A 56231-nucleotide genomic window follows, 5' to 3' on the forward strand; every position below is an offset into this window, starting at 1 on the left:
CCGCCCCTGCCGTGGCTGGAAACGCCGCCCGCGGCCCCCTCCACCCACGGACCGCTCCCCGTGCGCCGGCGATGGCACGGCAGGCCCTTCGCCGTACGCGGGCGCCGGTGGTCTTTCGCTGTGGGGCAGGGTCAGGACGGTGAAGAGCGCGCACAGCAGGGACACCCCCGCCACCACGAGCAGGGCCCCGTGCCAGCCCAGCGGTTCGGCGGCGAAGCCGGTGCCGAGCCGGCCCAGCATGCCGCCGACGGAGTTGCCGGCGATCATCGCGCCCACCGCGCCGGCCAGCCGTCCCGCCCCGACCAGATCGGCCAGGTACGCCGCCGCAACCCCCGCGAACCCGGCGATGGCCACGCCTTGCACGGCCCGCATCACCAGTAGCACGGGAAATGAGGGAGCCAGCGGCAGCGACAGCCCGATCAGCGCCGAGACCACCACCGACCAGACGATCAACCGCCGACGCCCCACCACCTCGGCCAGGGCCGCCAGCGGGAGCACCGCGATGGCGAGCGAAGCGGTGGCCACCCCGATGGCCAGCGACGCGGTCCCAGGATCCAGCCGGAACGCGGAGGCGAGCTGCGGCAGCACCGGCTGGGGCGCGTACAACAACGCGAACGACGACAAACCGGCCGCCGCGACGGCCGCGCTGATCCGCCGGGTGTCCGCCGGAGCCTTGATGACCACGCGCGCAACGCTAAGCAAGGCTAATAAATACGTCTAATGCGGATATGGACGATAATTCATACGATGACGCATGATTCTGACGAACGGCTGGTCGCGCACCTCGCCCCCGCCCTGGCCCTGCTGGCGGCCGTCGGCGAAACAGGTCACGTGACGCGCGCAGCCGAGCTCCTCGGCATCCCCCAGCCCACCGCGAGCCGCCGCCTCGCCGCCCTGGCGGACCTGGTCGGCGCCCCGCTCGTGGTCCCGTCCGGCCGTGGCATCCGCCTGACCAGGGCGGGCCGCACCCTCGCCGCCGCCTCCGGCCGCGCGCTCACCACCGTGGCCGCCGCCGCCCGCGAGGTACGTGAGGAGATCGACCCGGGCAGCGGCCGCGTCGTACTCGGGTTCCTGCATCTTCTCGGCCGCTCGCTGGTTCCGTCCCTCATCCGCGGCTTCCGCGCGGGCAACCCCGGCGTCCGCTTCAGCCTGGCTCAGGGCTCACGCCAGGACATGCTGCGGGCCCTGCGGGAGGGGGAGATCGACCTGGCGTTCGTCGCGCCCATGCCGTTGGACGATCCCGAGCTGTCCAGCCGGCCGCTGGCCGACCAGGAGCTCGTCCTGTCCGTCCCCCCGTCCCACCGCTTCGCGACCCGCGACCGCGTACGGGCCGCGGAACTGGCGGGGGAGGAACTGGTCACCCTCGAACACGGTTACGGCCTGCGCCAGATCGCCGATGATCTGTGCGCGTCGGCGGGGTTCGAGCCGCGCATCGCCTTCGAGGGCCAGGAGTCGGAAACGGTACGCGGCCTGGTGGCGGCGGGCCTGGGCGTGGCCATCCTTCCCCGCGCCGAATCCGGCCCGCTTCTGGAGGCCGGTGCCGGTGTGGTCGAGATCCCCCTGTCGCCACCGGTGTACCGCACCATCGGCGTGAGCTGGCCGGCCGGCGAACGACTGACTCCGGCGGTACGAGCCTTCCGAGACCACGTGTACGATCATGCCCCCGGCTTCCGCCCCACCCCTCCACGACCCCTGCCCGGCACGGCTCTTTGACGGGAGCGACCGGTATGTGATCAGGGGGGCGGATGGCGGTCTGAGGGATGAGGCCGCTGGGCCAAACTGGGGGCATGACACACGACGGGGATGCGGGCGTGCCGGGGTCGCTGGCGAAGGTGCTTGCCGATGTGGGTGCCGAGCGGGCGGCTCAGGATGCGAAGTGGGGCATGCAGGTGTTGCCCGACGGCACCGGGGGCGAGGGCACGGTGACCGGGGCTGACCTGGCAAGGCTTGAGACCGAGACGGCGGCCGCGAACGGCGTGCTGACCTGGCGCCACATCCTGGCCGAGGAGGTGTTCGAGGCGTTCGCGGAATCGGACCCGGGCAGTTTGCGTGCCGAGCTGATCCAGGTTGCCGCCGTGGCCGTCAAGTGGGTCCAAGCCCTCGACCACCGTCCACCGTCGCTTCTCGACCGCCGTCCACCGCCGGCTCTCGATGGCCGGCCTCTGCCGGGCCTCGACCGCCGTCCACCGTCGGGCCTGGACCCGGACAGCGCTCGGTCCCTCGGCTTCGGACCGCAGGACCGGTTTCGAGCCGTCATCGACGTGCACATACTCCTGCCCCGTGCCGGCAAGGTCCTGCTGGGCAGGCGAACCGGGACCGGTTACGGTGACGGACTGTGGCATCTGCCGTCCGGTCACCTGGAGGCAGGGGAGTCGGCGGCCGACGCGGCCGTCAGGGAGGCGGGCGAGGAACTGGGCGTGACCATGAGCCCGGATGACCTCACGTTCTCCCATGTCATGCACCGCGCTCCCGAACGAGTCGGCCTCTTCTTCACCGCGGCCGAGTGGCACGGCGAGCCGTACAACGCCGAACCGCACAAGTGCTCGGAAGTAGCCTGGTGGCCCATGGACGAGTTGCCCGCCGACATGGTCGGCTACGCGGCGGCGGCGATAGCGAACATCCTGGCCCGTATCCCGTTCGCGCTCCACCAATGGCCCGCGGACCGTTGACCCGCCACTGAGGGCGGCCATCGCGCCTTCCGGTAGGCAAGAACACGGCCAGATCAGGGTTTGCCGAGCCGGTCCAAGCTCTGGCGTATCACCGTCAGCGCCTCCTCGGCGCTGCGTTGCCCCAGGAGCACGCTGGTGCCCAGTCCAGCTGATATCGCGAGCAGGACGGTGGCCTCCGTCCGGCCGGGGATCTGGGCCGTTGGGCATGTCTCCTGACTGCTGTGCCAGCCGTAGCTGCTCGGCGACGAATCGCTCCATCGCGTCGGGCGCAGCCAGGAAGGGTTGCTGCCGGAGGGCGGTGTCGGTGACCGCGAGCATCGCGTAGGAGGTGTAGATGAGGTGGAAGACCCGGCTTTCCTCGTCGGTGGGCAATGCCTGTACGAGAACGGTTTCGATCACCTCCCGCGGCCGTGGATCGGCACCGAGCAGGGCGAGCTTCTCCTTGATCTGCTCCTGCATCCGCTCAGCCAGGTGTGTCAGCGCGAACAGCGTCAGCTGTTCCTTGGTCTCGAAATAGTGCTGCACCGTGCCACTGGAATGCCCTGGCCTCGTCAATGAGCGCATCCTCGATCTCGCCGCGAACGCGACCGTCTCCGGAATGGAGAACTGATCGGCACGTCCACCCGGATCTCTGAGACAGGCCCCGAATTCGACTGTCCCGGCATACCACCGGGCGGCGGCCGCCCGGCGAGCGGCGCCGCTCAGGGGTGTCAACGGCCTACTTGAAAGTGATCGGGGCAGCTTGTAGATCTCGTTGACGGCGGGGCGAGAGATGAGGGCGGCAGTGCCGCATGGCGGCTCGGTCAACGGGGATGGCGGTTGGCGCGGTATCCGATCGAGCAGGAGGATGGTCGTGGACTGGACGCTGGGCGAAGAATTCGAGACGCCTGACGGGGTTGTGCGATGGGCGGTCATGGGCCACGGCGACCCGGTCGTGCTCGTACATGGCACCCCGTACTCGTCCTTCCTGTGGCGGGACGTCGCGCCGGCGCTTGCTCTGACCCGTCAGGTCTTCGTTTTCGACCATCTCGGGTTCGGCCGGTCGGACCAGCACGAAGGCCAGGACCTCAGCCTCGCGGCTCATGCCGGCCACTTCAGTCGGCTCTTGGACCACTGGGGGCTGTCCCGCCCGAGCGTGGTCGCCCACGACATCGGCGGAGCGGTCGCCTTGCGGGCTCTGCTGCTGGAAGGAGCGAGCTTCGGGGATCTCACCCTCTTCGACGCGGTGAGCGGTGGTCAGTGGGAGAGAGGACTCTTCCAGCTCATCCTCAAGCAGGCGGAGGTCTTCCAGCAGCTTCCCGATTACGCCCATGAGGCATTGGTGGCCAGCCACCTGCGCCATGCCACGCATGTCGGCTTCCGGCCAGGGATCCTCGACGCCTTCCTTGAGCCGTGGCGGGGCGCTCAGGGGCAGGCCGCGTTCTACCGCCAGTACAGCCAGATCAGGCAGGTGGACACGGCTGAATACGAGCATCTGCTGGGCGAGGTCTCACTGCCGGTGCGCCTGCTCTGGGGACGTGAGGATCGCATTCTTCCCCCTGAGTACGCCGAGTGGCTGCACGAGAAGATCCCGCACGCCGAACTCCACTGGATCGAGGGAGCCGGTCACCTCCTTCAGGAAGACGCGCCCGCGCGCCTGATGGCCCACCTCACTGCGAAGTTCAAGGCACCAGGTTGAACAGGCAGAAGGAACCGCCGGATGGGGCACCGTCCAAGGAGCCTGATCACACGGGATTGACGGGACATCCGGTCCCTTCGTAGCGTTTCCGCGGCAACCCCTGCCACGTGCAGGAAGCGTTTCCCGCACGACCCGCGACGGTCACGGAGGAGCCTGGGCATGCCCGAGACAGGCCGACGCGATACCGACGCGACTTGAACCCTCAAGAAGCCCCGCAACATACAAGTGAGCGACGCCAAGGCCGACAGGCGCGCCTAGCCGTCGCCCTGCTCTACCTGATCATGAGCATGCCCATCGGCGGGTGGGCCGCCCGGGTCCCCGAGGTCCGCCGGCAGGTGGGTGCGGACGACGCCCTCTGGGGCCTGGCGAACACCGTCCCGAGCATCGGCAACGTCATCGGGCTCTGCGCGATCATGCTGCTGGCAGGGCGAGTCCCTAACCGGTTACTTGCCATCGCCGGTGCTGGGCTCGTCCTCCTCACCGTGCCTTTGATGGTGTTGTCGACCAGTTTCACGGGGGTTGTGCTCGGCCTGACGACATGGGCCCTCGTCGCCCACATCATGGGCATCCCCATGGGCGCACTCGCGCTGGACGTGCAACGCCGTTACCGCAGGCCACTCATGGGCGGTTTCGATGCCTGCTTCGGAACAGGGACGCTGATCGGCGGGGCGACGGGGACATTCACGGCGGTGCTGGATGTGCGGCCGTGGGTCCAGTTCGCCGCCATGAGTGGACTGCTCGGACTGTGCTTGGCGGCGACGGCTCGATGGCTGCCCAAGGAAGTGAGCGAGAGAGCCGGGACGCTCCGGATGTCGTTCCGGAAAAGGTTCAATCGCCCGATGCTGCCGATCACGGTCATGGCCTTCCTGTCGGGGTACGTGTCCGAGTCGGCGATCCTCTGGAATGCCGTCTACGTGTCCGACACCATGGGCGCGGGTTCGGTTGCCGGCGGCATCTCCTACACCGCTGCCGCAACCGCCGGGACCGTGGCGGCGTTGCTGGCGGTGGATCGAGTCACGGCACGTCTGGGCACGGTCCGCCTCGTGCGAATGTCCACCTTGTTCGCGGCGGCGGTATTCGGTGCCTGTCTCCTGATCAGCAATCCAGTGGCGGCGATCACGGGATTCGTCTTACTCGCGGTCGGAATGGCTTGCGTGAATCCCAGTGTCTACACCCTTGCCGGAAACCAGGAGGGACTGTCTCCAAGCGAGGGAGTCTCGATGGTGGAGCTCGGGCAGATGCCGGGGGCGTCGATCGCCGCGCCGGCGTTGATCGGCGCCTTGAGCGGCCTGATCGGGCTCCGCTTCGCTTTGACATCCATCGTCGTCGCGGTGTTGCTGCTCAGCGTGCTGGTGGGACGAGTGCGATACGCCGATGGCTAGGAGGAGCTCTTTCCTCCCGCAGGCCACTCACGCTCACTCAGGAGCCCAACTCCGTGGCCTAGCCGGGTTTAATGGTGGCGAGCTGCCCGAGTAACAGGACCAGCCGGTAGGCGTCGGCGAAGTCGGCGGCGGTGAAGGTGACCGTACGGCCGCCTTGAGCCCGTGAAACACCCGGCACGAGTGTCGCCAGATCCACCGTGACCGGGCTGTGTAGATCGACTTCGACGTCAAGCGGTCCGGGAATGGACAGAGGCGAAACCAGTGCGCGGCGCATGATGGCGTCGGCGGCCGCCCGGCGCAGCCGCTCTCGGGCTTCCTCGGGGTGCAGGGCGACGGCGGTGGCCTGCCCGAGGGCTTGTTTGACCGCGACAGTGACGGCCGAGGGGACCAGGTCACGTAGTTCGGCGCAGGCGGTGTCATCGCCGCTGAGCAGCGCGACCGGCACGCCCAGATGGCCGGACATGGCGGCGTTGAGACCGATCTCGCCGAAGGAACGGCCGGCCACGCGCACGTCGAGGATGTCGTCGCTCATGGTGTGCGCCAGCACGGCCGGCCCCCCACCGGCACGGGCGTGGTAGCCGACGAGCAGAACCGCGTCGGTGTGCTCGTCGAGCCCGCCGAGCATGCTCAGCGGGCGTGGCTTGCCACGAACCAGGTGCGCCCGCCGGTCGAGTTCCTCCGGCAGGATGTTACGGAACGGCCCGTGCGCGTCTGCGACCCAAACCACGGCGGTGGGTTCGGCGTCCAGGACACCGGCGATCACGGCGTTCGCCTCGGCCGTCATCAAGGCCCGGCCGCGTTCGTAATCGTATCGACCCGGATTCGTCTCGGTGGAATGTACGATCCCCGAGATGCCCTCCATATCAACAGAAATCAGTACCTTCATACCCCGGGGAGCCTACGCGCTGCGGCGTGCGACGGCGTCATGGACGCATTCGAGATGATCGTGACAGCTGGTCTCCAACCGCGAGCTGAAGTCGCAGGAGTTCGACCGTCAGGTGGAGCTGATCAAGCCGTACATGGCCTGGGACCAGGCGACTTGGACAGTACGTCGGGTGGTTCCCGATGTGCACCCGGCCGGGTTCCCCGTCACCTGGGCTCTGGCCGGCCCGGACATCGACGAGCGTGAGGTGCGACCGCACACCCCGCCCCGGCGAGCATCGCGACGCCGGACAGCCGGGGATCAGCGAGTGGTCGCGTATCAGCCGTCGGCTTCCGACTCTGACTCCAGGGCCTTGCTCATTGTGTTATTTTGAGTGAAATTGATCTTCAAGGGAGGTTTGTAGTGGTGGGGCAGAGCGATCGCGGATCGGGGGGCATCGATGTCACCAGGCCGAGCGTCGCCCGGATGTATGACTACTACCTCGACGGGAAAGACAACTTCGAAGTTGACAGGCAGGCCGTCCGGCAGGTGGAGAAGGCGATGCCGGAGATCCGTCAGCTGGCTCGGGAAAACCGGGCGTTTCTGCGGCGTGCGGTGCGGTACATGGCCCGGCAGGGGATCCGGCAGTTCATCGATATCGGCTCTGGCCTGCCGACCGTGGGCAACACCCATGAGATCGCCCAGAAGGTCATCCCGGATGCGCGTGTGGTCTACGTCGACAATGACCCGGTCGTGCTCCAGCACGGTCGCGCACTTCTTGCGACCGACGACAACACAAGAGTGGCCGCTGCCGACATGCGACGTCCGGCCGACGTCTTGGGACATCCGGAGACGGTCAAGCTCATTGATTTCAGCGAACCGGTCGGTGTCCTGATGATCGCCATGCTTCACTTCCTCACGATGGCGGAGCGTGGTTCCGTCATGGGCCAACTGCGCGACGCCTTGCCCTCAGGCAGCTACCTCGCGATGACCCACGTCACCACCGATGGCAAGTCAGCGGACGCGGTCGCTCAGATCGAGGCTGCGTACGCGCCCACGCCGACGCCGATCTACTTCCGGGAGCGCGCGGACATCATGCGTTTCTTCGATGGGTTCGATGTGGTCGCCCCTGGCCTGGTCACCATAGACGTCTGGCACCTCGACCCATCAGACCCGGCTCCAGCGGCCACGAAGTGGCTCTACGGGGGCGTTGCCTGTAAGCCATGAAACGGGCTGGGATCAGAATGGCGCGGGAGGGCAGGCGTCCAAGGTTTTCAATCGCCGGTGGGCTGGCGGATGAGGGCAGCAGGGCCGGCATCGGCTTCCTGTCCCGCCCGCAGCCCGGCGTGTCACCCGGCGGAAGCCGTCTCCAGAACGAAGGCGCGGGGGTCGCCGGCGAGCGAGGCCTTCGCCGTGGCGCCGAAGCTGTCGGCGAGGATCTCGATCTTCCCGGCCTCGACCCCGTCGAGTGCGGTGCGGACGATGTCGGCCGGGTCGTTCATCACGCCGTGCGGGAGCGCGCCGCCCTCCATGACCTTTTCCGCGTAGGCCTTCATGGTCTCGGTGGCCGTCGGCCCGAACACCAGCCCGGTGACGAGGGTGCCCTGGCCGGCGAGTTCGAGCCGGACGCCGTTGGTCAGGCTCCACTGTGCGGACTTGGCGACGGCGTAGGCGTTGTTGCCGTCGAAACTTTGAAAGGACAGGACTGACAGGACGTTGAGGATGGCGCCGCCGCCGTTGGCGGCGAGGATGGGGGCGAAGGCCCGGATCATGGCGAGGGTGCCGTAAAAGTGGGTGTCGAGGGTCATCCGGATCTTGTCGAGGTCACCGTCGACGAGGTTCACACCCAGGGAGACCCCAGCGTTGTTGACCAGCAGGTCGACATCGCCCGCGGCGGCCGCTGCCGCCGCGACGGACGCCGGGTCGGTGATGTCGAGCGGCAGCACCTCGGCCCCGGGAAGGTCAACGAGTTCCGGACGGCGGGCGGTGGCGTACACCTTCGCCGCGCCTCGGTGCAGCAGTTGCTCGGCGAAGTGGCGGCCAAGATCGCGGTTGGTGCCGCTGACCAGGGCGGTGGCTCCGTGCAGTCGCATGTCTCTCCTTGGGGTACGGCCCGGTCCACCCGGGCGTAGAGAACTGTACGAAGCACGAGGCGCGTCAGTCGATGCCTTTCTGACGCAGAAAATTATCCGTATGCCTCATCCAGAGAGATCCGACGCTACGATCGCCCCATGGATCTCCTGGCCGATGTGCTCCTGGTGTCCGGCGTCCGGGGCACCCTCGGCACCCGGATCGAGGCGGGCGAAAGCTGGGCTATGGTTCTGGACGACTATCCAGGCGCGGCGATGCACGCCGTCACCGCGGGCAGTGCGTGGCTCACCGTCGCCGGCCGTGAGCCGCGAGAGCTGGCCGCGGGCGACGTCATCCTGCTCCCGCCCGGGACGCGCCACGTCCTGGGCGACGCGCCCGGCACCGAGGCCGGAGCCTGCGATCAGGCGGCGGCGGCACGCGCACGCGAGACCGGTGGGGTGGTCCGGCTCGGTTCGCCGCCTGTGCGTACGCGGATCGTCACCATCCACTACCACTGCGATCCGGCGGTACGCACGCAGGTGCTGACCAGGCTTCCCGACCTCGTACACGTCGGCGCCGAGGTGGGGGCCGCCTGCTTCGACGACGCCGTACGCCTGCTCGGCCGCGAACTGGCCCATCCGCAGATCGCGACGACGGCCGTGCTCAACAGCCTGGTCGACATCATGCTGATCCAGCTGCTGCGCGCCTGGCTGGCCACCCGCCCGGTCGAGCAGCGCGGAACCTGGCTGGGCATGCTCGGCGATCCGATCGTCCGCCAGGCACTGGAGCGTATCCATCAAGATCCCGCACGGCCGTGGACGACCGCGACCCTCGCGTCGACGATCGCGGTGTCGCGCGCGACGCTCTCTCGGCGCTTCCCGGCGGCCATCGGGCAGAGCCCCGCCGCCTACCTGACGCAGTGGCGGATGGACCTGGCCGCCGTCCGGCTCCGCGACACCCACGAATCCGTCGAGGACATCGCGGCCGCCGTGGGATACCACTCGGTTCCCGCCTTCAGCCGCGCCTTCACCCGCGCCCACGGCCAGGCGCCGGGCCGCTACCGCATGGATACCCGCAACCGGGCGCCCGCTCGGTGAACAGCAGCAAGCACGCCGCTGCACGAGCAAGCCTTGCGCGCGTTCCTCGCCCTCGTGCCCGGGCACGGCCACCAGACGGCCACGTCGATCATGCAGGCGGTCATCCTTCAGGTCCGCTCGACATCGCGGCGGTGGCCGTACAGGTCCTGACCGGAGCGGGCACGACCGTACAGGTCCTGACCGGAGCGGGCACGCCGGACGCCGCCTGGGCTTGTGGATCTCCTAGCGCCCCACCCGGTCGGCCAGCACTGCCAGACCGATGCGGTTCTGGCAGCCGGTCTTGTTCATCATGCTGGCGACGTGGCTCTTGACCGTGGTGATGCCGACGTACAGCCGCTCGGCGATCTCCCTGTTCGACAGCCCTTCGGCAACGAGCGCGAGCACCTCACGCTCGCGCTCGGTCAGCGACGACGGCAGCTCGGGGACCGCATACGGCGCCTGACGGCCGGAAGCGGCCTGGTCCACCAGCCTGCGTAGCGGCGACTGACTGAACATCCTGTCGCCCTGCGCCGCTCCGCGGATCGCGCGCAGCAGGTCGTCCGGCGGTGTGTCCTTCGTCACGAAGCCCACCGCCCCCGCGGCCAGCACCGGATAGAGGTGATCGTCGTCGTCGAACGTGGTGACGGCCAGCACCCGGGCAGAGGAGCGGGCGGTGACGATCTGCCGGGTGGCGATGATGCCGTCGATCCCCGGCATGTGCAGGTCCATCAGCACCACGTCGGGCACGAGTCGCTCGGCGAGCCGTACCGCCTCCTCGCCGTTCGCGGCCTCGCCCACCACATCAAGGTCCGACTCGGATTCGCACAGCATCCGCAGACCCATCCTGACCAGCTGCTGGTCGTCGGCGATCAGCACGCGGATCACGGCAGGACCGCCGACAGCCGCCAGCCGAACTCGACCGGTCCCGCCTCCAAACGCCCGCCGAGCAGGCTGACCCGCTCACGCATACCGATCAGTCCATAGCCGGCTCCTCGCGCGGGCGCCCCCGTGCCATCGTCGATGACGTCCACCCGCACCGCCCCACCCTCGATCAGCCTGACGCACAACCTGACCCGGGCCGAGGGACCCGCGTGCTTGGCCACGTTGGCCAGCCCTTCCTGGGCGAGCCTGAGTACGGCCAGGCCACGCACGGTGTCGAGCCCGGAGATCGCCGGGTCGAGGTCGGCGCTGACATCCAGCCCGTTCCCCCGCCCGTGCTCGACCACGGAGGCAAGCGCGGCGGGCAACCCTTCGGGCTCCACGATCGAGGCCGGCTCCCGCCCTGGAGCGCGCAACACCCCCACCAGCGTACGCATGTCGGCGAGAGCGGCGCTGCTGGTCGCGTGCAACCCGTCGAGGAGTTCGCTCACCCTCGGGTCGCCCGAGGACAGAACATGCTTGGCCACGCCCACCCGCAGCACCATGGACGACATGTGATGGGCGACCAGGTCGTGCAGTTCGCGCGCCACGGCCGTGCGCTCCGCCAGCCTGGCCTCTCGCAGCCGGGCGTCACCGCGCTCGCGCTCCCGGCCGGCCGCCTGCAGGCCGAGCCGTACGTAGGCGGCCAGCAACAACGGCACGCCGACCACCACCGCGATGCGGAACAGGACCGACGGCAACTGCTCGGGAAGCTGGTCGAGCAGGTTGACGCACACCACTGTGCCCAGCACCGCGGCACCCACCGCCACCTGCCTGCCCGGACGCCGTACCGCCAGGTCGAAGAGCAGCACGCAGGCGAGCACCTTCATCGCCAACACGATCGCGAAGCCGTACAGGTCGGCGCCGGCCAGCAACCCCGCCTGAACCAGCAGCACGCCGAGTGGCGACCAACGGCCGAGCGTGCTCAACGCCAGAGCCCCCAGCGCCAGGGCCCAATCCCGCGCGCCCGCGCCGTGCTCGAAGAACAGCAACTGCCCGGCCAGGCAGACGAGCAGCACGAGCGTGCGGGCCAGAACGCGGCCCGGCTGGAAGACCTGTTCGATCCAGCTCACGACCTCATCGTAGGTCGGCCAGGCCGGTCCGGCCTCCTGCGAGTGGAGGAGGCGGCCTCCTCCTACCGGCCGCGGCCGGCGAGCGTTCGGCCGGGCCGGTCTGGTCGTTGTGGCGAGGGGCCTGCTGTCGGGGAGCGCACCCTTGACTGCGGCGGCACCCGGTCCTCCCAGCTCGGGTCCTCCCAGAGGAGGGGAGACGCGTCCTGCCCATGGCCGGTGACCGCGGCCCGCGGAGCGAGGTGGCCGACGCGCGGTGCGGCCAGGCTTGACACCACGTGGGAACCGGCGTCCCGCCATGGGACAACCAGGAAAGGGCGGTATCAATGACCGTAGACAATCGTGGGCAGGATTCCGTCCCACCAGACGATGGCCTCGCGCCTGCCGGCGATGATGCGACATCGCCGGGCAAGCCGCCCGGAGACGGTGCCAGGCGATCCGGTCGCCGGGCGTTCTTCGGGATCGCCGCGGCCGCGGCCGGTGCGGCGGGGCTCGGCGGTGCGGTGACGCTGCCCCCGTATCTCACCTCTTCGCCCACGAGTCCACCGTCCGCTGCGCCTGCGCGGGCCCGCTTCGACGGCAAGGTCGTTCTGATCACCGGGGCCACATCAGGCATCGGAGAGGCTGCGGCCAAGGTGTTCGCGGCCGAGGGGGCGAAGGTCGGGTTCTGCGGCCGCCGCGCCGACTTCGGCCGCCGGGTGGAGCAGGAGATCCGCCAGGCCGGCGGTACCGCGCGTTACATCCGCGCCGACGTACGCGATCCCCAGCAACTGCAGCGGTTCGTGGACGAGACGGTCAGCGTCTTCGGCCGGCTGGATGTGGCCTTCAACAACGCTGGGATCACCAAAACCGCGCCGGTCCATGAAATGACACTCGATCAGTGGGCCGATGTGCAGGACACCAATGCGCGCGGGGTCTTCCTCGCCATCAAGTACGAGGTGCCGCACATGCTCAAGGCAGGAAACGGTGTGATCATCTGTACCGCGTCGGAGTCACGGCGGCCGGGCGGTGTCGCGTATACCGCGAGCAAGCAGGCGATCAAGGGCATTGTGGATGCCGCCTCCATGGACTACGGCCCGCAGGGAATCCGGATCAACGCGATCGCACCTGGTACGACCGACACCGCACTGGTTCGGCCGCCGGGCCTTCCGGACGCCGTCTGGGATGCGTTCAAGCGGGCCTGGGGACCGCTGAACGTATCCGGGCTCCACCGGATGGCCACCCCTCAGGAGATCGCCCGAGCAGTGGTCTCGCTGGCGACCGACGAGTTCTCCTTCATGGCCGGCTCGACCGTGCTGGTTCAGGGTGGCCCCTTGGGTGGTGGTGTGATGAACATGCCTCCCGGATTCCCGTCAGCCAGATGATTCAGCGGGATGGGGGGCGGCCGGCCGCCGGGCACCTGGCCCCGATGTGGAGCGATCAAGAACTGGTGGAGAAGAACGGCCGGCCGCCCCTGATTGCCCATCTCGGGGCTTCCCGGTTGCGGGGGCTTCGGTCAGGCTGTGGCGTCGGCGACGGGGAGCAGGCCCCGTTCGGCGAAGACCTTCTCAGCGACGAAGGTGGCGTTCAGGGCGCGGGGCATCCCGCAATAGACGGCCGAGTGCAGAAACACCTCGGCGATCTCGGCTGGGACGAGGCCGACGTTGAGTGCGGCGTTGATGTGGATGTGCAGTTCGGTCTCGCAGCCACCGAGGGCCGCGAGAATGCCGAGGGTGATCAGCTGCCGGTCTCTAGGAGGGAGGTTGGGACGGGAGTACATTTCCCCGAAAACCCAGGAGACCACCTGATGGCCGAGTTCGGGTGAGACATCGGCCAGTGCGTTCACGATCGTCTGCCCGGCTTCGGGATCGATCTGCCGCAGCACCTTCAAGCCGTGCTGGAACCGTTGTTCGCGATTCATCTGCCCTCCAGGGCGTGCTGTGAGTCCTTTGGGTTGCCCGTCGCTGCATCGCCACCCGCACATATCGGGCGCAGGGGGCGGTGGTCGCGGAAATTTGTCGATACTCATAGTACCGGTAAAAGGATTGCCGAGACCATTGGTTTCGACAAGTGCTAGGCTCGGCGCGTGACCTCAGAGCCCCGGGAGCGCCCGCACACTGGGCGCCGTCGCAATCCCGCCGTCCGGCAGGCCATCCTCGATCACGCCGCCGATCTCCTGATCGCGCACGACTACGCGGCCGTCTCGATCGATGTGATCGCGCGCGCCGCCGGGGTCAGCAAGCACACCATCTACCGCTGGTGGCCCTCCAAGGGCGCGGTACTGCTGGAGGCCATGGCCGAACGGGCCAGGCAGCAGACGCCCGACCTGGACACCGGCGTGTTCGCCGACGACCTGGAGACCTTCCTGACGGCCACCTTCCACACCGCCGACAAGGTCAGCGGGCTGCTGCGCGGCCTCATGGCCGAGGCGCAGCGCGACCCCGTGGCCGCCGAAGGTCTGCGCCAGTTCACCACCGGCCGCAGAACCGAACTGCACGCCCTCCTCACCCGCGGGCTCGAACAGGGCGAACTACCCGCGGACGCCGATCTGGATCTGCTCGTCGACCAACTCTTCGGCCTGATGTGGTACCGCCTGCTGATCGGCCACGCCCCCGTGGACGGCGACGTCGCCGCTCGCCTGGCCCGCTCGCTGATCCACCGAGAGTTCGAGAAATAGCCCTTGAACGCATCGGGGCGCACCGGGTCCTCCATCAAGCCGGCGCGGTTTGCCTCAACCGCTTCTACCGCACCTGGGAACACGCCGGCGGGTTATCTCTTCCTTCAGGGTCCTCCTTGTCCAGCATGGGGCTGGAGTAATAGCCGTGCTGGAGACCGACGGCGTGCCATGTTTCGCGGCACGCCCTCGCGCAGGTGTAGGCGCAGGCACGTAGTTCCCGGGAACTAGGCAGGTCAGTGCCCGCGCGTGATGTGCCGGGCGCGGCCCCGTTCCTACGCTCGGGCCTGTGCTCAAACGCCTGATCCCGGTCCTGCTCACGCTCGCGGTCGTGCTCGTCTGGGCGGCCCCCGCCCAGGCGCACGGCCGTAGCGGCGCGAGCGACGTGCGCTTCGCCCAGACCATCGCCGGCATGGAGCTGACGGTGGTGATACGGGCCAGTCTGCGGGTCCCGTCCCCGCTGCAGGTGGACGTGGTCGCGCACGACCCTGGCCTGGGCGGCAGGGTCGGGCTGACGCTGCGCTCCACACGGTCCGGCGCCGCCTCCTCCGGGGCGGCTCTGGTGGAGAAGGGCAGGCCGGGCATGTACCCGGTGGTCCTGGCGGCGGACCGGGTCGGCCCGCACGAGCTCGTGGTGCGGGCCGGCGCCGAGCGGTCGGTGCTGCCGTTCGACCTGCTGACACCGGGGGCGCCGCTGTGGGAGGTGGTCGTGTACGCGGCCTTCGCCTGCGCCGCGGTGGGCCTGATCGGCGCCCTGGCGGGGGCTGCGCTGTCGCGGCGGGAGGTGGCCGGCGGGTTCACCGTCGTCTTCGTGGTCGCGACGGTCGTGGCGTTCACCGCGGGCGGGCTGTCGCCGTGGTTCGCGCCGCCGGTGCCCGACGGGGCGACGCCCGTACCGGCACAGGAGCGCCTGCTCGGGAAGCCGAACGCGCAGCCGCTGATCGAGGTAGAGCCGGAGCGGCCCGGGGCGTACACGGAGTTCCGGCTGCGGGTGGCGCTGTTCGACGGCTCCACCGGCCGTCCCGCCGACGATCTCGCCGAGCACCACGCCGCGCTGGCGCACGTCGTGGTGACGAGCCAGGACGGCACGTACTTCCGGCACGTGCACCCCGCGCGCACCGCGCCCGGCGTCTACGAGGTACGGCTGCGCGCGGGAGGTTCGGGCCGCCAGTTGGTGTACGCCGAGTTCGAGCGCTGGGACGCGGGCGGGCAGCTCGTCTCCGGCGCGTTCACGGTCGGGTCCGGCGACCGGGAGGGGAAGTCCGCGAGCCAGGCAACGCGGAGCGGGGAGCCTGTGGTGGAGCCGGCGCGGCCGGTGGCCGGGCGGCCGATGACGCTCACGCTGGACACGGGCGCCGGCGCACTGCAGCCGTGGCTCGGTATGGCCGGGCACCTGATCGTCCGCAGCCAGGACGGCGGCTACCTGGGCCACGTCCACGAGGACAACTCCATGGGCACCGGCACGGAACAGGTCCCCGACGAGTCGGTCGCCCGCTACGGTCCGCAGCTGAGGTTCAGCCTCAGCTTTCCGCGGCCGGGTCGCTACCTGGCCTGGATCCAGTTCTCCAGGAACTACGCGATCGTCACAGTGCCGCAGGTCATCGAGGTCGCGGCCGAAGGGAGCCCGTGATGACCTGGCGCCGGGGCGCATACCTGGTCCTGCCCGTCCTGCTGATCGCCGCCGGAATCCTGTGGATCGTCAACCGCGACGGCCCGGACCCGCTGGAGCTGACGGGACGGGGTGCGTACTACACGGTCCGGGTGAACCTGGAACCGGACACCGGCCCGCTGGAGGCGAGGATCCGCGTCGATCCGGAGCCCGCCGAGGTCTCCGTGTTCGCGGTGATGCCCTACATGGGACACACCACCCCTGAACTCGCCGCCCACCACGACAGCACGGGCCGTTACGTGGCGCGGGGCGAGCTGTTCACGATGGCCGGCGCCTGGGAGCTCGGAATCCGCGTGCGCGGTGGCCCGGGCACCGAGGTGATCACGGTCAACACACTTGTCGGAGAGGGAGAGAGATGACAGATCCGCGTGACGTGCCGCGCCGGGAGGTCACCGGCGCGTGGTTCCTGCTGTTCGGCTACGCCGTGCTGATGACCGGCATGGTATGGGACGGGCAGTGGCACGGCGACGTCGGCCCGGACAACTTCTGGACCGCGCCCCACCTGCTGCTCTACGCCGGCACCGGGATCATCGGCCTGAGCTGCCTGATCGTGGTGCTGCTCTCGACATGGGCGCGGGGGCCGGCGACGGACACGCCGTCGGTGACGGTGTTCCGCACGTTCCGGGCCCCATGGCCGTTCCTGGTGGGCGGCCTCGGCGCGTCAGGCAACCTGCTGTACGCCGGCGCCGACCTGTGGTGGCACGAGGTGTACGGCTTCGACATCGCGGCCGGGACGACGCCCTCGCACTTCGGGCTGGGGTTGTCCATCCAGGTGGAGATCTTCGCCATGGTGATGGCGTTCGCCGTGCTGCGCCGTACGCGTTCCGAACGGTGGGGTCTGGCCCTGGCCATCGGTCTGGCCACCCTGGGCTCGACCTCGGCGTTCGGCATGGTCTCGAGGTGTGCGCCACGCTGCCGCTGCGGAGCGTGTCATGACCGGCGTCCGGGTCCTGGTCTGCGACGATGAGCAGCTGCTGCGGGAGGCGCTGGTCCGGCTGGTCGGGGCGGCCGGCGACCTGACCGTGGTGGGCGCAGTGGGCGACGGCGCCTCGGCCGTCGAGGCCGCCGCCGAGCACGAGCCGGACGTGGTGCTGATGGACATCCGGCTGCCCGGCATGGACGGCATCGAGGCGACCCGCCGCATCGTGGCGCGGGGCGGGCCGTCGCGGGTGCTGATCCTGACGACGTACGACCTGGACAGCTACGTCTACGCGGGCCTGCAGGCCGGAGCCAGCGGGTTCCTGCTGAAGGACGCGCCGGGGGAGCGCATCCGCGACGGCATCAGGATCGTCGCCTCCGGACAATCGGTGCTGGCACCGGAGGCGACGACCCGGATGATCCAGGCGTTGCAGCCCATGTTGCCCACCGACGAGGACCGTGCGCTGCTGGAGGCCGCCGGGCGGCTGACCGAGCGCGAGCGAGAAGTATGCGAGCTGATCGCACAAGGCCTGTCCAACGACGAGATCGCGGCGCACCTGGTGATCAGCCGCTACACCGTGAAGGTGCACGTGTCCAGCATCCTGACCAAGCTCGACCTGCCGGACCGGATTCACGTGCTGATCTCGTGGTCGCGCTTGCGCGGCCTGCGCCCCTCCCGTCCGTCCCAGCGACCCACAGCACCTGACTGACGATGGCGGCTCGCCGGTCCTCTGAGAGTCGGCGGTGATCTGCCCTGCCGTCGGATGTCGTGAAACGCAACGACGTCAGCCGGCGCCGCACGCCACCGGCCTGCGTGCGAGGACGTCGAGCGGTCTACGCTCGTAAACATGGATCTGCAGCTCAACGGCAGACGCGCCCTCGTGACAGGGTCGAGCGCGGGCCGACGTGCCTCGTGCCGCGAAGACCTTTCTCGGCCGCCGCGAGGAGAGCCGTCGCGGTTGTCTGCTGCGTCGCGTCGCACTCTCCCCGCGTCACCACCTAGTACATGACGGCTCCCGGTGCCGGCCTGAAAAGCACTGATACACAGCGAAGTACAAGGAAGACCATGCGATTCGCCTTCAAGACCTCACCGCAGAACACGACGTGGCCCGACATGCTGTCGGTGTGGCGGGCAGCCGACGACATCGACCTCTACGAGTCGGGGTGGACCTTCGACCATTTCTATCCGATCGAGGGCGATTCGTCGGGCCCCTGCCTGGAAGGCTGGACCACGCTGATCGCACTGGCCCAGGCCACGAATCGGCTTCGGCTGGGCACCCTGGTCACCGGGATCCACTACCGCCATCCCGCGGTCCTCGCCAACATGGCGTCAGCCCTCGACATCATCTCCAACGGTCGCCTCGAGCTGGGCATCGGCGCCGGCTGGAACGAAGAAGAATCCCGCGCGTACGGCATCGAACTCGGCACCGTGAAGGAACGCATGGATCGCTTCGAAGAGGCGTGCCAGGTTCTGATCGGGCTCTTGAGCGAGGAGACAACCGATTTCGACGGTCGGTTCTACCGGCTGCGATCGGCGCGCAACGAGCCCAAGGGGCCGCAGCGACCGCACCCGCCGATATGTATGGGCGGCAGCGGCGAAAAGCGCACGTTGCGGATCACCGCGAAGTACGCCGACCACTGGAACTTCGTCCGCGGCACTCCGGAAGAGTTCGCACGAAAGCGCGACGTGCTCGCCTCCCACTGCGCGGACATCGACCGTGACCCCCAGGAGATCACGTTGTCGGCGCACATCTGGCTCAACGCCGAGCGCGACTACCGAAGGGTGATGGATGAAGCGGCTGCCTTCGGCGAAGAAGGTCTGGACCTGGCCATCATCTACCTGCCACCACCGCTGGACGCCACGGTGCTCGAGCCGCTCGCCGAAGCGATCCGAGACTCCGGCCTGCGCGCCCGGTAGCGACGAAAGTCACCGAGACCGAAGACCTCGACCGGAAGGGCGCCCCACCCAGTAAGGAACAACAGAGCCTGCACGAGTTCGCCAAGGACATCGCGGCCATGGCGAACACCCGCGGCGGCCTGCTCGTCTACGGTGTTGCCGAAGAGCGTGGTACGGATCAGGCAAAGGCGATCACCAGCGTCGACACCTCCGAGGAACGGCAGGTAGCAGACGGTGAGGACGGCGGCGTCGACGTACCGCAGCGCCTCATCCAGCATGGCGGCATGGCCGGCGGGCGGGTCGCCGTGCAGATTCACGACCTCCTGGCTCCAACCACCGGGTGCTCCGCGCCGACTTACGGGGCCGGGGCGGTCGGCGCGCCCGGGTCTCCATCGTCGGCCCACGGCGTCGAACGAGCGGATGCTCGAGCCGGTCACCTTGACCGACGGCGGGCCATTTCGTACGTTCCGAGCGAGCTTGTCGGACGACGGCATAGCAACGGAGGCGGCTTTGACAGAGCAGTCCAGCACGACATCGACCTGGCCCGACCTTCCTCCCGGAGCAGATGGCACCCCTTCGCCCGACCTGGCCCGGCGGCACGCCGAGGCCCCGATGGAGTCGGCCACGCTGCCGAGCGGTGACCGAGTACCCATGATCGTCCGGTACGCGGACGTCCGCAGTCTGCTCGCCTCGCCGGCCAGCAGCCGCAATCTGCGAGAACCTGGCCTGCCCAGGATGGTCAAGGGTACGTTCCTGGACGACGACCCAGCGGCGCTGATCAACCAAGATCCGCCGGAGCACACCCGCTACCGCCGTATCTTGCACGGCACGTTCACGCCCAGGCACATCGAACGGTGGCGGCCCCGCGCGGCGGCCATCGCCAGCGAGCTGATCGACGCAGCCGGTGAGGAGTTCGATCTGGTCGTGGACTTCGCGCTGCCGCTGCCCGCGCAGGTGATCTGCGAGATGCTCGGCGTGCCAGCGGACCGCTTCGACCAGTTCCGCACCTGGACGGAGATGTTCCTGTCCACCTCGGAGGCGAGCACCGAGGCAAGGGCCGAGGGACTTGCCGCGTTCACGGCCTATGCCCGGGAGCTGATCGAACAACACCGGACCGAGCCGGGCGACGACCTGATCGACCTGCTCATCGAGGCCCGCGACGGTGGGGACAGCCTCAGCGAGGACGAGCTGACCAACATGGTCTTCACGTTGATCCTGGCCGGGCACGAGACCACCGCCTCGATGATCATCCGAGGCACGTTCCGCCTGCTGTGCCACCCTGGTCGGTACGCCGAGCTCGCTGCGCATCTGGAACTGCTGGAACCGGCGGTGGAGGAGATCCTCCGCCACGAGGCGCCCGGCAGCAACGGCATGCTCCGGCGGATCACCGAGGACGTCGAGGTGTCCGGCGGGACCATTCCGGCCGGCACCGTCGTGCTGTCCAACCTTTGGGCCGCCGACCACGACCCGTCCGTGTTCGAAGACCCGCTACGGTTCGACGTGCACAGGTTCACCGGCACCCAGCCCAACCCGCACCTGGCATTCGGCCACGGTCCCCATTACTGCCTGGGCGCGAACCTGGCCAGGATGGAGCTGCAAGAAGCATTCCGCGCCCTGGTGACGCGCCTGCCTGACCTGCGCGCGCGGGAGGACCTGTCGGCCGTGTGCTGGAGCGACGGGTTCGTCTACCGGCCGCGCCGGTTGCTGGTCAAAACCCGCTGAGGCACGCTCGCTCATGAGTCGCTGATCGAGGGCGACTTGAAAGTGACAGCCGAAGTAAGCCTCACCCGACGCCCCGAGGGGCATCCCCTCGGGATTTGGTTGGTGTCCGAGGACCGACACACACCAAATCCCAATCCCCATGGATGCTCACGCTCGAGTTCCTTATCGGACGTGGCGGAGGGTGAGCTGGGATGAGAACTTCGTGTGCCGAGCGGTGGATTCACCGGACGACTACGGTCAGTGTGCTCTTGGTAGCCGTTATCGCGGCAGTGGATTCGTACCGTCATATGCACGAACTGGTGCTCAAGCATGGTGAGGATCAGTGGGCGGCGGCTCTGATTCCGTTGTCGGTGGATGGCACGATCATCGCAGCATCGATGTCGTTGCTGCTGGCCAGCCGTTATGGCAGGAGTGGTGGATCTTTGCCGTGGACGCTGTTGGTTATTAGTGGCCTGACCAGTTTGGGCCCCGCGGACCAAGCTCGGACCGGGCGGGCGTCGCCGGCATGAGGCTAGGCGCCGCGGGCGGCGTCGTAGCGGGCGATGACGTCGTTCCAGTTGATCAGGCCCCACAGCTTCTCGACGTAGTCCGGGCGCACGTTGCGGTACTGCAGGCAGTACGCGTGCTCCCAGGCGTCGAAGACGAGCAGCGGGGTGCTGTTCATGCCGATGTTGCCGTGGTGGTCGTAGACCTGCTCGACGACCAGGCGGCGGCCGAGCGGCTCCCAGGCCAGCACGCCCCAGCCGGAGCCCTGGACGGTGGCGGTGGCGGTGGTGAGCTGCTTCTTGAAGGCGTCGAAGGAGCCGAAGCGCTCGTTGATCGCATCGCCCAGCTCACCGTCGGGGCGGTCGCCGCCGTCGGGGGACAGGTTCTGCCAGAAGATCGTGTGCAGGACGTGCCCGGACAGGTTGAACGCGAACGTCTTCTCCAGTCCGACCAGGCCGCCGAACTCGCCCTTGTCGCGCGCGGTGGCCAGCTTCTCCAAGGTGTCGTTGGCGCCCTTGACGGTCGGCCGTACCCCCGCTACGGCGGTTGCCGGCCGCAATCCCGCAGCTGCCGCGGAGTGCACCATGAGCAGCGGGATCAGTTGCTCGGCCTGCGCGGCCTCCCTGTTTACCTCATCGCTCGCCACCTGGCCTGGCCAGCCCCGCACGAGAGGCCTCCCGGCGCGGCCAATAGCCGATCAGGGGTGAACAGACGCTCTGATTTGGGCGTCTTACAGCCGATCAGGAGGTGGTGGATCGATGCAGTGTGAGAACTCACAGCTGGTACACAGGATGACTAAAGGGTGCACACAGCATCATTCACGACAATCAGGCCATGACGATGGCGAATGCGGACGCTCGCGAGCAGCTGCGCCGGCCGGACGGCAGCCCGGTACGGGTGCTGGTGGTGGATGATGAGTCCACTCTGGCGGAGTTGCTGTCCATGGCGCTGCGCTACGAGGGCTGGGAGGTACGCAGCGCCGAAGACGGCCTGAGCGCCGTCCGGATCGCCCGCGACTTCCGACCGGATGCCGTCGTGCTCGACGTGATGCTGCCCGACATCAACGGCTTGGAGGTGCTGCGGCGGCTGCGCGGGGAGTCGCCGGACGTGCCGGTGCTGTTCCTGACCGCGAGGGACTCGGTCGAGGACCGGATCACCGGGCTGACGGCAGGCGGCGACGACTACGTGACCAAGCCGTTCAGCCTGGAGGAGGTGGTGGCGCGGCTGCGCGGCCTGATGCGCCGGGCCGCCCGTTCGGAGCTGCGCTCCAGCGCGCAGCTCGTCATCGGGGACCTGGTCATGGACGAGGACAGCCACGAGGTCAGGCGCGACGGCGAGCTGATCACTTTGACGGCCAAGGAGTTCGAACTGCTGCGCTACCTGATGCGCAATCCGCGCCGGGTCCTCAGCAAGGCGCAGATCCTCGACCGGGTGTGGAACTACGACTTCGGAGGGCAGGCGAACGTGGTGGAGCTGTACGTCTCGTATCTGCGCAAGAAGATCGACGCCGGCCGGGCTCCGATGATCCACACGCTGCGCGGTGCGGGGTATGTCCTCAGGCCCGGGGAGTGAGCCGCCGCGGCTGACGAGCCACTGGCGCGGGCCCGCGCGCTGGTCGCTGCGGGCTCGCCTGGTCGCGGCCATGATCGTGCTGCTGGTGCCGGCGTTTCTGATCGTCGGCGTGACCGCTGAGGTGACGCTGAACAAGGTGCTCTACGATCGCGTCGATGGCCAGCTGACCGCGGCGGCGGATCGGGCGCCGCGTGGCTTCGACCTCTCGACGCCTCCCGACCCGGCCGACTGTATGCAGCCGCGAGGTCGGGGTTTCCCGCCGGGGCAGGTCATCGGCACCCTGGCGGCGCGGGTCTGCCACGGCGTGGTCGTCAACGCGGACGTGCTGATGGAGAACGGGCAGACGCAGCCGGAGGTCGGCAACCTCGACATCAGGCTGCCTGCGGTGCCGGTGGGCGCCGCGCCGCGCAGCTACGATCTCGGCGAGCTCGGCGACTACCGCTTGGTTGCGCGGGACATGCCCGACGGCGCGGTCCTGGTCACCGGGCTGCCGCTGGCGGACACGAAGGAGACGCTGTACCTGGTGGCCGGCGTGGTGGCCGGGGTGACGGTGCTGGTGCTGCTCGCAGTGGCGTACATCGGGGTGGTGATCGTGGGGCGGGCGTTGCGGCCGTTGTCCCGGGTGGCGTCCACCGCCACCCGCGTGTCGCAGCTGACCCTCGACCGTGGCGAGGTGGAGCTGCCGCAGCGGGTCGCCGAGGCTGACGCCGACGTGCGTACCGAGGTCGGCCAGGTGGGCGCGGCGCTGAACCGGATGCTGGACCATGTCGGCAACGCCCTGGAGGTACGGCACGCCAGCGAGACGCAGGTGCGCCAGTTCGTCGCCGACGCCAGCCACGAGCTGCGCACTCCTCTGGCGGCGATCCGCGGCTACGCTGAACTGGGCCGGCGAACCGGGCGGCCTGTGCCGTCTGAGGTCGCGCAGATGCTGAGCCGGGTGGAGTCCGAGGCGCGGCGGATGACCGCGCTGGTCGAGGACTTGCTTCTGCTGGCCCGCCTGGACGCGGGCCGGCCCCTGGCGCATGAGCCCGTCGACCTGTCGCTGTTGACGGTCAACGCGGTTGGTGACGCCCACGCGGCGGGCCCACAGCACGACTGGCGGCTGGATCTGCCAGAGGAGCCCGTCAGGGTCGTCGGCGATCCGGCGCGGTTGCAGCAGGTGTTGGCGAACCTGCTCGCCAACGCGCGTGTGCACACGCCCGAGGGCACCCGTGTCACGGTCAGTGTGGGCGTGCGCGAGGAGCAGGCCGTGCTGCGGGTCGTCGACACCGGCCCGGGCATCCCGGCCGGACTGCAGCCGCACATCTTCGAGCGGTTCGCCCGCGGTGACGGCTCCCGCTCCAGAGCGGCCGGCAGCACCGGCCTCGGGCTGGCCATCGTGCACGCGGTGCTCACCGCGCAGGGCGGGACCGTGGAGGTCGACAGCGTGCCCGGTCGTACCCGGTTCACCGTGCGGCTGCCGCTGACAGCCGAGGGGGCCGTTCTCGGGGCCTGAGGCCTCCCCCCCGCGAGACGCCGCGGGACCAGCTCACAGGCTACGCACAGCGTCGGCACAAGCCGCGGACAGGCCGGTGGCCGAGAGTTCTCGGGTACGCATGGATGAAAGGACGCACCGATGAGCTCCACGTTGCCTGCCACGCCGGTAGACCGGCCGCCGCCCGACCCGGCGCGCGGCGGAAGGCGGCGGCGCCCGCAGACCGGCCACGCACCCTGGGAACGTCCGGCCCTGTCGGCGCTACTGCTGGCCACCGCCGTGCTCTACCTGTGGGGCTTGGGCGCGTCCGGCTGGGCGAACTCGTTCTACGCGGCGGCGGCTCAGGCCGGATCACAGGACTGGACGGCGTTCTTCTTCGGCTCCTCTGACGCGGCCAACTCGATCACCGTGGACAAGACGCCCGCTTCGTTGTGGGTGATGGCCCTGTCTGCGCGGTTGTTCGGCGTCAGCGCCTGGAGCATCTTGGTGCCGCAGGCCCTGATGGGCGTCGCCACGGTCGGGCTGCTCTTCGCGACCGTGCGCCGCTGGTACGGCCCGGCGGCCGGCCTAATCGCCGGTGCGGCGATGGCGTTGACGCCGGTGGCGGTGCTGATGTTCCGCTTCAACAACCCGGATGCGCTGCTGGTGCTGCTCATGGTCGCCGGCGCGTACGCGGTCGTCCGAGCCGTGGAGAGCGGCTCCACCAAGTGGCTGGTGTGGGCCGGGGTCTTCGTCGGCTTCGGCTTCCTGGCCAAGATGCTCCAGGCGCTGCTGGTGGTCCCGGTGTTCGCGCTCGTCTACCTCATCGCCGGGCCGCCCAAGCTCGGCAGGCGAGTTCTGCAGCTTGTCCTGGCGGGTGTCGCGATGGTCGTCTCGGGCGGTTGGTACATCGCCGTAGTGGAGCTGGTGCCGGCCTCGATGCGTCCCTACATCGGCGGTTCACAGGAGAACAGCCTCCTGGAATTGACGCTGGGTTACAACGGCCTGGGACGGCTGAACGGGGACGAGACCGGCAGCGTCGGTGGCAGGCCGGGCGGCGGCTGGGGTGAGATCGGATGGGCGCGGATGTTCGACGCCGCGCAGGGAGGCCAGGTCGCCTGGTTGCTGCCCGCTGCGCTCATTCTGGTGGCCGTGGGGCTGGCGGTGACCGCTCGTGCCGCACGCACCGACCGCACCCGCGCCGGGTTCGTGCTGTGGGGCGGCTGGCTGCTGATCACCGCCGGGGTGTTCAGCTTCATGGCGGGCATCTTCCACGCCTACTACACCGTGGCCCTCGCTCCGGCCCTCGGCGCGCTGGCCGGCATGGGCGCGGTGACCCTGTGGAGGCGGTGGAGCGGCGCGTGGGCCGCACCCATCACGGCTGCCACCGTGCTGGTGACGGCCTGGTGGTCATTTGAGCTGCTCGGGCGCAGCGGCGACTTCCTGCCGTGGCTGCGCTGGGTGGTGCTCATCGGCGGGCTCCTGGCGGCGCTCGGACTGCTGGCCTCCGTGTGGCTGCCCATGCGGCTGCCCGTGCGGGTCGCCTGGGTGAGCGCAACGCTGGCGCTCGCCGTGGTGCTCGCCGGGCCAGGGGCCTACGCGATGGACACCGCCGCCACCCCGCATGGCGGTTCGATCCCGTCGGCCGGTCCGTCCGTGACAGTCGGCTCCGGAGGCAGGGGAGGCCGCGGACCAGGCGGCATGCCGCCGAACGCCGCCCAGGACGCACCAGGCGTCCAAGGTGGGACAGCGCGGAACGGTGGGCGGGACAGCCTGCCGCGAGGTGGCGGGCCACGGGCCGGTATGCCCGCGGGCGGCATGGCGCGGGGCGGCGGCATGGGAGGGCTGCTCAACGGCTCCACCCCCAGCGCGGACATGGTCGAGCTGCTGCGGCGCGACGCCGGCTCCTGCACCTGGGTGGCGGCGGCGATCGGATCGCAGAACGCCTCGGGCTACCAACTGGCCACCGGCGATCCGGTCATGCCCATCGGCGGCTTCAACGGCAGCGATCCTTCGCCCACCCTCGCCCAGTTCCAGCAGTACGTCACCGACCGGAAGATCCACTACTTCATCGGCGGCGACCACGGCCCCATGGGTGGCAACGGCGCCGCCTCGGAGATCTCCGCGTGGGTGGCGGCCACGTTCCGTGCCGGTACGGTCGGCGGCGTCACCGTCTACGACCTGACGTCATCCGACGGCTCGGCTTCCTGATCGGCTCTGCGCAAAGGCGGCTCCCCGCACCCGGAGAGCCGCCGCTTCGCCGTGATCCGGCGCGCCGCGACCTTCACAGCCCCGCCACAGCAACACCACAAGACCCTGACAGCCGCCCGGACAACGGTAAGGTCATGAGCACTTCAGCGCTTCCCGCACACCTCGCACCCGTAGACCCTGCGGCGCGAACGCCGGTCCTCGATGTCGTGGTCCCCGTCTACAACGAGCAGGACGACGTGGAGTCATGCGTACGCCGCCTGCACACCCACCTGGTCCACGAGTTCCCCTACCCCTTTCGCATCACGATCGCCGACAACGCCAGCACCGATGACACTCCGCAGATCGCGGCCAGACTCGCCGCAGAGCTGCCGGAGGTCGCCTCCGTACGGCTGGCGGCAAAGGGACGGGGCCGCGCTCTCAAGCACACCTGGTCGGCCTCCGACGCGCCGGTGCTCGCCTACATGGACGTCGACTTGTCCACCGACCTCACCGCGCTGCTGCCGCTGGTGGCGCCGCTTATCTCCGGCCACTCCGACCTGGCGATCGGCTCGCGCCTCACCCGCGGAGCTCGCGTGACCCGCGGTCCCAAACGGGAGATCATCTCCCGATGCTACAACCTGCTGCTGCGCGGCACGCTCTCGGCTCGCTTCTCCGATGCGCAGTGCGGCTTCAAAGCCGTCCGCGCCGACGTGGCTGCGCGGCTGCTGCCCCTGGTGGAGGACACCGGGTGGTTCTTCGACACCGAGCTGCTCGTACTCACCGAACACGCTGGCCTGCGCATTCACGAGGTGCCCGTCGACTGGGTGGACGACCCTGACAGCCGCGTCGACATCCTGCAGACCGCCATCGCCGACCTCAAGGGCATCGCCCGCCTGGCCAAGGCGCTGAGCACCGGCCGACTGCCCCTGACGCGCCTGCGCGAGCAGCTCGGGCGTGCCCCGCTGCCCGTCGCCGGTGTGCCCGACGGCCTGACCGGGCAGCTGCTGCGCTTCGCCACCGTCGGCGTCGCCAGCACCGTCGCGTACCTGTTGTTGTACGCCTTGCTGCGCACGGGGACCGGGGCCCAGACGGCCAACCTCATCGCCCTCCTCATCACCGCTGTGGTCAACACCGCGCTCAACCGCCGGTTCTCCTTCGGCGTGCGCGGCACCGGCCGCCTGTGGTTGCACCAGGCCCAAGGCCTCGTGGTCTTCGCCGCGAGCCTGGGCCTGACCGGCGGCTCGCTCGCCCTGCTGCACACCATCGACCCCGGCCCCGCCCAGCCGCTGGAACTCTGCGTGCTCGTCGTAGCCAACCTAGCCACCACCTGCCTGCGATTCCTCCTCCTGCGAACATGGGTCTTCGGCCAGGCGATCAAGAATCGCTAGGGCCTGTCCTGCGGATCATGTGACCGTCGCGGCTGGCTTCGGGTCGTTGGCATGAGCATGGGGCGGGGAGATTTACCGCACGCGGAGTGGGCCCGGCTGAAGCCGCATCTGCCGAAATCCGGGCAGCGCGGCGGCCGTTGGGCCAGCCACCGCAGAGTCATCAACGGAATCCTGTACCGACTGCGCGCTGGGGTGCCATGGCGGGATCTACCTGCGCGTTTCGGTCCATGGAAGACGGTGTACGAACGGCACAGACGCTGGTCGGCGGACGGCACCTGGGAGGGGATCTTCGCGGCCGTCCTGGCCGACGCCGACGCGGAAGGCCGGATCGACTGGTCGATGGTGAGCGTCGATTCGACCTCCTGCCGGGCCCATCAGCACGCCGCCGGGGCTCGTAGGAAACCGCCAAGAGTGCCGGGAAAAGACGCACGCCCCGGCAGCGCCGCCCCGACGAGGGGCTCGTACGCTCCCGGGGTGGCCTGACCTGCAAGATCCACCTCGCTGGTGAAGGTGGACGCCGCCCTCTGGCCCTGCTGATTACTCCGGGCCAGTGGGGTGACGCTCCGCAGCTCATTCCGGTCATGGAACGCATCCGTGTTGGCCGCCTCGGTGGCGGACACCCGCGCACGCGGCCCGACAATCTCGGCGGCGACAAGGCGTACTCCTCCCGTCGCAACCGCCGCTACCTGCGACGACGCCAGATCAAGCACACCATCCCCGAGCCGAAGAACCAGCGGGCCAACCGCCAGCGAAGGGGCAGCAAGGGCGGCCGATCCGCAGGCTTCGACAAGACGATCTACAGGCGAAGGAACGAAGTCGAGCGGACGATCAACGCGTTGAAGAACTCCCGAGCCGTGGCCACGAGGTTCGACAAGCGCGGCTACATCTTCCACGGCACCGTCACCGTTGCCTCGATCCGGCTCTGGCTCCGCCCGTGATCTCCGCCGGATCTAGTCGCCGGTCGTGCCGTCGAGCATCTCGCGCAGGATGTCCAGGTGGCCGTTGTGGCGAGCTGTCTCCTCGGTGAGGTGGAGGAGGATCCAGCGCAGGTCGACGTGGAGGCCGTTGCGGACGGCTCGCTGGGCCTGCTTGTCCAGGCCGTTCCCGGCGACCAGTTCGCGGTAGTGGGTGCTCTGTTCGGCGTATTCGTCGAGCAATTGAGTGAGCGAGAAGTCAACGGCGATACGCATCTCGCGGTCGGGGTCTTCCTCGGTCCAGGGGCCCCGGTCTTCCTCACCGAGGAAGACCACTTGGAACCAGTAGTACTCGACCCAGCGGAGGTGGTTGATCACTCCGCTCATGGTCATCAGCGGTGAGCCCGGCAGGAGCGCTTTGCGGGCGTTCTCCGCAGTGACGCCATCGCATTTGGCGCGGGCGGTGTCACGTGCGTAGTCGAGAAACGTGGTGAGCTGGGTGCGCTCGTCCCACGCCGGCGGTGTGTCATCGATTCTGGTCATCGCGCGAAGTGTCCCCGATCACCGCGACCGATGTCGAGGTATTTATCGACGGACCCAACCTGCGTCACCCAGCTCCTTATCCGGCGAGTCGATACAGCGATTCAGCGCCGGCGGGCCGCCCGGCATGATCCGCCGGACATGCCCTAGCGAGCTGGTCCTGGTACCTGACCCGGGGATGACCAGCGCGTGGCTGTCCGACTCCGCCGCCAACCCGGGCCGAGCGATGTATCGCCAGGTAGAGCGCTTGATGAGGTCTTGGCGCCACACATGCCAAAACCCGCCCTCCCCATTCACGGGCTGCTACGGCCCATGTGCTCGACTGGCTGGGGTGATTGGAACATGAATACCCCGCAACGTATCTCGATTACAACTCGTGTCACGCTGTTCACCGCAGTGGTGGCGACGCTACTGTCCACACTCCTGGCCACCGCGCTTATGGTGGCGTTCCACCGGTTCGCCACCGAATCTCTCATCGAAGAGATCGTCGCGGCCGGTGGCCGGGTGGCCAGGGAGGTGGAACATGACGAGCTGGTCACACCCCTGGTCGAGCGCACGGGTCGCAACCTGCAGATCGTCGACTCTCGTGGGGTGGTCGTCGCTTCGACATCGCGTCTCCGGGGCAAGCCGGTCATGGCCAAGTTCACTCCCGACGGCACGAACATCGTCACCAGGATCGTGTGTGGCGGGGTCTTCCCTTCCGGCCAATGCAACATCGTCGCCGCGCAGTCGGCTTACAGAACGGGAGGAGACTGGATCGTCTACAGCGCCTCCCCCACGGTTCCTCCGTACATCGCTCCGTGGCTGGCCACGACGGTGGGAGTCGCCGCGGCGCTGTTGGCCGCAGCCATAACCTTCCTCGGTTACCGCATCGTCACCGCGCCCCTCAGGCCGGTGACCGCCATCCAAGCGGAACTCGACAAGATCAACGAGACCTGCCCCGAGCGCCGGGTCCCCATTCCGCCAAGACGGGACGAGATCTACGATTTGGCCGACAGCGTCAACCGGACGCTGGCCCGCCTGCAGGCCGCGATGCAACAACAGCGCAATTTCACCTCAGACGCCTCCCACGAACTGCGCAGCCCCATTGCCGCGATGCGCGCCGAGATCGAGGACGCCTTGCATGCCCCTGAGGAGACCAGCCTGCCGGCGGTGGGGAACACGATTCTGCGCAGCCTGGACCGGCTCGAGGCGATCGTGGGTGACCTGCTGACCATCGCACGGCAGGACGTGGGACGGCAGGTCGAACACGAGCCGATCGACCTGGCCGAACTCGTGACCACGGAGTGCGGCAGGCGCTCTGATGCGAGCAAGAGGTTCGAGTACTCGCTGGAGCCCGGCGTGATGGTAACCGGCGACCAAGCTCGGTTGTCGCGCCTGCTCGCCAACCTGATCGACAACGCCGAACGGCACGCCGCCACCACGATCACCTTCTGCGTACGGCGTTCGCCCGGCACCAACCGTGACGCTCAACGCTTCCCGCACGGCATCGCAATGCTGGAAGTGCTCGACGACGGGCCGGGCATCGATCCGGACAAACGCGAACTGGTCTTTCAGCGGTTCGCCCGGCTGGACACCGCCCGCGACAGGCGTGCCGGAGGCACCGGGTTGGGCCTGCCGATCGCCCGACAGATCGCCGAGGCGCACGGTGGCATCCTCCAGATCGAGGACAGCCCCCATGGCGCGCGATTCGTCCTGCGCCTTCCCCTCCGCTAGACGCTAGACGCTAGACGCGTTCTCCGCATGATTGTTTTCGCGGTCCGCATCATGGTGGGCGGGCTGGTCCGTGTGGCTGAGTATGAGTGGTCTTTCGGATCAGCCTCGTCACCGGGCGCGCCGGGGGCGGGCGGAGATCTGTCGGAGTTCGTGTTGCAGCGGCAGTTGGGCGCGTTGCCGATGATCGCGGAGTTCTGCCGTCGGCTGGACATCGCGTTCGAGGAACGTAATGGCGGCCAGGGTTGCCTTGCCAGTGAGTGCGTTCACGGCCCCAGGAACCGGAGAGTCAGGCGGGCGAGGCCTGGACGGTTTCCGGACGGTCTTCAGCCAGAGAGTGAAGTCCCTGGGCTCAGCCCTGCCCGCGACGTCCCATGCGACCCCGATCGCCCGAAGGAATCGGAACCAGCCGAGCAACTTGATGGTGGCCGCCATGGCCCCGCAGGGGCGGGCCGGGTGTCAGGCGTTGTGGCGGGTGGCGTTGGCCGAGATGGCGGCCTGGTAGTACTCGGCGAGGCCCGGGGCGGTCTGGTCGATGCCGGCCGTGAAGCGAGGGTCCGAGACGTACATCTCGCCGAGGCCGCGGTGTTTCTCGTACGTGCACGTGTATCACCAGCGGTGATGTGGCCCCGGTGCTCTTCAGCGAGATCCATGGCCCGTTCGCTGTCCGCCGGCACGCCCGCGCGCATCGCCTCCGCCATACGGGCGCTGATCTCGGCCGCCTCGGCGGTGAAACGCATCCGGTCCTCCTTTGGTGTACGACGACGTACGGCGCGCAGACTCCGCCCAGGCTTCGCTGCCGCTCCAGCGTTGCTCGGCCTCCGCGCCGTAGTCGTCGGGGTTGAAGTCGCCGAACAGTTCGGTGCGCTCTTCGGGGATGAGGTTGAGGTTTGAGGACATGGTCGCCCTTCCTGTAGGTGTTTACGAAGGCGACGATAAAAGTCTCACGCGGCGTGAGAGTCAAACGGGAAAGGCGCTGTGCTGATCGACGGCTATGGCCCCCTGCTCCTCGACCTCGACGGCTGGTCTACCTGGGAACTCACGCGGTGCCCGGGGCTCCGGCGGCGCTGGGGGAGGCGCGGCGGCCACGGCCCCCCACTCCTCAAAAAACAGGGGCGTTCAAATAACCTCCCAGATCGCCGCCACCCCGCCCCCCGGACGAGACACGAAGGGCTGAATGCCATGTCAGACTCGGCCCCGGCGGGGCGCACGCGACGTGCGGCCCGCCGCATGGTGCTGGCCACGCTCACCGCGCTGGCCGTCGCCGGATGCGGCGCGCCCGACGACGGCACCGAGAGCGCCAAGCCCTCGGTTTCTCGTGCCTCGCAGAGCCCGTCTCTCACCCCGCCCACCCCGTTCCCGACAGTGACAACGGCTGACGGAAGTGACCCGGAGGCATGCACCGACGGAAACTGCGAGATCGCGGTATCGAAGCCCTGACGATCCGCTTCGAGAACCACGTTTCGTAACGCAGCCGGCGACGCGCGGCGCGGGCCGAGACCAGGCCGACTCCAATGAGCAGCAGCAGGGCCGCCGTCGCTTTCAGTACGTCGGGGAAGGTCAGCACCATGGTCGCCGTCTCGTTCACGACGCCGCTCCGGTCGGCGAGGGCGTACCCCCAGATGATGGTCACCACGTGCGCCGTGATGAGCCCGATGACGTACCGGCCGCCCATGGCGTGCCAGCGGGCCAGCCGATCGCTGCCCACCCCGCGTTCCAGCGCCGGGATCCTGGCCATGAGCCCGAGCAGCACCGCCAGGCCTCACGCATGCGGCGGTGGTGTCGCGCGAGGGGACCACGCCGGTCACGCTCAGCCGCCAGGACGAGCTGACGCTGGCCGCGCTGCCGGTCGGCGGCCCGCCGCAGACCGTGGACCTGTCCGCCCTGGACGACTACCGGGTCGACGCCGTCCGGGGCCGGGACGGCGATGTCCTGATCACGGGGCTGTCGCTGCACGGGGTGGAGGAGACCCTGAACCGGCTGCAGTTGTTCGAGCTGGTGATGTTCGGGCATACCGGCCGACCTTCAGGGGGAGATCTTCGAGCGATTCTCGCGCGCGGACCCGGGCCGGTCCCGCACCAGTGGAGGCGTCATCGGGAGTGCCGTTGGACATGACCAGACCGGCTCCAGGCACCTCGACCGGCTTCTTCACTATCGCGGAGCTCCAGCTCGGCGGCCCGTGAGCCCCGCGCCCGAGGTCGTGGCGCTGCTCATCGGTCGAGGGAGGCGGGGTACGACTCGAACTCGGCATCGGCCAGGTCTTCGAATTCGGCGATCGCGTCGATCTCGGTTCCCATGGCGATATTCGTGACGCGCTCGAGGATGATCTCGACGATGACCGGGACGCGGAACTCCGTCATGAGTTTGACCGCCTCTTCGAACGCCTCCGGCAGTTCGTCCGCCGTACGCACGCGGATGGCCTTGCAGCCGAGCCCTTCGGCGACCTTGACGTGGTCGACACCGTATCCCCCGAGGTCGGGGGAGTTCACGTTGTCGAATGCCAGTTGCACGTGATAGTCCATGTCGAAGCCGCGCTGGGCTTGGCGGATGAGGCCGAGGTAGGAGTTGTTCACCAGCACCTGAATGTAGGGCAGGTTGAACTGGGCGCCGACCGCGAGTTCCTCGATCATGAACTGGAAGTCGTAGTCGCCGGACAGGGCGACGACGGTGGCGTCGGGCTCCGCCGCGCGCACGCCGAGTGCCGCAGGCACTGTCCAGCCGAGTGGACCGGCCTGGCCGCAGTTGATCCAGTGGCGTGGCGCGTACACGTGCAGGAACTGCCCGCCGGCGATCTGGGAGAGCCCGATCGCGGACACGTAGCGCACGTCCCTGCCGAATGCCCTGTTCATTTCCTGGTAGACCCGTTGGGGTTTCATCGGCACGTTGTCGAAGTCCGTGCGCCGGTGCATGGTGCGCTTGCGTTCGCGGCATTCGGCGACCCAGTCCGCGCGGTCCGGCAGAAGGCCCGCCTCACTCCGGTCGCGTGCGACCTCGACCAGCCGCTCCAGGGCCGCCGCAGCGTCGGAGACGATGCCGTAGTCGGGAGCGAAGACCCGGCCGATCTGGGTGGGCTCGATGTCGACGTGCACGAACGTGCGTCCGCGGGTGTAGGTGTCCAGGCCTCCCGTGTGGCGGTTGGCCCACCGGTTGCCGATGCCGAGCACGAAGTCCGATGCGAGCATCGTCGCGTTGCCGTACCGGTGCGAGGTCTGCAGCCCGACCATGCCGGCCATCAGCCGGTGGTCGTCCGGGATCGCTCCCCAGCCCATCAGGGTCGGCACGACCGGCACGTCCAGCAGTTCGGCGAGCTCGACGAGCAGGCCGGCGGCGTCGGCGTTGATGACGCCGCCACCGGCCACGATCAGCGGGTGCTCGGACCCGGCGAGCATGTCAAGGGCTTTCTCCGCCTGCGCGCGGGTCGCGGCCGGTTTGTAGACGGGCAGCGGCTCATAGGCGTCGATGTCGAACTCGATCTCGGCGAGCTGGACGTCGACCGGCAGGTCGATGAGGACCGGGCCGGGACGACCGGACCGCATCAGGTGAAAGGCCTGCTGGAGGGCGCCGGGCACTTGCCCGGGCTCCAGGACGGTCATGGCCATCTTGGTGACGGGCTTGGCGATGGAGGCGATGTCGACTGCCTGGAAATCCTCCTTGTGCAGGCGTGAGACCGGCGCCTGCCCGGTGATGCACAGAATAGGGATGGAGTCCGCCCACGCCGAGTACAGACCCGTGATCATGTCGGTGCCCGCCGGACCGGACGTGCCGACACACACGCCGATGTTTCCGGCGCGGGCGCGGGTGTATCCCTCGGCCATGTGCGAGGCGCCCTCGACGTGACGCGCGAGGATGTGCTTGATACCGCCGTGCGCCCGCATCGCGGAGTAGAAGGGATTGATGGCCGCGCCCGGTAGCCCGAAGGTCTGAGTGGCGTTCTCGCGTTCCAGGATCCTCACCGCTGCGTCGACGGTTCGCATACGTGGCATGACAGATCTCCTAGCGGTTCGTACGGCCCGATAGTTGCTCGACGATCAGCAGCAGGGCGGAATGGTCGAGGTTCCCGTGTCCTTGGGCGCGTGCCGCGCCCATCAGCTGGGCGGCGGCGGCACCGAGGGGGATAGCGACGCCCGCCTCCCGGGCGGCGGCGGTGACGATGCCCATGTCCTTGTGGTGCAGGTCGATCCGGAATCCGGGCTGGAAGGTACGGGCCCGCATCCCGGCGGCCTTGCGGTCGAGGATCCGGTTGCCGGCCAGGCCGCCCGCGAGGACCTTGACCGCGGCCTCGGTGTCCACACCATGGGCTTCGAGGAACACGATGGCCTCGGCGACGAGCTCGATGGTGCCCGCGACGATGAGCTGGTTGGCGGCCTTGACGGTCTGCCCCGAACCGGCGGGTCCCACGTGCACGACGGTTGACCCGACTGCCTCCAGGACCGGGCGGGCGGCCTCGAACTCGGCGGCGCCGCCACCGACCATGATGGACAGGCTGGCCTCGATCGCTCCGCTCTCACCACCGGAGACCGGGGCGTCCACGGCGCGCAGACCTTGGGCGGCAGCGGCTTCGGCGAGCCGCACGCTGACGTCGGGGCGGATCGTGCTGGCATCGATCCAGAGGCTGCCGGTCGGCGCGTGTGCCAGGATCCCGTCCGCGCCGAGCACGACGTCCTCGACGTCGGGTGAGTCCGGCAGCATGGTGATGACAACATCCGCCTCCCGAACGGCATCGGCGATGCCGGTGGCCCCTCGGCCGCCCTGCTCCACCAATTGGTCGACCTTGGCCTTGCTCCGGTTGAATCCGGTGACGTCGAAACCGGCCTTGACCAGGTTGGCGGCCATCGGGCCGCCCATGATGCCAAGCCCGATGACGGTGACGGCGGTCATATGAGTTCTCCTTCAGCGCGTGGAGGTTGTCACAGAGCGACGGTCGCGGGGCAGCCAGGCGAACGGATCCCCGCCGATAGCGCGGTACTCGAGACCGGTCCAGCCGCGGTAACCGGTTCGCTCGAGGGCGGCCAGCCAACGGTCGAGCGGCAGGTCGCCGGTGCCCGGTTCACCGCGTCCGGGGGCGTCGGCGATCTGAACGTGACCGATGCGGTCGGCGTACGCGCTGATCGCCGCGTCGACGTCGTCTCCGTTGACCGACAGGTGGTAGAGGTCCGCCAGCAGGCGGATGTTGGTGCCGCCGCTGTCTCCGGCCACCCGCTCGATCACCGCGACGGCGTCGGCGGCCGTCTTGAGCGGGTAACGGCCGGCGCCACTGACCGGTTCGAGGAGGACAGTGCCTGTCACCGTCGAGGCGGCCAGCGCGAGGTGCTCGGCGGCGAGGTCGTCCTGTTGCCCGGCGGTGGCGCCGTCCACGCGGTTGCCGTAGAGGGCGTTGAAGGACCGGCATCCGAGCCGCCGGCCGATGTCGGCGACCACCGCGATGTTGTCCCGCAGCTCCGCGGACCGTCCGGGCCACGACATCAGTCCGCGGTCGCCCGCGGGCATGTCCCCCGCGGCGAAGTTGAGCCCGATCAGTCGCACGCCCGCGTCGTCGATGGCTCGTACGAACGCGTCGACCTCCCCGTCGGCGGGCACGGAGGTGCTGAACGGCCACCAGAACTCGACGGCGTCGAACCCGGCGGCTCGGGCCGCGGCCGGACGCTCCAGCAGCGGCAGGTCGGTCAGCAGGATCGAACAGTTCACCGCGTATCGCACGGCGACTCCTTTTGTTGTCACACGATGGAATTCGTCAGGGTGCCGACGCCTTCGATGTCGACGTCCACCACGTCCCCGGGGGCCAGCGGCCCGACACCGGCGGGGCTGCCGGTCAGCAGGACGTCGCCCGGCTGCAGGGTGATCCAGCGGGTCACGTAGGCCAGCAGCTCGCCGACCCCGAAGATCATGTCCTTGGTGGGGCTGTCCTGGACGAGCCGGCCGTTGACCGTCGTACGGATGTGCAGCGCGGCGGGATCGTCCACGTCGGTCTCGATCCAGGGCCCGAGCGGGCAGAAGGTGTCCGCGCTCTTGGCGCGCACCCACTGCCCGTCCGCTCGCCAGTCGTCGGCGGTGATGTCGTTGGCGCACGTGTAGCCGAGGATGTAGTCGCGGTAGGACCGCTCGGGCACCTCGTGCGCTGTGCTGCCGATCACGACGGCCAGTTCGCCCTCGTACTCCAGGCGTCGCAGATCCGGTGGGAAGCGGACCGCGGATCCGGGTCCGGTGACGGCGTTGACCGCTTTGAGGAACAGTTTCGGCCTCCCGGTCCCGTCCGGCTCCCCATAGTTCTTCCCCGCGCAGACGACCACCCGGGGATCACATGGCGCGAGCAGCGTCACCTCCCGCAGCGCGGCCACGATCGGTCCCCCGCTCCGCTCGTGTACGGCGTCACCGATCAGGACACCGGACCTGACGTGCCCGGCGTGGTCGTATCGCACGATTCTCATCGGCGCCTGCTTCCCTCTGCGCCGGCGAGAGCCTCACGCACTAGTTCGATCGGGTGCCACGCGTCGCGTTGGGCGCCGTGGAAGATCTGCTGGCGGCAGGACACCCCGGTGGCTGCGACGACAGTGGTCTCGGGTTCGGCGGCGAGCGCCGGGAACAGGCGGTCCTCACCGACGGTCATCGAGACGTCATAGTGCTCGGACTCGAAGCCGAAGGAACCGGCCATCCCGCAGCAACCGGCGTCCAGTTCGACGACCTCCACGCCGGGGATACGGCGCAGCAGAGCCATTGTGGCGGCAGTGCCGACCTCCGCCTTCTGGTGGCAGTGGCCGTGGAAGAGGATCCGCCTGCCCGCCAGCCAGGAGTCCTCCCGCAAGCGCAACCGGCCCGCGTCGACGGCCTCGGTCAGCAACTCCTCCACCTGCCGGACCCGGTCCGCGACCTGGCGCACCCGGGGGTCGCCCGGCATCATCGCGACGTGCTCGTCGCGCAACGTGTACAGGCACGACGGTTCGCAGCCCACGATGGGGGTGTCGGTCTCGGCGAGTGCGGCGATGAGCTTGCCCGCCTTGGCTTTGGCGTCGTCGACCAGCCCTTTGGACAGGCTCGACCTGCCACAGCAGCCCCCGCCGGCCAAAGATACGCCCCACCCGGCCCGCTCGAGCAGTTCGATGGCGGCCCGGCCGATGTGGGGTTCGGTGTAGGTGGTGAAGGAGTCGGCCAGGAATGTCACAGTGCCCTGCGCGGCAGGCGCCTGGGGGTCGCGATGCTTGCGGAACCAGCGCACGAGGTTGATGCGGTGGTAGACGGGGAGGGGGCGTGCCGAGGTGATGCCGATCGTGCGGTCCAGCAGCGAGCGCAGGACCCCGACTCGTGCGGGCAGGTTCGACAGTGGCGCGGTGGCCGAGCCGAGGCGGTTCAGTGCCCGGATCGACCCGAAGATCCGTGAACGGAGCGGCACTCCGTGGATGTCGTGGTGATGGGAGAGGGTTTCGGCCTTGAGCGTGGCCATGTCCACGCTCATCGGGCACTCGCTCTTGCAGGCCTTGCACATCAGGCAGAGGTCGAGGATCTCGTGCAGCCGCTCGTCCCCGAGCGCCGCCCGGGGGTCCGGTTCGGACAGTGCCTTGACCAACGCGTTCGCCCGGCCGCGCGTGGAGTGCTCTTCCTGGCGCGTGGCGATGTAGGACGGGCACATCGCTCCCGTTGTGCTCTTACGGCACAGCCCGATGTTCATGCACCGGTCGGCCGCGCCCCGCATCCCGCCGACCACCTCGAACTGAAGCCGGGTGTCGAACGGCTTCGCGGGTGGCAACGCGGCATCTCTGAGGTGATCCGTCATCGGCGGGGCGTCGACGATTTTGCCGGGGTTCATCAGGTTGGCCGGATCGAACACCCGCTTTACCGCGCGCATCGCCTCATACAGTTCGTCGCCGAAGATCTCCCGGTTGAACTCGCTGCGCGCCAGGCCGTCCCCGTGCTCGCTGGAGTTGACCCCGCCGTACTCGGCGACCAGGTTTTTGATCTCCTCGGCCACGGCGCGCATCTTGCGCACTTCATCCGGCTGCGCCAGATCGACGAACGGGCGGATGTGCAGGCAGCCGACCGAGCAGTGACCGTAGAAGCCCGCCGTCAGCTCGTGCTTGTCGAGCACTTCCCGGAAGCGGCGGGTGTACGCCACGAGATGCACCGGGTCGACCGCAGTGTCCTCGATGAAGGCCAGCGGACGACGCGTGCCGACGCTCGCGGCCATGAGCAGTCCCAGACTGGACTTGCGCACCTTCAGCAAGGCGGTCTGCTGGGACGGGGTCACCGCCCGCAGCGTGTGATATCCGTGCGAGTTGCGCTTCCACGTCTCGGTGACCTGGTCGAGCTTGGCGATCAGCTCGTCCTCGTCGTCGCCGCTGAACGACACGAACAGCAGCGCGTCCGGGTCACCTTGCAGGATGCTGCCGAGCTCGGCGTACTCGATCTTCTGGCGAGACAGGTCCAGGATGGTGCGGTCCATCAGTTCGACCTGCGCCGGGTCGCAGGACAACGCGTCCTGGGTGGCGGCGATCGCCTCGGCCGTCGAGGTGAAGTGGCCGACCGCGTAAACCGTCCGACGCGGCTTGGGCACCAGGTCCACCAGGGCCTGGGTCGCGACGACCAGGGTGCCTTCCGAACCGACGACGAACTTCGCCAGGTCGAATTCCGGGCCCGCGGCCAGCCGATCGAGCCGGTATCCGCATGCCCGGCGCCAGAACGGCGGGAAGCCTGTCGCGATGGCTGAGGCGTTGGCCCGCACCAGCTCCGGCAACTCGCGATACAGGCGGCCTTCCAGCGTGGGCAGCTCGGCACGACGCGCACGTTCGGCTTCGTCGACGGGGTCGAGCCGGGCGCGTGAGCCGTCGGCGAGTACGACGTCCAAGGCCCGGACGTGATCGATGGTCATCCCGTAGGTGAGCGAGCCGCTGCCCGCGGAGTTGTTGCCGATCATCCCGCCGATGGTGGCGCGGTTGCTGGTCGAGGTGTCCGGTCCGAACATCAGCCCGTGCGCGGCCGCGGCCTGGTTGAGCTGATCCTGCACCACGCCCACCTCGACGAGCGCGGTACGGGCCTCGGGGTCGAGGTCGAGGATGCGGTTCATGTGCCGGGAGAAGTCCAGGACCAGGCCGGGGCCGATCGTCTGACCCGCGAGGCTGGTGCCCGCCCCGCGCGGGACGACCGGAACTCCGGCCTCCCCCGCGGCCCGCACCGCCGCCGCCACGTCGTCGGCGTGCCTGGGGAACACCACACCGACCGGCATGATCGAGTACATGCTCGCGTCGCGGGAGAACAGGTGCCGCGTGTAGTCGTCGAACGCGACCTCGCCATCGAGGTCGCGGCTCAGCACGTGCGCGAGCCCGACACCGTCGATTTGTGCTGTCATCGCTGGATCTTTCGGGCTCATCGTCGTGTCCTTCACAGCGACTGCAGGCGATCGAGCGCCGCGTTGAGGCCGGTGGGGTCGATCCGCACTCCGGCGAGCGTCAGGCCCATCTGCACCCCGGCGAGCGTCCCGGCCAGCATCAGGTCGTTGAAGCTCCCCAGATGCCCGATGCGGAAGACGCGTCCGGAGAGCTTGCCGAGACCCGCCCCCAGAGACATGTCGAAACGGTCGAGGATGATCGCCCTGATCTTGTCGGCGTCATGCCCCTCCGGCACCATGATCGCGGTCAAGGAGCTCGAGTACTCGCGTTCGTCAGCGCAGAGCACCTCCAGTCCCCAGCCGTTGACGGCGGCACGCGTGGCTTCCCCGTGCCGGATGTGGCGCGCGAACACGGCGTCGAGCCCTTCGGCGTTGAGCAGGCGCAACGCCTCACGCAGGCCGTAGAGCAGGTTCGTAGCCGGGGTGTACGGGAAGAAGCCGCGTTCATTGGCCGCCAGGATGGGCTGCCAGTTCCAGAACGATTTGGGCAGCCGCGCGGAGCGTGATGCGTTCAACGCCTTCTCACTGATGGCGTTGAAGCTGAGCCCCGGCGGGAGCATCAGGCCCTTCTGCGAGCCCGCAACCGTCACGTCGACACCCCACTCGTCGTGCCGGTAGTCGATGGATCCCAGCGACGAGATGGTGTCGACCAGGAGTAGCGCGGGGTGAGCGGCCGCATCGATGGCGGCCCGTACCTCCGCGACGCGGCTGGTGACGCCGGTCGAGGTCTCGTTGTGCACAACGCACACGGCCTTGATGGTGTGCCCGGTGTCCTGCTCGAGCCGCTCGGCGACCACCTCGGGGCTCACGCCGTGGCGCCAGTCGCCGGGCACGAAGTCGACCTCGAGCCCGAGAGCGGTGGCCATCTCCTGCCACAGGCTGGCGAAGTGACCCGTCTCGAAGCACAACACCCGGTCCCCAGGGCTCAGGGTGTTGACCAACGCCGCCTCCCACGCTCCCGTGCCGGAAGCCGGGTAGATGACAACCGGCCCCTGAGTGCCGAAGACGGGCTTGACCCCGTCCAGCACCGCACGGCCCAGCTCGGCGAACTCCGGACCCCGGTGGTCGATGGTCTGTGCCGACATCGCCCGGAGAACCGAGTCGGGCACGTTCGTCGGGCCCGGAATCTGGAGGAAGTGACGGCCGCCGGCATAGCTCATGAGAGTCCCTTCGGTTCTCGGCCACTCTTGGCCGACACCCCATTTTCCGCAATACGGAAAGTAAATACCGCTATACGAACCCTAGCTGTCGATTGCCGCGAACGTCAAAGAGGAAATAATTTTCCATATCATGGAAAATCACTCTCGATTGCCGCAGCCCAGGAGGGAAACCCGCATGCCCGGTTCAACGCCTCACGATCGTCGTGACCGACTCTCCGGGGTCGGCGAAACCGTGTGTTCGCGCCGCTCACGCGCTGGAGCCTCACTGCGATATTGATCGCATCGGGCGGCCGTCATCGCCTGGGCCGGCCGTCAGGTGCTCTCTGCATCCGGGGCTCCGCTGCCATCCGGCATACGTTACGCTTCGGTGCAATATGAACAGCGGCGACCGGAGGACGCAGGGCATGTCGCGTGATCCGGGTTCTCCCAACCGTGTACAGGCGTTGCATCGCGCGTTCGGCCTGCTGGAGCTGATGGCCGACGGCGGTGGCGAGATGCCCCTGAGTCAGCTCGCCGCCCGCTCGGGCCTGCCCCTGCCCACCATTTACCGCATCATCCGAACGCTCGTCGACTCGGGTTACGTTCGCCAGTTGCCTTCCCGAAGCTACGCCCTGGGACCACGCCTGATCGGGCTGGGGGAAAGCGCCTCACGCAAGCTGGGCACATGGGCCCGCCCGGTGCTGGCCGATCTCGTGGAGACGGTGGGTGAGACGGCCAACATGGCGATGCTCGACGGCGATATGGCCGTCTACGTCGCGCAGGTGCCTTCCCGGCACTCGATGCGCATGTTCACCGAAGTGGGACGCCGCGTCTTTCTGCACGACACGGGCGTCGGCAAAGCGCTGCTGGCGCAGCTCCCGCCCGAGACGGCACGCGAGATCGTGCTCCGCGCCGGAATGCCCGCCGCGACCACACGGTCCATCACCGACCCGGACGTCCTCGAGAAGGAACTCGACCGTACCCGGAGCCGGGGTTATGCCATCGACGACGCCGAACAGGAGACCGGTGTCCGTTGCCTCGCCGTCCCGGTCGTAGGCGCGCCGACACTGACCGCGATCTCCGTTTCGGGCCCTGAAGGCCGGATCACCTCCGCATCGATCCCCGGAGTCGTGACCCATCTCCAGGCGGCCGCAGTACGGCTGATCCAAGAATTCGCCTGAACGCGGTCCAGACAGAATCATCCGGCCACGCCCTGCCGGACGCCGGCACCCGACGCAGGGTGGATCACGCCCGGACGAGTGGATCTCGTGTGATGGCCTAGCAAATCTCCCGACCGTGCTCGGCGGAAATTGGACCAGGGTGGTCGCCGATCGGCACCGCCATGGGCGCGCAACACCGGCCGGGACGATTGGTCAGGCCAGGGACCTGCGAAAAGTGGCGACCGGGGCGTCATCGTCGGCGTACCTCTCGACGTCGGCTGCTGGCGCGATGCGCGAAACGGATCTCGCAAGAAAGGTTGCGGCATCAACAGTCGGGGCGACGTTCGCGATCACGCAGTGGGCTTGACCGCTGGATGTGAGCTAGCACATACTCACCAAATCGGAATCCTGATTTCACATTCCGGAAACAACTCCCTGGCGCCGGGGACAGCGGGGCAGGCCCCGCACATAACGATCCACAGATCCTTCCCCCCCGATCCGGGAGGCTTCCTTGTCCGTAGAAGTCATCTCAATCCTTGTCCTCGCCGGGATCTTCCTCGTGGCCACGGTGCGGCCCGTGAACCTGGGCGCCCTCGCCATCGTCGCTGCCTTCGTCCTGGGCATCTCCGTGCTCCCGGGAGCGGACGTCGGGGAGAAGACCGACGCGATCTTCGCCGGCTTTCCCGGCGACCTGTTCGTCGTCCTCGCCGGCGTCACATTCCTCTTCGCCATCGCCAAGAACAACGGAACCGTCGACTGGCTCGTCCATGCCGCCATCCGCGCGGTGGGCGGCCGCATCGGCCTGATCCCGTGGGTCATGTTCTTGGTCACGGCCTGCCTCACCGCGATCGGCGCCGTGGTGCCGGCGTCAGTGGCGATCATTTCCCCGATAGGAATGGGCTTCGCCGCCCGCTACAAGATCAACCCGCTCATGATGGGCTTGATGATCATCAATGGGGCCAGCGCGGGCGGCTTCTCGCCCATGAGCATCTTCGGCGGCATCACCAACGGCGTGGTCGCGAAGGCCGGGCTGCCCGGCAACCCGACGCTGCTGTTCTTGGCCTCGTTCCTGTTCAACCTCGCCATCAGCCTGGTGGTCTTCTTCCTCTGGGGCGGCCGTGAGCTGCTCGGCCGCCGTGTCGATGACACCGGTGGCGAGACCGCCGAAAGTGGTAGGGGCACCGCCCGCCCAGGCGGCACAACCCTCGCCGCCACCTCGGGCTCGGGATCGTCGGGCGGAAGAGCCGCGACTGCGACGATCGCGCCGCACGGCGCGGCAGGAACGGCCATCGCCTTGGACCGTGACCGGATCCTGACACTGCTCGGCCTGGTCGTCCTGACCGTCGGTGCCCTGTTCTTCGACCTCAACGTCGGCCTGGTCGCCATCACCGTGGCCGCGATCCTGTCGCTCGTCTCACCGGCGTCCGCCAAGGACAGCGTCAACCAGATCGCCTGGCCCACAGTGCTGCTGGTGTGCGGCATCGTCACGTACGTCGGTGTCATGGAGAGCATCGGCACCATCGAATGGCTGGGCAATGAGGTCGCCACCATCGGCGCTCCGTTGCTGGCCGCGTTCATCATCTGCTTGATCGGGGGCGCGGTGTCCGCCTTCGCCTCCACCACCGGCATTCTCGGCGCACTCATCCCGCTCGCTGTGCCCTTCCTCACCGGTGGTAGTGCCGTCGGAGCGGTCGGTCTCATCGCCGCCCTGGCCATATCCTCCTCGGTTGTCGACTCCAGCCCGTTCTCGACCAGCGGCGCGCTTGTCGTCGCGAATTCGCCGGAGGACAAGCGAGACGCCGTCTACAAGGGACTCATGCGGTGGGGCTTCAGCATGGTGCTCCTCGCTCCGCTCGCTACCTGGATCATCTTGGTGGTGCCCGGCTGGCTGTGAGCACAACGTGTGCCCGAGCTGAACGTGCCCTCCCGGGATTGCGCCGACTTGACGGGGAGGGCGCCGGCGGCCTGCGGGCCCAGGCCGCCGCCGACCAAGGCCAGATGGAAGGCGAAGCCCTCTTCAGTGACCCCAGCGGAGTCGCCTGTGGTGGCGGCTTCCTCCAGCCGGTCCATGGCACTGCGGCACCGGCCCATCGCGATGTTGTCTTGTACGGGCACGCCGAGGCGGATCGCCATTCGTTCCGGCTCTTCGCGCAGCGTGAAGATCTCGTATGCGTCCTGCAGGGTGACCGTCCGCACGAAGGTGCCACGCCTGGGGATCTGTACGACCAACCCCTCGGTCCCCAGAGAGCGCAGACCCTCGCGCAACGACGGTCTGCTCACGCCGAAGCGTTCGGAGAGTTCGGCTTCACCCAGACGGCTGCCAGGAGGCAGGTCACCGCAAAGGATCAGCTCTCTGACCCGGGCGGCGGACCAGCTAGGCAGGCTCGCCGGTACCTGATGCGCTTAACGACTAAATATTGTCTACAACACTTGTAACGTCGGGTCGCACGCAGGAAACACCCTCTGCGGCTCCGGCACGGTAGGAGGACTCATGAACCACGCCTCACTGGCGGGAGTCACCGTACTCGAGGTCGGCGTCTTCATGGCGGCCCCGTTCGCCGCGATGCAGTTGGCTGATCTCGGTGCGCGGGTGATCAAGATCGAACCGCCGCAGTCTGGGGATCCGACCCGCGCGACGGGCCCCTTCCTGGACGGTGAGAGCTCGCCCTTCATCCGGCTGAACCGGAACAAGGAGTCGGTCGCACTGGACCTGAAAAGCGACCATGGCAAGGAAGCCTTCCGCAGGCTCGCCGAGCGGGCCGACGTTCTTGTGGAGAACCTTCGTCCTGGCGCGATGACACGTCTCGGTTTCGGCCCGGACGCGCTCAAGGAGCTCAACCCGCGGCTGGTCTACGCTTCAGGCTCGGGATGGGGGCAAGACGGGCAGCTGTCGACGTTGCCCGGCCTCGACATCATGGCCCAAGCTCGATCCGGGCTCATGTCGATCACCGGCACCGCCGAATCCGGCCCGGTCAAGGTCGGCGTGCCGATCTGTGACCTGGTCTGCGGGCTGTACCTCGCACTCGGCATCACCGCGGCGCTGCGGCACCGCGACGCAACCGGCGAAGGACAGCACATCGACGTGTCCCTGTTTGAATCCGGCGTATCTTTCGCGGTCTGGGAGGCCGGCAAATACTTCGCAACCGGCGAGATCGGCCGGCGGACCGGCAGCGCCCATCAGAGCCAGGCCCCCTACCAAGCCATCCGAGCCAGGGACGGAGGAGTGACCGTCGGTGCCATCACACCGAAGACCTGGATCGGCTTCTGCACAGCACTGGGGCGCGAGGACCTGCTGGCCGACGAGAGGTATGCGACGAGCAACTCCCGGATCGCGCTGCGCGAAGAACTGATCGCCGCGATTGAGCAGACCACGCTCACCCGGACCGTCGACGACCTGGTCAGCGCCTGGGTATCCGAGGGAGTGCCGTGCGCACCCATCGCCGACTACAGCATGGTCTTCACCGATTCTCATCTCACCGAGCGCGACTACTTCTGGGACGCCCGCCACCCCGATCTGGGTAAGGTGCGACAGCTCGGGTCACCGATCCGCATGTCGGCCACCTCGGCTCGCCGCGACAACGCAGGACCGTCCCTGGGCCAGCACACGCGCTCGGTTCTGGCGGAGATCGGCATGGCGGACATCACCGCCGCCTCCAGGTCCGGCAGTTCCGGCAGTTCCGGCAGCAAGGAATGAGCATGGCCGCCCAAGGCGGGCCCACCCCACCCGGCGACTCCGCCGAACTCCTGGTTGCCAAGGCCGACGGCGTCCTCAACGTGACCTTCAACCGGCCCGAGGCGCGCAATGCCATGACGTGGGCCATGTACGAAGGTCTGTATGACGCCTGTGAGCAGGCCGACAACGACCCGGACGTCAACGTCATGGTGCTTCGCGGGAGCGGGGCAAAGTCGTTCGTCGCCGGAACGGACATCGGGCAGTTCACGGCGTTCTCCTCCGGTGCCGACGGAATCGCTTACGAAGCCCACATCACCAAGATCGTCAACCGCCTCGAGGGTGTCAACATACCGACCCTTGCGGTGATCAGGGGATACTGCGTCGGTGGCGGGCTCGCCATCGCCGCCGCGTGTGACCTGCGCATCGCCGATGACACCGCCCAATTCGGGGTGCCGATCGCCAGGACGTTGGGCAACTGCCTGTCGGCGAACACCTTGTCGCTGCTGGTTCACCACATCGGACCAGCGCGCACGCTGGATCTCCTGCTGCGCGCCGATTTCCTCACTGCGTCTGCAGCGCACGCCGCAGGCTTCTTGGCCGAGGTGACCACCCCTCCTGAGCTGGACGAGCGGGTAACCGCTACGGTTGTCCGATTGCTCGCCCACGCGCCGCTTACCATGTGGGCGAGCAAGGAACTCCTACGCCGCATGCGACGCCGTCTGATGGTCGACGACGACGACGTGGTGTCGGCGGTCTTCGGCAGCGACGACTTCGCCGCGGCGGTCCGTGCCTTCGGCGACAAGACATCGCATACCTGGAAAGGCAAGTAAAGGCCCTCAGCGAACGAACTTCACCTCGCTGCAGCGCGTCCGCTTCGAACGTCCGGCCTTCGACTGTCGCGGGGCTGACCGCACTGCGCCTGCCGATAGTTACATCCGCCCAGGTCATGACCATGTGAGGGCTTCGCGTGGCGTGCGCGAGGTCCGGCCACCAGGAGACGGAAGCGCGTGCGGCATGATGATCGGCCGTGCTCCTTCGCCTGGCCTACCTGACCGTCACGAACACTTTCGCCGCGCTGCGGTTGCCGATGCGGATCTGCGCCCCGGCCGCCCCTCGCGTGCTGGGTGGAGATCACGACTTCGGCCTGGGCGCCGGCGCAGTACGTGATCAGCTGTCCGAGGTGTCCGTGGTCGGTCTGCTCAAGCTGGTTCTCGACCACGACGACGCGCCCTTGGGCGTCTTGGAGCAGGAGGTCGAGAGCGTACCGGCCGACGGCATACTCCCGGTGCCGCAGTTCGAGCGCGAGCCCGACGGCCTGGCCGAGAACATCGAGGTTGTCGGCGAGCCACGGGGTGAAGTCCTTGGCCTCGTTGGACCAGATGGTGCGTAAGAGTACCGATTCGAGTCGGCCAAGCTCCGCCATGCTTCTCCTCTATCACCTGTTGATCCTCGGAGAAACGAGGTGTTGTCGGCTGTGCTTCCTGAGGGGACGCCATCGTCCGGACGGATCCTCGGTGGAGGAGATTCATTCCCGTGCGCCGTCGGTCGGCGAGTTGGGCGGTGGTGTGCGCACGCTGGAAGGAGGAGAACGCCGGGACCTGCCCGGAGCCGAAGCGCCGCCGGGTCCACCCGGACTGCGGAGTGTCGGTGGACGTGGGCGCCTGGCTGAGTCCCCACACGTTGGTCCACTGATCGACCTCCTTCTGCAGCATCTCGTAAGGCAACACGGAGTCGTTGGTGCCGTGCCACAGCATCGCCCGCGGCCGGGGTCCCGTGTAGCCCGGGTAGGCGTTGCGGGCCAGGTCACCCCACTGCTGTGGCGTCTTGTCGCCGTTGCAACCGTGCATCGCCACCAGGATGCCCGGGTGGGATGCCATATTGCCGGGGACGTAGACGTACATCTGAATGTTGCCGGGGTTGGAGCCGAAGTCGGGCACCTGCGTGAGAGTGGCGCCGACGCTCGTGGCACGGGCGCCATGAGCATGGCAAGGTTGTAACCGCAGCGGCGACAATGGCCGCCGTGCCGATGGCGGTGAGCTTCTTGGGGTCCCGTCTCATCGTCCGCCCTTCATCGGCTGGTCAGAACCGGGCGGGGATGCCCGTGCCCGGGATTTGTTAGCGCTAACTTGTCATGGCCACGACCTTGAGGCGCCTTCAGTATGAGAAGGCGATACAAAAGTTGTCAACATAGTCCGAAAGTTTCGTACGCGATGCTCCCCCCTAGCATGGGGCGACTTGGATCGGTTGGGGTTGAGCCCCTTCCACAACGTACAAACTTCGGAGAGATCGTTACGATCGAGCGGCAGCGAACGTTTCACGGCGCATATCGGTGGCTGGCTGTCGCAAATAGGGTAAAAGCCCAAATAGTAGCGGTTCTAACAGTCCTTGCCGTCGGCGCGCTGCGATGTGAGGCTCTTGACTTGCGAGCGTTCCTGGTGTTAGCTCCGCCGCAACACGCTTATGCACACATCCTCGGCGGCGACAGTGAGAGCGAATGTTAAGGAGCGAGGGAAGAATGTTAACGCTAACGCCCACATCCGCCTCGCCCCGGGGGGTGAGGGGTGCGGTGACTGCCGTCACAGTTGCGGCACTGCCGTCCGGCAGGTCGTCGGCGGCGTGATGTTAGCGCTAACAGTAGGCTGAGCCCCGCTTGCCCGCATCGACGACACAAATCCCCCGCACCGCGGGCGTCCGGTTCCATGGTGCCCCGATCCCGAAGGACATGAATGATGAAGTGTTCGAGGTGGGCAGGGCTGCGTCTCCTGCCCGGGCGGTCGGCGAGAACAACGGTGTCGCTGCTCGTCGTGGCGCTGATCGCCGCCGCCATGTCGGTGGTGTTCGGCGACACCGCCCAGGCGGCCACGACGCTGGGCGCGTCGGCGGCCGAGAAGGGCCGCTACTTCGGCGCCGCCGTCGCGGCAGGCAAGCTTGGCGACAGCACGTACGTGACCATCCTGAACCGGGAGTTCAACAGCGTCACCCCCGAGAACGAGATGAAGTGGGACGCCACGGAGCCGTCCCGCGGCACCTTCACGTACACCAACGCCCACTTCCGGGCCTCGAACGCCATCGGCGCGCACCTGGCCAACGACACCTGCGAGCACTGCAACACCTACAACATGCTCAAGCTGACCCGGGAACTGTGGACGCTCAGCCCCGACCAGGTGCGATACATGGACTTTTACGAGCAGGCGCTGCTCAACCACATCCTCGGCGCGCAGAACCCGGCCGACGGCCACGGGCACGTCACCTACTTCACCCCGCTCAGGCCGGGTGGCCGCCGTGGCGTGGGCCCGGCGTGGGGCGGCGGCACGTACAGCACCGACTACAACTCGTTCTGGTGCTGCCAGGGCACCGGCGTCGAGATCAACACCAAGCTGATGGACGCGATCTACTTCCACAACGGCACGACCCTGACCGTGAACCTGTTCACCCCGTCGGTGCTGACCTGGACCCAGCGCTGGATCACGGTCACTCAGACGACGTCCTATCCGGCGAGCGACACCACGACGCTGCGAGTCACGGGCGACGTCAGCGGGTCGTGGGCGATGCGGATCCGCATCCCGGCCTGGACCGGCGGCGCCACGATCAGCGTCAACGGCGTCCAGCAGAACATCACCGCCGCCCCCGGCACGTACGCCACCCTGACCCGGTCCTGGACCTCCGGCGACACCATCACCGTCCGGCTGCCCATGCGGGTGGTCATGAAGGCCGCCAACGACAACCCGAACGTGGCGGCGATCACGTACGGGCCGGTCGTCCTGTCTGGCGACTACGGCAACGCCACGCTGTCGGCCCTGCCCGCGCTGAACATCTCCACCATCACCCGGACCAGCACGTCGGCCCTCACCTTCACCGCCACCGCCAACTCCGCGGCCGTCAATCTGGGCCCCTTCTACGACGCCCACGGGCACAACTACACCGTCTACTGGAACACCGGCGGTGCCGGTACGGGCACGGCGAGCTTCCGCCTGATCAACGCGGCCAGCGGGCTCGCCCTGGGCATCCAGGACATGTCCACCGCCGACGGTGGCTTGGCCCTGCAGTGGACGGACAACGGCACCGCAGACCACGACTGGGTGCTCATCGTGGACGGCGTCGCCGTGCGCTTGTGCAACGTCAACAGCGGCAAGGTGCTGGGTGTGGAGAACATGTCCACCGCAGCCGGGGCCCGCGTGATGCAGTGGGCCGACAACGGCACCGCCGACCACCGTTGGCGGCTGCGGTACGGCGCCAACGGGTGCTTCCGCATCCAATGCGCCAACGGCGGCCGTGTGCTCGGAGTCAGCGGCGGTTCCACCGCCCAAGGCGCCCAGATCGTACTCGCCGAAGACACCGGTTCCAACGACCGCCTCTGGTGGTTCCTGTGATGATCGAAGGAGTAATGATGCCGACCATCGGCAGGCGCGATCGCCTGCGTACCCTGCTGGCCGCCCTTCTGGCGACCTTACTGAGCGCCACCCTGCTCACCTTCGCCTTGCCTTCCGCATCCGCGGCGACCGTGGACACCAGCGCCTGGTACGTCCTGGTCAATCGCAACAGCGGCAAGGCACTGGACGTCTACAACCTGTCCACCGCTGATGGCGGCCGCATCACCCAGTGGACCAGGAACAACCAGAACCAGCAGCAGTGGCAGTTCGTCGACTCCGGCGGCGGCTACTACCGCATCAGGTCCCGCCACTCCGGCAAGGTCCTGGACGTCCACAACTTCTCCACCGCCAACGGTGGCGCGATCGTGCAATGGGCCGACGGCAACGGCGCCAATCAGCAGTGGCGGCTGGCCGACAGCGCGGGCGGCTACGTGAGGTTCATCTCGCGCCACAGCAACAAGGCCCTGGAGGTCCAGGGCGCCTCCACCGCCGACGGCGCCAACATCGTCCAGTACGACGACTGGGGCGGCAACAACCAGCAATGGCAGCTCGTCCAGGTCGGCGGCGGCACCACCCCCACGCCCGACCCGACAGGCGGCACGTGCGCTCTTCCGTCGACCTACCGCTGGACATCGACGGGCTCGCTGGCGACCCCGAGGTCGGGGTGGGTCTCGCTCAAGGACTTCACCGTCGCCCCCTACAACGGCAGGCATCTGGTCTACGCGACGACGCACGACACGGGTACGAGGTGGGGTTCGATGAACTTCGGCCTCTTCAGCAACTGGTCCGACATGGCCTCGGCCGGCCAGAACGCGATGTCTTCCTCGACTGTCGCGCCCACGCTGTTCTACTTCGCGCCGAGGAACATCTGGGTGCTCGCCTACCAGTGGGGTGGGACCGCTTTCTCCTACCGGACCTCCAGCGACCCCACCAATCCGAATGGCTGGTCATCGCAGCAGGTGCTCTTCTCCGGAAGCATCTCCGGCTCCGGAACAGGACCCATCGACCAGACGCTCATCGGTGACAGCACGAACATGTACCTGTTCTTCGCCGGGGACAACGGCAAGATCTATCGGGCCAGCATGCCCATCGGGAACTTCCCGGGCAGTTTCGGCACGACATCGACGGTGATCATGAGCGACACGACGAACAACCTGTTCGAAGCCGTTCAGGTCTACAAGCTCCAGGGCCAGAACCGATACCTCATGATCGTCGAGGCGATCGGCTCGCAGGGCCGCTACTTCCGCTCATTCACCGCCACCAGCCTGAACGGTTCGTGGACCCCTCAGGCCGCCACCGAGAGCAGCCCCTTCGCAGGCAAGGCCAACAGCGGCGCCACCTGGACCAACGACATCAGCCACGGCGAACTGATCCGCACCGGCGCCGACCAGACCATGACCGTCGATCCCTGCAACCTGCAACTGCTCTACCAGGGACGCAGCCCCAGCTCCGGCGGCGACTACGGCCTCCTGCCCTACCGGCCGGGCCTGCTGACACTGCAGCGCTGATGGCGTGACACGGGTCCGGCTCGGATGTTCCTGACGTTCATGGCAAAGGCGTATGCCCAATCGGGTGAGCGCTGTCACGGCACGCGATCAGGACCTGTGGAGCTAAAGCGACGGGCTCGGTGCAAGGCCGAGCCCGTCCGGGTCACGCAGAAATGTCAGCGCTCACATAGCGACGGAGCGCTGTTGTCGCGGATGATGTCGGGCATCTCCTCCTGGAAGTTGCGCGGTGCGGACCAGGTCTCGGGCTTGGACGGGTCCTTGGTGGTGGAGTACGACGGCAGTCCGGTCTGGTAGACGAGGTACCACTTCTTCTGCGGGGCGAAGTAGAACACCTGCGGCGCGGCGCGGCGCGGCCCGGTAGCCGGGGCCGACGGCCGACTGGTCGAGGTAATAGTGCGGGGCGGAGGCGGCCTGCGACCAGTCCTTGAAGCTGGTGAACATCAGGTTCCAGCCGCCGCCGCGCAGCGCGGTGGTGGCGTAGACGAGCCAGCGTCCTTGTGGCGGACCACGGTCGGGTCCTTGACGGCGACGATGTCGTGGGTGGCGTCGGGCTTGGGGCTGATCAGCGGGCCGGACGAGGTCCACTGGAACGCGGACGGCAGGCCACGCCCGGCCGAGGCTGTCAAGGCTTAGTTTCGGGCGAGCCTTAGTAATTTACGCTAACCAGCAGCCGGAGCAGTGCTGTCTCGAATGATCAGCTCAGTGCCCAGTTCCACCCGGTGCTGCGCCAAAGGCTCTCCTTGTGCAAGTTTGAGCAGCATGCCGGTGGCGGCCGCCGCCATCTCGGTGAGCGGCTGGTGGACCGTGGTCAGGGGCGGGTTCATCCACCTGACCGCGGGCAGGTCGTCGAAGCCCACCACGCTCAGATCGTCGGGGATGCGCAAACCGAGCTTGTAGGCCGCACGGTAGACGCCGGTGGCCTGCCCGTCGTTGCAGGCGAAGATCGCCGTGGGCGGCTCCGGCAGTCGCAGCAGGCGTTCGGCCTGCGCCAAGCCGCCCTCAATGAGGAAGTCACCCCGGCCGATCAGTTCCGGGTCGACCGGGACGCCGGCCATGTCGAGAGCGGTGCGGTAGCCGTCGAGACGGGCCCGGCTGGCAAGGGCGTAGTCCGGGCCCGTGATGACGGCGATGCGACGGTGCCCCAGATCGAGCAGGTGACGGGTGGCCGTGAGCCCGCCGTTCCAGTTGCTCGCGCCCACCGAGGGCACCTGGGGTGCGGGGTCGTCGGTCGGGTCGAGCAGGACGAGGGGGATGTCGCGGGTGGCGAGCTGGTGGCGCTGGGCCTCGGTCAGGCTGGAGAACACGGCGATCACGCCGGTAGGGCGGCGCCTCAGCACGCCTTCGATCCAGCCCTTGCCGGGCGTGTGGCGGTGCTGCAGCTCGGACAGCACCATGGCGAGCTGGTGTTCGCGCGCCACCTGCTCGACCCCGGCGGCGATCTCGGTGGGATATTCACCTTCCAGCGCGTGGAAGACCAGCTCCACCAGGGGAGTGGAGGTGGCACGGCGCCGTTGCGGGCGGTAGCCGTGCTCGTGGATGAGCTGCTCGATGAGAGCGCGGGTCTCAGGCCCGACCTCGGAGCGCCCGTTGACGACCTTCGACACGGTGGCCGTGGACACCCCGGCCAGCTCGGCGAGCTGCGCGATGGTCAGCGGCCGGGACGAGGCGGTGCCGCCGGCGGACGGGTCTTCGGTCGTGGTCATGGCGGCAGTCTAGCGAGGAGGTTTCGGACGGTCGTATCGCTCATTTCAGCTTTCTTGCCAGCAGGTTCTTGACGAGTTTCGGAAGCTACACATATGGTCCGGGCATTAACGATCGTTGAGTGCTACGAAACTTTCTGGCTGCGGGAAAATCTGAAGGAGCGCAGCATGAACCTCATCCCGCCTCCCTCGGACGAGGGCTCACCACCGTTGCCGCTGCCGCTGGAGCGGGGATCGTGATCGTCGCCATGAATGACACCCCCGGCGCACGCGGCCAGCACGCTGGGCGCGTGGGCCGCCGCAACGAGCCGCTACTTCGGATCGGCCACGGCAAGCTCATGCACTGGGACGTGGTCAACGAGACGTTCGATGAGGACGGTACGCGACAAGGGAAGTCCGCCCACCACGCCATCGCCGCCGCCCTCCGCTCCTGAACCCGGAAGAGACCCCGTGAGATCGTTGAAGTTCCATCAGATCGCACCGGTCGTGCTCGCCGCGGCCCTCGTCCTGACAGCCGCTGCCTGCGGAGGCGGCGGCACCGCCACCCCGTCATCAGGGGACGGCAGAACGTTCGAGTTCTGGTCGTTCACCGGCATCAATCAGAAGAAGTCCGTTGAGGACTACCAGAAGGCCCATCCGGGCGTGCAGGTGAAGCTCACCGAGGTGGGCTCCTCGGTGGAGACCGCGCAGGCGCTGACCACGGCGCTGGCCGGCGGCAAGGTGCCCGACCTCGTGCTCATTCAGGGCGACGACCTGCCGAAGTTCGTCCAGCAGCCGCAGAACTTCCAGGATCGACTTCCTGCAGTCCGGGTGGGGGAGTCACGTCATGATCGCCGTGATGGTGACCTGGCGCTGGTTCGGCTACACCACGCTGCTCTACCTGGCCTCATTGCAGGCCGTACCGCGGACGATCTACGAGGCCGCTGCGGTGGACGGCGCCGGCGCGTGGAAGCAGTTCCGGCAGATCTCCATCCCGTCGCTGCGGCCGGTCATCGTCTTCACCGTCGTCACCTCCACGATCGGTGGCCTGCAGATCTTCACCGAGCCGCTGCTCGTCTCCCGTACCGCGCCGCTCACCTGCGGCCCCGTCCGGCAATGCCAGACGCTCACGCTCTTCCTGTACGAGCAGGGCTTCGGCCAGTTCCAGTTCGGCTACGGCGCTGCCATCGGCGTGGCCCTGTTCGTGCTGATCATCGCCGTTGCGGCGCTCAACTACATTCTGTCCACCCGCATCCGCCCGGGATGAAGAAGGCCGACAGGGTCCGCTGGTGGACCTATCTCCTGCTCGCCGCGGCCACGCTGGCCTGCGTGTTCCCGCTGTACCTGCCAGGTGGTGGCCCCGTCTATGCGGGCGGCCTGCAGGATCTCGTCGCTGATCGTGGTGGCCAGGTGCTGGCGCATCCAGAAGATGCCGAACGCGCTGGCCAGGCCGGGCACGATGAGCGCCTGCAGGGTGTCCACCCAGCCCAGCGAAGAAATGATCATGTACTGGGGGATGACGGCGAGCTGGGTCGGCACGGTCATGGTCAGCACGACGATGAGGAACAGCACGTTGCGGCCGCGGAAGCGCAGCTTGGCGAAGGCGAACCCGGCCAGCGAGCACAGCACGGCATGCCCCACGCCGATCGTGCCGGCCACGATGAGGCTGTTGAGGATCGAGCGGCTCGGGTTCGTCACCTCCTGGAACGACTTCCTGTGGCCGTTCATCGTGCTCAAGTCGCCCGAGATGTACACCGCGCAGATCGCCATCAAGGCGCTGCAGAACAGCTTCACCGTCGATCTCGGCCTGGCCATGTCCGGCTCGTTCCTGGCCACCCTGCCGCTGCTGGCGCTGTTCGTCTTCGTCGGCAGGCGCATGGTCGCCGGGATCATGGACGGCGCCTTCAAGGGCTGACCATCGTACGGAAGACAAGACACACGTGAACGTTTTCGGGCGGGACAGCACTCGCATCCTCAAGAAGGGAACACCTGAACGTGCCCCTGTACGACAACCCGGTGGTGGCGGGGTTCCACCCCGACCCCAGCGTGTGCCGAGTGGGCGAGGACTACTACCTGGTCTGCTCCAGCTTCGAGTACTTCCCCGGCGTGCCGATCTTCCACTTCATCGTCATTGCCGAGCGCGCCGAGGGCCATGGTCGGACCCGCTCTGGATCGACCTGCCGGGCATCGACTCCGACCTGGCCTGAGACGGCGACGGCGCCTGCTGGCGCGTCTTCTCCGGCAACTAGGTGGCCCGCATCGACCCCGTCGCGGGCAAGGTCCTCGAAGGCCCGTACCCGGTCTGGTCCGGCACCGGCGGGAAATATCCGGAAGCGCCACACCTCTACCAGGTGGACGGCTGGTGGTACCTCCTGATGTCCGAAGGCGGCACGGAACGCGGACACGCCGTGTCGATCGCCCGCGCCCGCTCCCCGCGCGGCCCGTTCGAGCCCGGCCCGGCCAACCCGGTCCTCACGCACCGGGGCACG

55 protein-coding genes and 3 pseudogenes (1 of these 58 running past the window's edge) are annotated in these 56231 nt (G+C 68.2%); 36 read left to right on the forward strand and 22 right to left on the reverse strand.

The window, feature by feature from the left end; all coding sequences use genetic code 11:
* Nucleotides 1-684: MFS transporter (locus ITP53_RS14520; RefSeq protein ID WP_328814472.1), on the reverse strand; the 684-nt coding region annotated here is incomplete at its 3' end.
* Nucleotides 685-747: 63 nt separating this feature from the next.
* Here ITP53_RS14520 and ITP53_RS14525 point away from each other — a divergent pair.
* The 5 genes from ITP53_RS14525 to ITP53_RS14545 all read left to right on the forward strand — a co-directional run bounded on the left by ITP53_RS14525 (nucleotide 748) and on the right by ITP53_RS14545 (nucleotide 5729).
* A complete protein-coding gene (locus tag ITP53_RS14525; RefSeq protein WP_195895905.1) occupies nucleotides 748-1713 on the forward strand; it encodes a LysR family transcriptional regulator in 966 nt (321 codons plus the stop codon).
* A 74-nt stretch (nucleotides 1714-1787) separates the two neighbouring features.
* Nucleotides 1788-2669, forward strand: a complete 882-nt coding sequence (locus ITP53_RS14530) for an NUDIX hydrolase (protein WP_207755968.1) — start codon at nucleotides 1788-1790, stop codon at nucleotides 2667-2669.
* Nucleotides 2670-3008: 339 nt separating this feature from the next.
* Complete coding sequence (locus tag ITP53_RS14535) at nucleotides 3009-3227, forward strand: hypothetical protein (RefSeq protein WP_195895906.1); 219 nt, start codon at nucleotides 3009-3011, stop codon at nucleotides 3225-3227.
* A 289-nt stretch (nucleotides 3228-3516) separates the two neighbouring features.
* The gene (locus tag ITP53_RS14540; protein ID WP_207755969.1) at nucleotides 3517-4347 is read left to right on the forward strand and encodes an alpha/beta fold hydrolase; all 831 of its coding nucleotides are present in this window, start codon (nucleotides 3517-3519) and stop codon (nucleotides 4345-4347) included.
* A 107-nt stretch (nucleotides 4348-4454) separates the two neighbouring features.
* A complete protein-coding gene (locus ITP53_RS14545; RefSeq protein ID WP_328814478.1) occupies nucleotides 4455-5729 on the forward strand; it encodes an MFS transporter in 1275 nt (424 codons plus the stop codon).
* Nucleotides 5730-5787: 58 nt separating this feature from the next.
* On the opposite strand, the gene ITP53_RS14550 is transcribed toward ITP53_RS14545, so the two are convergent.
* Nucleotides 5788-6615, reverse strand: coding sequence for a M55 family metallopeptidase (locus ITP53_RS14550; protein ID WP_195895909.1), 828 nt, complete (start codon nucleotides 6613-6615; stop codon nucleotides 5788-5790).
* Between the two features lie 402 nt (nucleotides 6616-7017).
* On the opposite strand from ITP53_RS14550, the gene ITP53_RS14555 reads away from it, so the two are divergent.
* Nucleotides 7018-7818 carry an SAM-dependent methyltransferase gene (locus ITP53_RS14555; protein ID WP_328814519.1) on the forward strand — a complete coding sequence of 267 codons (801 nt, stop codon included), beginning with the start codon at nucleotides 7018-7020 and terminating at the stop codon, nucleotides 7816-7818.
* Nucleotides 7819-7940: 122 nt separating this feature from the next.
* Here ITP53_RS14555 and ITP53_RS14560 read toward each other — a convergent pair whose 3' ends face one another.
* The gene (locus ITP53_RS14560) at nucleotides 7941-8684 is read right to left on the reverse strand and encodes an SDR family oxidoreductase (RefSeq protein ID WP_195895911.1); all 744 of its coding nucleotides are present in this window, start codon (nucleotides 8682-8684) and stop codon (nucleotides 7941-7943) included.
* A 138-nt stretch (nucleotides 8685-8822) separates the two neighbouring features.
* Here ITP53_RS14560 and ITP53_RS14565 point away from each other — a divergent pair, with 138 nt between their 5' ends.
* Complete coding sequence (locus ITP53_RS14565) at nucleotides 8823-9758, forward strand: AraC family transcriptional regulator (RefSeq protein WP_195895912.1); 936 nt, start codon at nucleotides 8823-8825, stop codon at nucleotides 9756-9758.
* A gap of 222 nt (nucleotides 9759-9980) precedes the next feature.
* On the opposite strand, the gene ITP53_RS14570 is transcribed toward ITP53_RS14565, so the two are convergent.
* Nucleotides 9981-10622 carry a response regulator gene (locus tag ITP53_RS14570; protein WP_195895913.1) on the reverse strand — a complete coding sequence of 214 codons (642 nt, stop codon included), beginning with the start codon at nucleotides 10620-10622 and terminating at the stop codon, nucleotides 9981-9983.
* Nucleotides 10619-11728, reverse strand: a complete 1110-nt coding sequence (locus tag ITP53_RS59220; RefSeq protein ID WP_195895914.1) for a sensor histidine kinase — start codon at nucleotides 11726-11728, stop codon at nucleotides 10619-10621. Before ITP53_RS59220 ends, ITP53_RS14570 begins: the two co-directional genes overlap by 4 nt.
* 323 nt (nucleotides 11729-12051) lie before the next feature.
* Between ITP53_RS59220 and ITP53_RS14580 the strand changes: the two genes are divergently transcribed.
* The gene (locus tag ITP53_RS14580; protein ID WP_195895915.1) at nucleotides 12052-13089 is read left to right on the forward strand and encodes an SDR family NAD(P)-dependent oxidoreductase; all 1038 of its coding nucleotides are present in this window, start codon (nucleotides 12052-12054) and stop codon (nucleotides 13087-13089) included.
* A gap of 131 nt (nucleotides 13090-13220) precedes the next feature.
* On the opposite strand, the gene ITP53_RS14585 is transcribed toward ITP53_RS14580, so the two are convergent.
* Nucleotides 13221-13589 carry a carboxymuconolactone decarboxylase family protein gene (locus ITP53_RS14585; RefSeq protein WP_207755970.1) on the reverse strand — a complete coding sequence of 123 codons (369 nt, stop codon included), beginning with the start codon at nucleotides 13587-13589 and terminating at the stop codon, nucleotides 13221-13223.
* A gap of 201 nt (nucleotides 13590-13790) precedes the next feature.
* Between ITP53_RS14585 and ITP53_RS60245 the strand changes: the two genes are divergently transcribed.
* The 8 genes from ITP53_RS60245 to ITP53_RS14630 all read left to right on the forward strand — a co-directional run bounded on the left by ITP53_RS60245 (nucleotide 13791) and on the right by ITP53_RS14630 (nucleotide 21093).
* Nucleotides 13791-14381 carry a TetR/AcrR family transcriptional regulator gene (locus ITP53_RS60245; RefSeq protein WP_195895917.1) on the forward strand — a complete coding sequence of 197 codons (591 nt, stop codon included), beginning with the start codon at nucleotides 13791-13793 and terminating at the stop codon, nucleotides 14379-14381.
* A gap of 286 nt (nucleotides 14382-14667) precedes the next feature.
* On the forward strand, nucleotides 14668-16008 hold the full coding sequence (locus ITP53_RS14595; protein ID WP_195895918.1) for a hypothetical protein: 1341 nt from the start codon (nucleotides 14668-14670) through the stop codon (nucleotides 16006-16008).
* Complete coding sequence (locus ITP53_RS14600; protein ID WP_195895919.1) at nucleotides 16008-16406, forward strand: hypothetical protein; 399 nt, start codon at nucleotides 16008-16010, stop codon at nucleotides 16404-16406. Before ITP53_RS14595 ends, ITP53_RS14600 begins: the two co-directional genes overlap by 1 nt.
* Complete coding sequence (locus tag ITP53_RS14605; protein ID WP_195895920.1) at nucleotides 16403-17014, forward strand: hypothetical protein; 612 nt, start codon at nucleotides 16403-16405, stop codon at nucleotides 17012-17014. Before ITP53_RS14600 ends, ITP53_RS14605 begins: the two co-directional genes overlap by 4 nt.
* On the forward strand, nucleotides 16980-17675 hold the full coding sequence (locus ITP53_RS14610) for a response regulator (protein ID WP_195895921.1): 696 nt from the start codon (nucleotides 16980-16982) through the stop codon (nucleotides 17673-17675). The genes ITP53_RS14605 and ITP53_RS14610 overlap by 35 nt, the downstream gene beginning before the upstream one ends.
* Nucleotides 17676-17971: 296 nt before the next feature.
* Nucleotides 17972-18883 carry an LLM class F420-dependent oxidoreductase gene (locus ITP53_RS14615; protein WP_236050812.1) on the forward strand — a complete coding sequence of 304 codons (912 nt, stop codon included), beginning with the start codon at nucleotides 17972-17974 and terminating at the stop codon, nucleotides 18881-18883.
* A gap of 489 nt (nucleotides 18884-19372) precedes the next feature.
* Nucleotides 19373-20584: a cytochrome P450 gene (locus ITP53_RS14625; protein ID WP_236050813.1), complete on the forward strand. Its 1212-nt coding sequence runs from the start codon at nucleotides 19373-19375 to the stop codon at nucleotides 20582-20584.
* Between the two features lie 191 nt (nucleotides 20585-20775).
* On the forward strand, nucleotides 20776-21093 hold the full coding sequence (locus tag ITP53_RS14630) for a DUF2637 domain-containing protein (protein WP_195895924.1): 318 nt from the start codon (nucleotides 20776-20778) through the stop codon (nucleotides 21091-21093).
* A gap of 2 nt (nucleotides 21094-21095) precedes the next feature.
* Here the strand turns inward: ITP53_RS14630 and ITP53_RS14635 are convergent, their stop codons facing one another.
* Nucleotides 21096-21737: a superoxide dismutase gene (locus ITP53_RS14635; RefSeq protein WP_328814487.1), complete on the reverse strand. Its 642-nt coding sequence runs from the start codon at nucleotides 21735-21737 to the stop codon at nucleotides 21096-21098.
* Nucleotides 21738-21904: 167 nt separating this feature from the next.
* Here ITP53_RS14635 and ITP53_RS14640 point away from each other — a divergent pair, with 167 nt between their 5' ends.
* From ITP53_RS14640 to ITP53_RS14660, 5 genes are all read left to right on the forward strand, one after another.
* Nucleotides 21905-22642: a response regulator transcription factor gene (locus tag ITP53_RS14640; RefSeq protein ID WP_328814490.1), complete on the forward strand. Its 738-nt coding sequence runs from the start codon at nucleotides 21905-21907 to the stop codon at nucleotides 22640-22642.
* On the forward strand, nucleotides 22620-24137 hold the full coding sequence (locus ITP53_RS14645; protein WP_195895925.1) for a sensor histidine kinase: 1518 nt from the start codon (nucleotides 22620-22622) through the stop codon (nucleotides 24135-24137). The genes ITP53_RS14640 and ITP53_RS14645 overlap by 23 nt, the downstream gene beginning before the upstream one ends.
* Before the next feature lie 120 nt (nucleotides 24138-24257).
* On the forward strand, nucleotides 24258-26306 hold the full coding sequence (locus ITP53_RS14650) for a glycosyltransferase family 39 protein (protein WP_195895926.1): 2049 nt from the start codon (nucleotides 24258-24260) through the stop codon (nucleotides 26304-26306).
* A gap of 134 nt (nucleotides 26307-26440) precedes the next feature.
* Nucleotides 26441-27673, forward strand: coding sequence for a bifunctional glycosyltransferase family 2/GtrA family protein (locus ITP53_RS14655; RefSeq protein ID WP_195895927.1), 1233 nt, complete (start codon nucleotides 26441-26443; stop codon nucleotides 27671-27673).
* 57 nt (nucleotides 27674-27730) lie between these two features.
* Nucleotides 27731-28611 (forward strand): IS5 family transposase gene (locus ITP53_RS14660; RefSeq protein ID WP_195895955.1). Its coding sequence is split into 2 segments (ribosomal slippage): nucleotides 27731-28091 and nucleotides 28091-28611, totalling 882 coding nucleotides; the frame shifts between segments, so codons are not numbered across the junction.
* Nucleotides 28612-28623: 12 nt separating this feature from the next.
* On the opposite strand, the gene ITP53_RS14665 is transcribed toward ITP53_RS14660, so the two are convergent.
* On the reverse strand, nucleotides 28624-29130 hold the full coding sequence (locus tag ITP53_RS14665) for a DinB family protein (RefSeq protein ID WP_195895928.1): 507 nt from the start codon (nucleotides 29128-29130) through the stop codon (nucleotides 28624-28626).
* Nucleotides 29131-29439: 309 nt separating this feature from the next.
* On the opposite strand from ITP53_RS14665, the gene ITP53_RS14670 reads away from it, so the two are divergent.
* The gene (locus ITP53_RS14670; RefSeq protein WP_236050815.1) at nucleotides 29440-30843 is read left to right on the forward strand and encodes a sensor histidine kinase; all 1404 of its coding nucleotides are present in this window, start codon (nucleotides 29440-29442) and stop codon (nucleotides 30841-30843) included.
* 456 nt (nucleotides 30844-31299) lie between these two features.
* On the opposite strand, the pseudogene ITP53_RS59230 reads toward ITP53_RS14670, so the two are convergent.
* The 3 genes and pseudogenes from ITP53_RS59230 to ITP53_RS14680 form a co-directional block, all read right to left on the reverse strand.
* Nucleotides 31300-31437 (reverse strand): annotated as a pseudogene (locus ITP53_RS59230) (TipAS antibiotic-recognition domain-containing protein); the annotation flags it as partial.
* 77 nt (nucleotides 31438-31514) lie between these two features.
* A pseudogene (locus tag ITP53_RS61065) lies at nucleotides 31515-31580 on the reverse strand (hypothetical protein); the annotation flags it as partial.
* Nucleotides 31581-32179: 599 nt separating this feature from the next.
* A complete protein-coding gene (locus tag ITP53_RS14680) occupies nucleotides 32180-32593 on the reverse strand; it encodes a ferric reductase-like transmembrane domain-containing protein (protein WP_328814494.1) in 414 nt (137 codons plus the stop codon).
* 23 nt (nucleotides 32594-32616) lie between these two features.
* On the opposite strand from ITP53_RS14680, the gene ITP53_RS14685 reads away from it, so the two are divergent.
* Complete coding sequence (locus tag ITP53_RS14685; RefSeq protein ID WP_195895929.1) at nucleotides 32617-32955, forward strand: hypothetical protein; 339 nt, start codon at nucleotides 32617-32619, stop codon at nucleotides 32953-32955.
* A 95-nt stretch (nucleotides 32956-33050) separates the two neighbouring features.
* Here ITP53_RS14685 and gcl read toward each other — a convergent pair whose 3' ends face one another.
* Genes gcl through ITP53_RS14715 form a run of 6 tightly spaced genes read right to left on the reverse strand, consistent with a single transcriptional unit; the run spans nucleotide 33051 to nucleotide 41373 of the window.
* Complete coding sequence (gene gcl, locus ITP53_RS14690) at nucleotides 33051-34823, reverse strand: glyoxylate carboligase (protein ID WP_195895930.1); 1773 nt, start codon at nucleotides 34821-34823, stop codon at nucleotides 33051-33053.
* Between the two features lie 10 nt (nucleotides 34824-34833).
* A complete protein-coding gene (locus ITP53_RS14695; RefSeq protein WP_195895931.1) occupies nucleotides 34834-35718 on the reverse strand; it encodes a 2-hydroxy-3-oxopropionate reductase in 885 nt (294 codons plus the stop codon).
* A gap of 12 nt (nucleotides 35719-35730) precedes the next feature.
* Entirely contained in the window at nucleotides 35731-36537 is an 807-nt protein-coding gene (locus ITP53_RS14700; protein WP_328814498.1) for a hydroxypyruvate isomerase family protein, read from the reverse strand.
* A gap of 17 nt (nucleotides 36538-36554) precedes the next feature.
* On the reverse strand, nucleotides 36555-37265 hold the full coding sequence (locus tag ITP53_RS14705) for a fumarylacetoacetate hydrolase family protein (RefSeq protein WP_195895933.1): 711 nt from the start codon (nucleotides 37263-37265) through the stop codon (nucleotides 36555-36557).
* On the reverse strand, nucleotides 37262-40174 hold the full coding sequence (locus tag ITP53_RS14710; protein ID WP_195895934.1) for an FAD-binding and (Fe-S)-binding domain-containing protein: 2913 nt from the start codon (nucleotides 40172-40174) through the stop codon (nucleotides 37262-37264). The genes ITP53_RS14705 and ITP53_RS14710 overlap by 4 nt, the downstream gene beginning before the upstream one ends.
* A 32-nt stretch (nucleotides 40175-40206) precedes the next feature.
* Nucleotides 40207-41373: a pyridoxal-phosphate-dependent aminotransferase family protein gene (locus ITP53_RS14715; protein WP_195895935.1), complete on the reverse strand. Its 1167-nt coding sequence runs from the start codon at nucleotides 41371-41373 to the stop codon at nucleotides 40207-40209.
* A 374-nt stretch (nucleotides 41374-41747) separates the two neighbouring features.
* On the opposite strand from ITP53_RS14715, the gene ITP53_RS14720 reads away from it, so the two are divergent.
* Entirely contained in the window at nucleotides 41748-42533 is a 786-nt protein-coding gene (locus tag ITP53_RS14720; protein ID WP_328814501.1) for an IclR family transcriptional regulator, read from the forward strand.
* 490 nt (nucleotides 42534-43023) lie between these two features.
* Nucleotides 43024-44406 carry an SLC13 family permease gene (locus ITP53_RS14725; RefSeq protein ID WP_195895936.1) on the forward strand — a complete coding sequence of 461 codons (1383 nt, stop codon included), beginning with the start codon at nucleotides 43024-43026 and terminating at the stop codon, nucleotides 44404-44406.
* On the opposite strand, the gene ITP53_RS14730 is transcribed toward ITP53_RS14725, so the two are convergent.
* On the reverse strand, nucleotides 44316-44894 hold the full coding sequence (locus tag ITP53_RS14730) for a GntR family transcriptional regulator (protein WP_195895959.1): 579 nt from the start codon (nucleotides 44892-44894) through the stop codon (nucleotides 44316-44318). The two genes, ITP53_RS14725 and ITP53_RS14730, sit on opposite strands and share 91 nt — an antisense overlap.
* A gap of 109 nt (nucleotides 44895-45003) precedes the next feature.
* On the opposite strand from ITP53_RS14730, the gene ITP53_RS14735 reads away from it, so the two are divergent.
* The 5 genes from ITP53_RS14735 (at nucleotide 45004) to ITP53_RS14755 (ending at nucleotide 52063) form a co-directional block, all read left to right on the forward strand.
* Nucleotides 45004-46206 (forward strand): CaiB/BaiF CoA transferase family protein, encoded by a 1203-nt coding sequence (locus ITP53_RS14735; protein WP_195895937.1) that lies wholly within the window; start codon nucleotides 45004-45006, stop codon nucleotides 46204-46206.
* Between the two features lie 2 nt (nucleotides 46207-46208).
* The gene (locus tag ITP53_RS14740; RefSeq protein WP_195895938.1) at nucleotides 46209-47015 is read left to right on the forward strand and encodes an enoyl-CoA hydratase; all 807 of its coding nucleotides are present in this window, start codon (nucleotides 46209-46211) and stop codon (nucleotides 47013-47015) included.
* Nucleotides 47016-47212: 197 nt separating this feature from the next.
* On the forward strand, nucleotides 47213-47575 hold the full coding sequence (locus tag ITP53_RS14745; protein WP_195895939.1) for a hypothetical protein: 363 nt from the start codon (nucleotides 47213-47215) through the stop codon (nucleotides 47573-47575).
* Between the two features lie 1339 nt (nucleotides 47576-48914).
* Nucleotides 48915-50555, forward strand: coding sequence for an RICIN domain-containing protein (locus ITP53_RS14750; RefSeq protein WP_207755974.1), 1641 nt, complete (start codon nucleotides 48915-48917; stop codon nucleotides 50553-50555).
* A 17-nt stretch (nucleotides 50556-50572) separates the two neighbouring features.
* The gene (locus tag ITP53_RS14755) at nucleotides 50573-52063 is read left to right on the forward strand and encodes a non-reducing end alpha-L-arabinofuranosidase family hydrolase (protein WP_195895941.1); all 1491 of its coding nucleotides are present in this window, start codon (nucleotides 50573-50575) and stop codon (nucleotides 52061-52063) included.
* Nucleotides 52064-52218: 155 nt separating this feature from the next.
* On the opposite strand, the gene ITP53_RS56020 is transcribed toward ITP53_RS14755, so the two are convergent.
* The 3 genes from ITP53_RS56020 to ITP53_RS14765 are packed head-to-tail and all read right to left on the reverse strand — an operon-like array spanning nucleotide 52219 to nucleotide 53766.
* Entirely contained in the window at nucleotides 52219-52455 is a 237-nt protein-coding gene (locus ITP53_RS56020) for a non-reducing end alpha-L-arabinofuranosidase family hydrolase (RefSeq protein WP_328814522.1), read from the reverse strand.
* 48 nt (nucleotides 52456-52503) lie between these two features.
* A complete protein-coding gene (locus tag ITP53_RS56025) occupies nucleotides 52504-52689 on the reverse strand; it encodes a hypothetical protein (RefSeq protein WP_207755975.1) in 186 nt (61 codons plus the stop codon).
* A 33-nt stretch (nucleotides 52690-52722) separates the two neighbouring features.
* On the reverse strand, nucleotides 52723-53766 hold the full coding sequence (locus tag ITP53_RS14765) for a LacI family DNA-binding transcriptional regulator (protein ID WP_195895942.1): 1044 nt from the start codon (nucleotides 53764-53766) through the stop codon (nucleotides 52723-52725).
* A 245-nt stretch (nucleotides 53767-54011) separates the two neighbouring features.
* On the opposite strand from ITP53_RS14765, the gene ITP53_RS14770 reads away from it, so the two are divergent.
* The 3 genes and pseudogenes from ITP53_RS14770 (at nucleotide 54012) to ITP53_RS14780 (ending at nucleotide 55009) form a co-directional block, all read left to right on the forward strand.
* Nucleotides 54012-54197 (forward strand): hypothetical protein, encoded by a 186-nt coding sequence (locus tag ITP53_RS14770; protein ID WP_195895943.1) that lies wholly within the window; start codon nucleotides 54012-54014, stop codon nucleotides 54195-54197.
* Nucleotides 54133-54477, forward strand: a pseudogene (locus ITP53_RS14775) (hypothetical protein); the annotation flags it as partial. The gene ITP53_RS14770 and the pseudogene ITP53_RS14775, both read left to right, overlap by 65 nt.
* A gap of 112 nt (nucleotides 54478-54589) precedes the next feature.
* Nucleotides 54590-55009, forward strand: coding sequence for a carbohydrate ABC transporter permease (locus tag ITP53_RS14780; RefSeq protein ID WP_236050816.1), 420 nt, complete (start codon nucleotides 54590-54592; stop codon nucleotides 55007-55009).
* On the opposite strand, the gene ITP53_RS14785 is transcribed toward ITP53_RS14780, so the two are convergent.
* The gene (locus ITP53_RS14785) at nucleotides 54976-55440 is read right to left on the reverse strand and encodes a carbohydrate ABC transporter permease (RefSeq protein ID WP_328814509.1); all 465 of its coding nucleotides are present in this window, start codon (nucleotides 55438-55440) and stop codon (nucleotides 54976-54978) included. The two genes, ITP53_RS14780 and ITP53_RS14785, sit on opposite strands and share 34 nt — an antisense overlap.
* Here ITP53_RS14785 and ITP53_RS14790 point away from each other — a divergent pair.
* The 3 genes from ITP53_RS14790 to ITP53_RS56030 form a co-directional block, all read left to right on the forward strand.
* On the forward strand, nucleotides 55412-55657 hold the full coding sequence (locus ITP53_RS14790; RefSeq protein ID WP_207755976.1) for a carbohydrate ABC transporter permease: 246 nt from the start codon (nucleotides 55412-55414) through the stop codon (nucleotides 55655-55657). The genes ITP53_RS14785 and ITP53_RS14790 overlap by 29 nt on opposite strands.
* A gap of 101 nt (nucleotides 55658-55758) precedes the next feature.
* The gene (locus ITP53_RS61070; RefSeq protein WP_407941242.1) at nucleotides 55759-56118 is read left to right on the forward strand and encodes a family 43 glycosylhydrolase; all 360 of its coding nucleotides are present in this window, start codon (nucleotides 55759-55761) and stop codon (nucleotides 56116-56118) included.
* Nucleotides 56001-56231, forward strand: partial view of a family 43 glycosylhydrolase gene (locus tag ITP53_RS56030; RefSeq protein WP_407941243.1) — the 5' portion only. The gene runs 81 nt beyond the window's last position; 231 of the gene's 312 nt are visible here — the first part of the coding sequence; the start codon lies at nucleotides 56001-56003; the stop codon falls past the right edge of the window. Before ITP53_RS61070 ends, ITP53_RS56030 begins: the two co-directional genes overlap by 118 nt.

The sequence above is a fragment of the Nonomuraea cypriaca genome (assembly GCF_015645445.1).
Lineage (GTDB): Bacteria > Actinomycetota > Actinomycetes > Streptosporangiales > Streptosporangiaceae > Nonomuraea > Nonomuraea cypriaca.

What these genes read in the sequence shown, in the direction of transcription:
- ITP53_RS14525 (WP_195895905.1), top strand. Translation starts at nt 748, where the DNA reads ATGACGCATGATTCTGACGAACGGCTGGTCGCGCACCTCGCCCCCGCC.
- ITP53_RS14530 (WP_207755968.1), top strand. Translation starts at nt 1,788, where the DNA reads ATGACACACGACGGGGATGCGGGCGTGCCGGGGTCGCTGGCGAAGGTG.
- ITP53_RS14540 (WP_207755969.1), top strand. Translation starts at nt 3,517, where the DNA reads ATGGTCGTGGACTGGACGCTGGGCGAAGAATTCGAGACGCCTGACGGG.
- ITP53_RS14550 (WP_195895909.1), bottom strand. Translation starts at nt 6,615, where the DNA reads ATGAAGGTACTGATTTCTGTTGATATGGAGGGCATCTCGGGGATCGTA.
- ITP53_RS14560 (WP_195895911.1), bottom strand. Translation starts at nt 8,684, where the DNA reads ATGCGACTGCACGGAGCCACCGCCCTGGTCAGCGGCACCAACCGCGAT.
- ITP53_RS14565 (WP_195895912.1), top strand. Translation starts at nt 8,823, where the DNA reads ATGGATCTCCTGGCCGATGTGCTCCTGGTGTCCGGCGTCCGGGGCACC.
- ITP53_RS14580 (WP_195895915.1), top strand. Translation starts at nt 12,052, where the DNA reads ATGACCGTAGACAATCGTGGGCAGGATTCCGTCCCACCAGACGATGGC.
- ITP53_RS14600 (WP_195895919.1), top strand. Translation starts at nt 16,008, where the DNA reads ATGACCTGGCGCCGGGGCGCATACCTGGTCCTGCCCGTCCTGCTGATC.
- ITP53_RS14605 (WP_195895920.1), top strand. Translation starts at nt 16,403, where the DNA reads ATGACAGATCCGCGTGACGTGCCGCGCCGGGAGGTCACCGGCGCGTGG.
- ITP53_RS14610 (WP_195895921.1), top strand. Translation starts at nt 16,980, where the DNA reads ATGACCGGCGTCCGGGTCCTGGTCTGCGACGATGAGCAGCTGCTGCGG.
- ITP53_RS14615 (WP_236050812.1), top strand. Translation starts at nt 17,972, where the DNA reads ATGACGGCTCCCGGTGCCGGCCTGAAAAGCACTGATACACAGCGAAGT.
- ITP53_RS14630 (WP_195895924.1), top strand. Translation starts at nt 20,776, where the DNA reads ATGAGAACTTCGTGTGCCGAGCGGTGGATTCACCGGACGACTACGGTC.
- ITP53_RS14640 (WP_328814490.1), top strand. Translation starts at nt 21,905, where the DNA reads ATGACGATGGCGAATGCGGACGCTCGCGAGCAGCTGCGCCGGCCGGAC.
- ITP53_RS14645 (WP_195895925.1), top strand. Translation starts at nt 22,620, where the DNA reads ATGTCCTCAGGCCCGGGGAGTGAGCCGCCGCGGCTGACGAGCCACTGG.
- ITP53_RS14650 (WP_195895926.1), top strand. Translation starts at nt 24,258, where the DNA reads ATGAGCTCCACGTTGCCTGCCACGCCGGTAGACCGGCCGCCGCCCGAC.
- ITP53_RS14655 (WP_195895927.1), top strand. Translation starts at nt 26,441, where the DNA reads ATGAGCACTTCAGCGCTTCCCGCACACCTCGCACCCGTAGACCCTGCG.
- ITP53_RS14665 (WP_195895928.1), bottom strand. Translation starts at nt 29,130, where the DNA reads ATGACCAGAATCGATGACACACCGCCGGCGTGGGACGAGCGCACCCAG.
- ITP53_RS14670 (WP_236050815.1), top strand. Translation starts at nt 29,440, where the DNA reads ATGTGCTCGACTGGCTGGGGTGATTGGAACATGAATACCCCGCAACGT.
- gcl (WP_195895930.1), bottom strand. Translation starts at nt 34,823, where the DNA reads ATGCCACGTATGCGAACCGTCGACGCAGCGGTGAGGATCCTGGAACGC.
- ITP53_RS14695 (WP_195895931.1), bottom strand. Translation starts at nt 35,718, where the DNA reads ATGACCGCCGTCACCGTCATCGGGCTTGGCATCATGGGCGGCCCGATG.
- ITP53_RS14705 (WP_195895933.1), bottom strand. Translation starts at nt 37,265, where the DNA reads ATGAGAATCGTGCGATACGACCACGCCGGGCACGTCAGGTCCGGTGTC.
- ITP53_RS14710 (WP_195895934.1), bottom strand. Translation starts at nt 40,174, where the DNA reads ATGACAGCACAAATCGACGGTGTCGGGCTCGCGCACGTGCTGAGCCGC.
- ITP53_RS14715 (WP_195895935.1), bottom strand. Translation starts at nt 41,373, where the DNA reads ATGAGCTATGCCGGCGGCCGTCACTTCCTCCAGATTCCGGGCCCGACG.
- ITP53_RS14720 (WP_328814501.1), top strand. Translation starts at nt 41,748, where the DNA reads ATGAACAGCGGCGACCGGAGGACGCAGGGCATGTCGCGTGATCCGGGT.
- ITP53_RS14735 (WP_195895937.1), top strand. Translation starts at nt 45,004, where the DNA reads ATGAACCACGCCTCACTGGCGGGAGTCACCGTACTCGAGGTCGGCGTC.
- ITP53_RS14740 (WP_195895938.1), top strand. Translation starts at nt 46,209, where the DNA reads ATGGCCGCCCAAGGCGGGCCCACCCCACCCGGCGACTCCGCCGAACTC.
- ITP53_RS14750 (WP_207755974.1), top strand. Translation starts at nt 48,915, where the DNA reads ATGAAGTGTTCGAGGTGGGCAGGGCTGCGTCTCCTGCCCGGGCGGTCG.
- ITP53_RS14755 (WP_195895941.1), top strand. Translation starts at nt 50,573, where the DNA reads ATGCCGACCATCGGCAGGCGCGATCGCCTGCGTACCCTGCTGGCCGCC.
- ITP53_RS14765 (WP_195895942.1), bottom strand. Translation starts at nt 53,766, where the DNA reads ATGACCACGACCGAAGACCCGTCCGCCGGCGGCACCGCCTCGTCCCGG.
- ITP53_RS14770 (WP_195895943.1), top strand. Translation starts at nt 54,012, where the DNA reads ATGAATGACACCCCCGGCGCACGCGGCCAGCACGCTGGGCGCGTGGGC.
- ITP53_RS14780 (WP_236050816.1), top strand. Translation starts at nt 54,590, where the DNA reads ATGATCGCCGTGATGGTGACCTGGCGCTGGTTCGGCTACACCACGCTG.